Genomic DNA, 57,194 nt, shown 5'->3' with positions numbered 1-57,194 from the left:
CACCCAGTGCGCCGAGCACCTCTCACGGAACCTCGCCGACGCCACCGTGCGCGCCGAGGTCCACCTCGCGCTGAGGACCACCCGGAACGGTCCCGACGACCCGGCGGCCCTCCCCCGGCGCGGCGGCCGCACCTACCGCCGCCTGTGACCGGAATCGAGCGGCCGGCCGGCCTCAGGACGGCGCCTGGCCCGTCTCGAAGCGGCTGACGCGGTCGCCCTCGACCGTGAAGATCCAGCGGGTCCGCATCGTGCCCCAGGTGTCGTTGGTGTAGTCGACGACGAGGGTGCGGCCGTCGTCGGAGGCGTCCACGACCTTCATGCGGCCGTTGACCTTCGGGGAGAAGACCTCCTTCTCCGTCCAGGCCGCCAGGTCCCGTTCGCTGCCGTCGTCGGACATGGTGGCGTCCTCGGTGAGGACGTCGGTGAAGAAGGCGTCCCGGTCGCCCGCGTTCACCGCGGCGATGAACCTCTCCACCACCGGGTCGCTGATCGATGAGGTCATCGTGTTCCTCCTCGGCGCGTCCGGGAACGGGCGTCCCGGAGATCCTCACCGAGTCTCTGTCGGCACGCCCGCCACCGCATGTCGGGCGTGCCGGAACGCGCTCGGCGGGCGGCGCCGCACCCGGGCGAACGGTCCACCCCCGCAGGTCAGCACAGGCGCAACGGCGTCCCCCGCGTGTCCGGAAAGGCCATTGACGTACGCGCGGAGGTCACGAAGGATCACCGCGTGACGCACACCGAACAGCTCCCGCCCGCCGCCCGAACGACCCGCCCCGTCGCCCTGATCACCGGCGTCGGACGCAGCATCGGCATCGGCGCGGGCATCGCACGCCGCCTGGCGGCCTCCGGCTGGGACGTCGCCTTCACCTACTGGACGCCGTACGACCGCCGCATGGACTGGGGCGTCGAGCCCGGGGCCGCCACGTCCATCGCGAAGGAGCTGGCGGAGGAAGGGGCCCGTACGGCGGCGATCGAGGCGGACCTGTCCGACCCCGACGCGCCGACACGCATCTTCGACGAGGCGGAACAGCGCCTCGGCGCCCCGGTCACCGCGCTCGTCCTCTCGCACGCGGAGTCGGTGGACTCGGGGCTGCTGGACACCACCGTGGAGGCGTTCGACCGGCACTTCGCGGTGAATTCCCGGGCCAGTTGGCTGCTGATCCGCGAGTACGGGCTGCGCTTCCGCAGCGCGCCCGGCACCGCGACGGGCCGGATCGTCGCGCTCACCAGCGACCACACCGTGGGCAACCTTCCCTACGGGGCGAGCAAGGGCGCCCTGGACCGCATCACGCTGGCCGCCGCGCACGAGCTGGCCCACCTCGGGGTGACGGCGAACGTCGTCAACCCCGGCCCGGTGGACACCGGCTGGATGAACGACGAACTGCGCGAGACCCTGGTGCGGGGCACCCCGCTCGGCCGTCTCGGCACCCCGCAGGACACCGCCCACCTGGTGGAGTTCCTGTGCTCCCCCGAAGGCCAGTGGGTCAACGGCCAGTTGCTGAAGAGCAACGGCGGCGCGGCTTCCTAGGGCTCGTTCCGCGCCGCTGACCGGCGAGGGCGCGAACCGGCGCGTCGCGCCCGTGCGTCCGAGCCGGACGAAGCGTCTAATCTGGCGTGGTCCATGTAGTGCACAGGGGGTCGTATGCACAACGAAGACAGGGCAGACAGAGCGGACGGCGGGGCCGAGGATCCCGAGGACCGCCGGTCGGTCGACGACCCCCGGCAGCCGGACGCCGCGGCGCCGCGGGTATGGGCGGGCACGCAACCGCCGCACGGCGCTCCGCCCTCTCCCCGGACCGTGATCGACGGCCGCTACGAGCTGCTGGAGCCGATCGGCAGCGGCGGGATGGGCGAGGTCTGGAAGGCCCACGACCGGCGGCTGCGCCGCTTCGTCGCCGTGAAAGGGCTGCTCGACAAGAACGCCATGACCCCGGCCACGCAGACGGCGGCGCTGCAGCGGGCCCGGCGCGAGGCGGAGGCCATCGCCAAGATCGAGCACCAGAACGTGGTGACGGTCCACGACCAGGTCGAGAACGACAACCAGGTCTGGATCGTGATGAAGCTGCTCGAAGCGCGGTCCCTGGGGGACCTGCTGAGCGACGACGGCGTCCTCGCCGTGCCGAGGGCCGCGAACATCGGCCTCCAGATCCTCCAGGGCCTGCGAGCGGTCCACGCGGCATCGGTCGTCCACCGCGACGTGAAGCCGGGCAACGTCCTCGTCCGCGACGACGGCCTCGCGATCCTGGTGGACTTCGGCATCGCCACCTTCGAGGGCGCGGACCGGGTGACCCGGTCCGGAAGCGTCATCGGCACCCCCTCCTACCTCGCGCCCGAACTCTTCGCGCCCGCCTCCCCCGGCCCCACCCCCGCCTCCGACCTGTGGGCGCTGGGCATCACCCTGTACGAGATGGTCGAGGGCCGCGCGCCCTTCGCCGGGCACGAGGTCTGGGAGGTCCAGGAGAACATCCGGCAGTCCCCCGACCCGGCCCTCCGCTACGCGGGGCCCCTCGCCCCGGTCATCCAGGGGCTGTTGATCACCAATCCGCGGGAGCGCCTGGACGCCGCCGCGGCGGAGGCGATGCTCCGCGAGGTGCTCGGCGACCCCGCCGTGCCGAACGCGGCCCGGGCCGCCGCGGCGACGCACCCGCCGACGGCCGTCTCCCCACCGGACCCGTCGACGCCCGCACCGGTGCCCGCGCCCGGCCCCGCCGTCCCTCCGCCCGTACCGGCGCAGGCGATGCGCACCCCCTCGACCGCCTCTGCGGCGGCGGGCGGCCCGCCCGGCCGGTACCGGGGCTGGAAGGTGGCCGCGGCGGTGGTGTGCGTGGCGCTGCTGGCCGGCGCGGGCTGGGTGGTCTCCCAGGGCAACGGCGACAAGGACGGGGGCGGCGACCGGACGGGCTCGGTGCGGGGCCAGGGCGACTCCGGGGGTTCCGCCGGCAGCGGCTCCCAGGCACGGTGGAAGGACACCCATCCCACCCTGGAGATCGGCGTCAAGGACGACCAGCCCGGGCTGAGCAAGTTCGACAAGAAGACGCGTACGTACAAGGGTTACGACATCGACCTGGCGTACGCGATCGCCGAGAGCATGGGCTACGGCAAGGGCGAGGTCGCCTTCACCACAGTCGCCACCGACTACCGGAGCACCGCGCTGAAGACCAAGCAGGTGGACCTGGTCATCGCGTCGTACAGCATCACCGACGACCGCAAGACCGCCTCGCCCGACGGCTACAGCGTCGACTTCGCGGGCCCCTACTACCAGGCGAGCCGGGGCTTCCTGGTCCGTGAGAAGTCGAGCAAGTACACGATCGAGGACTCCAGCGATCTGCGGGCGCTCGACGTCGAGGTCTGCACGGCACGGGATTCGACGTACGAGAAGGCGCTGCCGAAGGAGGGCTTCACCATGGCGAAGTCGCAGCCCAACACCTATCAGGACTGCCTGGACAAGCTGCTGGACCCCAAGTCCGACGTGTACGCGGTCGCCTCCGACGACATCATTCTCGCCGGGTACGTCAAGGCCAACCCGGGCAAGGTGCGGCGGCTGGAGAACATCCGGGGCGCGGAGGGCTACGGCGTGGCGATGCGACCGAACACCCGGCCCCTGAAGCACGAGGTGTGCTCGGCGCTCCGGACGATCCTGGACGGCAGGATCTGGGAGGACCTGTACAAGGAGAACCTGTCCGGCCTGATGGGCGACAAGAACACACCGGGCCGACCGGACCTGACGGAGTGCAAGAACTTCTGAGACCTACGAGGCGCGTGGACGGGCCGTGACGGGCTCGGCGCTCGGGCTCAGCGCTCGGGGAACCGCTCCCCGCACCGGCTGCAGAAGACCGGCGCGGGGTCCTGAGACAGCCGCCCGCACTCCGGGCAGACCCGGTCCAGCATGCAGGGCCCCTCGCCGCCCTCGTACGCCCCGCCGGGCGGCTTGATCGCGAGGCCGGGGCGGCGGCGGTGGACGGTGAGATACACCAGCCCGCCGGGCCCCGCGGCGAGCGCGCGGCGGGACGTGCGGGGCAGCCAGAGGGCAGTCGCGGCCCTCAGCTCCAGGTCGGATCCGTCCGCCGCCGTCCTGACACTCCCCCCGCCCTCCAGCACGACCAGGAGGACATCGAGCACGTCCTCCTGATGCTCACCGACCTCGGCGCCCGGCGGCAGGCGCACCAGATTGGCGTCCAACTCCCGCCCCGTCTCGGCCAGATGCCACAGCGCTCCCCGTGCGTCCGGTTCGGCGGAGGCGAGCAGTTCGTCGAGGGCGGCGAGGATCCGGGGTGCGGCGTTCACGGTGTCCAGGCTACGCGGCGGCCGGGGTGGGCGCGCCGGCCGCCGCCACGCAGAACTCGTTCCCCTCCGGGTCGGCCATCACCACATGGTGTTCATCGACCTCCGCCAGCACGGACCCGCCGGCCGCCACCAGCCGCGCGGCCTCCTCCTGGATGCGGGCCCACCGCTCGGCGGGGGTGCCGTGCCCGGCGATCCGCACGTCGATGTGCAGCCGGTTCTTCGCGGTCTTCGGCTCGGGGACCTTGAGGATGGAGAGCCCGGGACCGACGCCGTCCGGATCGCAGAGCCACGCCCCGTCGTCCACCGTCTCGCCCTCCGGCAGCTCGAACTGGGCGAGCCACTCCTCCCGGGTCGCGAACGGCGGAGGCGGGGGCAGGTCCACGTAGCCCAGGGCCGACTTCCAGAAGGCGGCGAGGAGTTGGGCGTCGTCGGCGTCGAGGGTCAGATCGATACGAGCTGGGTTCATGGGCAGGACCGTACGGGAGGCGCCGGGCGGTCGCATCCAAGTAAAGTGGCCCACCGCCCATCCGCCGCAGCGAGGGGAACAACGCCGTGCACCGCGAACCGGACGACCCGTACCCGCCGATCGAACCGTACGGAAGCGGCATGCTGGACGTCGGCGACGGCAACCACGTGTACTGGGAGGTGTGCGGCAACCCGGACGGCAAGCCGGCCCTCGTGGTGCACGGCGGCCCCGGCTCCGGCTGCATGCCCCGCTCACGCCAGTACTTCGACCCGGACCGCTACCGGGTGGTCCTCTTCGACCAGCGGGGCTGCGGCCGCTCCACACCGCACGCGAGCGACCCGGTGACGGACATGTCGCACAACACGACCGCGCACCTGATCGCCGACATGGAACGCCTGCGGGAACACCTGGGTATCGACAAGTGGCTGCTGTACGGCGGCTCCTGGGGCTCGACCCTGATCCTGGCGTACGCCGAGGAGCACCCGGAGCGGGTCACGGAGGCGGTGATCCCCGCGGTGACGACGACCCGCCGGAGCGAGATCGACTGGCTCTACCGGGGCGTCGGCCAACTCTTCCCCGAGGCCTGGGACACCTTCCGCGCGGGCGTCCCCGAGACGAACGACCCGAGCGGCCTGGTCGCGGCGTACGCCCGCCGCATGGAGAGCGAGGACGCCGCCGTACGGGACAGGGCCACGGCCGACTGGTGCGCCTGGGAGGACGCGGTCGTCTCGATGGAGGCGAACCAGGGCCCGCCCCCGTACAGCAGTCGCCCGGACCGCGCCCAGCAGGCACTCGTCCGGATCTGCTCCCACTACTTCGCCCACGGAGCCTGGCTGGAGGAGGGCCGACTCCTCGCCCGCGCCCACCGCCTCATCGGCATCCCCGCCGTCCTGGTCCACGGCCGCTTCGACCTGGCGAGCCCCCTGATCACCGCCTGGGAACTCGCCCGCGCCTGGCCGGACGCGGAGCTGACGATCATCGACAACGCGGGCCACATGGGCGGCGCGGAGACCCGGCGGGCGGTGCTGGGGGCGCTGGACGGGTTCGCGGGAAGGGGCTGAAGCCTCGCTCGCCGCCGAGACGGCACGCCCGCGACGGCAGCTACGCCATGCGGCCGAGGTGTCATCGATCGGCCCCATGGGGACTCAGGACAGAGTGTTCACCACCCTGAGCGAAGAGGAGACCCCTCCCAGCAGAGAGCATCTCACCGTGTGCCCCCTGAAGAGGCGCACTCCGAACGCGACAAGGAAAAGCACGAGGAAGCCGGCAAGCAAAAACGCTGCCACCTTCCAGCCCACCACAAAATACGCTATCGACGCGACGGCAAGCCACACGACCAAAGAATACCGGCAACCCTTCAGGACCACCATTATCCCAACGACTTCCGGGCGATCCGGAACAGCCTTGTAGTTGTCGAAGCGGATGTGGTTCCTTGTCGCGCAGAATTCTCTCTTCATCGCCTCTTCAACCTCCGACCGCTGCGGCCGAATATTCGAGCATCCGGCCGCAGCAACCAAGCCTCGATCACCTCAGGTCACGCTACGGGAGAAAGCCTTTGTTATTCCAGAGCAGAGGAAGACCTCCCGACCTCGGACCCGACACAATACTGTTGATTCTCGCATGGCCACCCCTGACGGCCCACCGCGCATATTTCGTCGTCCCGCCATTGCGCGCTGCACCCACCATGCCTCGCCCGAAGACGGTCCCCAACGCCATCCCCTTCACTTCCGCCTTCGCCGTACGCGCCATGAACTGAGTGGCCCCCGCTCGCCTTTCCTCCTCCGTAGCGACAGCCATATGCCCGCCCATTCCGGCGACGAACAACGCTCCGGCACCCACGACGAACAGGCCCATTCCGCATGCGACCGAGGCTATACACGCCGCGGTACCGATCATCGCCGCGATCCCGATGAGCTTGTCGACGCCTTTATGCTTCCACCAGTCCACGTCCTTCCAGTTCTCCAGGTTTTCCGTCCATACCTCGTTCACCCCGTTGTCCCAGGCCGCCCTGAAGTTGCCCTTCATGATGTTGCCGAAAATGCCGTCCTTCTTGCGCTGCTCCGCCGCCGCGGCCCTGGCCCGGGCCTCGGCCGCCTTCTTCGCCTGCGCGTTGACGTCCGCCGTGTACTTGCGAGCGTGCTTGTCGTCGATCATGTAGTGGGCGGGGTTGGCGCGGTAGTTGTTGTACTTCTGCTGAGAGGCGGCATCCTTCTTGGGCGTCTGCTTCCACACCCATTTGCCGCTCTTCTTCGTGTACCCCGCCGTCATACCCCGGTCGTTGGCCCACCGCTCGTCGTTGTACGAGTTGCCGCCCACCGGACCGTCCGGGCGCAGGCCCGTCGGGTCGGATTTGGTGAGTGGGCTGTTGTGGGCGTAGCTGTAGGCGTTCATCTGCGCCGGGTCGTCGAAATCGATGACCGGGTCGACGGAGAGGAAGCGTCCAAGGACCGGGTCGTACTCCCGGGCGCCCAGGTGTGTGAGGCCCGTCGGGTCGTTCGTCCCGCCGACGAAGCCGCGGGAGCCGAAGACCGCCGACTGCTCGGACCGCAGCCCACCGAACGGCAGTTGCTTCCGGCGGGTCAGGGCGAGGGTGCCGACCGCCATGGCCGTCATCGCCGTGCCCTGGTGGTCGTTGATCAGGTAGGCGATGGCGTTGCCGTTGCGCACCGCGACGGTCTCGCCGTTGTGCGTGTAGTACCGCGTCCCGGTCTTGGCGCCGTTCGCCGCGAGGTTCACCTGGTCACCGTTCGGGAGGGTGAGGGTGCTGGACCCGTCGCCGTTCTTCGCGATGATGCGGTTGCCGTCGGCGTCGTAGGTGTAGCCGGTCTGCTTGCCGCCCTCGGTGAACGTCGCCAGGTGGCCCTCGGCGTCCCAGGTGAGGGACTGGACCGTGGAGCCGATGGTGCGCTTCGTCGTGTTCCCGGTCCTGTCGTATGCGAAGAGGCTCGTACGCCCGTTGTCCGGTCCGCCGGTGACGGAGGCCTGCTGCACCGCGTGCGGCCGGTCGCCGCCGGGGGCCGGCTGGGTGTAGTCGGTGACGGCGTCCGTCGTCCCGGCCGAGGTGGCGTGCTCGGTCTGCTTTACCCGGTTGCCGAGCTTGTCGTAGGCGTAGCTGTGCCAGTACGCGTCCGGTCCACCGACCGTTGAGGCGGAGGGAGCGGCCGCGCAGTCGGCCTTGGCCGTCCACGCCTCGGTCAGCCGGCCCAGCGGGTCGTTGGTGAAGCACTGGGTGTCGGTGGATACCTGGGTGTCCCCACCGGTCTTCGTCGTCACGCCGGTGACGTTGCCCGCGGGGTCGTACGCGTACGTGGTGTCGTCGACGACCTTGGGGGCGATGTCCTGGTCGGTGCCCTGCTGGACGACGCGACCGGTGAACTCGTCGTAGAGCCGCGTCGTCCGCGCCTTCTGGCCGGGCGTGGCGCCGAACTCCAGGCGTGTGGCCCGGGAGAAGACGTCGTACGTCGTGTTCGAGACCAGGGCGCCGCGCTGACCGCTGGTGCGGAACGGCTGATCGTCGCTGTTGTAGTTGGTGGTCACCCGCTCGGCCGGGATGTCGCCCACGGCCGGGTTGAGCGTCCACAGCAGAGCGCCGGTCTCGGGGTTGTATCCGTACGTCCAGGTGAAGGTGCCCGCGAGACCGCCGGCCGCGGCGGGAATCGTGGTGGTCGTGGACGTCGGCTGGTAGCGGTCGTCGAAGGAGTCGGTCGCCGTGGTGTACTCCGCGCCCCCGGCATAGCGTGTGCTGCTGGTCAGCTGCCCCTTGGCGAGCGTGTCGTAGGTCCACTTGGAGAGGGTCGTGCCGCCCTGCTTCACGGCGGTCCTGCGGCCCAGCACGTCGTACTCCGTGGTGAGCGCGATGCCGCGCTCGTCGGTCGTGGTGACCGGCTGCCCGAGGTTGTTGTAGGTCGTATCCGTGACGCCCTTGTCCGGGTCGTCGCTCCTGGTCTTCTGGCCCCGGTAGTCGAAGGTGTGGCTCCAGACGTTGCCGTCGGGGTCCTTGACCGTGCTCGGCTCGCCGTACTTGCCGTACGTGTAGGTCGTCTTCTGGGACGCCGTGCGCTCGGTGTTCGTGTACTGCAGAAGGTCGGTCGTACGCCCGCGGGCATCGGTCACCGTGGTGGTGGCCGTGCCGCCCTTCGGCGGGATGACGGTCGTGCGGTCGCCTTCGTGGACCGTCCTGGTCCGCCACTGCTCGTCGCCGAACTTCAGCGACACGGTGTCCGTGGCACGGCCGAGCCCGTCGAACCGGGTCTGCACCGACGCCGGCACGGTGTTCACCGCGGCCGAGGACAGCGTCGCCGACGGCGCTCCCTTCGCGTAGTAGGGGGCGTACGTCTGCCAGGCCCAGCCACGGGTGTCGTAGTGGGTCTCGGTCATGATCCGGTCCTGCGTGCCGGTGGCCGGAGCCTGCGTCTGCCGCTCGCGCAGCAGACCGTCGTACAGCGCGTAGGTGGTGTTGTAGTCGCCGTTCTGCTTCAGCGACCTGGTGACGACGGCGTTGGCTTCGGTCCTGGAGATGACGTAGCTGTACTCCGCCGAGGGCTTGTCCTCGTGGTCGGCCTTGGGCCGGCCCGGCTCCCACACCTTCAGCACCCGGCCGAGACCGTCGTGGACGGCGTCGGTGCGCTTTCCGTTGGCGTCCACCGCCGCGGTGACCACGCCGCGGACCGGGTCGTGCGTGGTCGTGGCCACGTGGTCCTTGGCGTTGGTCACGACGACCGTCGTCGGCGCCTTGAGGGTGGACGGGGTGTAATCGGTCCGCGTGGTGGCCTGCAGCGCGTCCGTCGAGGTCTTCTCGCGGCCGTGCTGGTCGTAGGTGTGGGTGGCCGTGGTGAGGTAGCCGGTGCCCTTGGCGTCCTGCTCGTCCAGCCGGGTCACGTCACCCCTGACCGGGGCGGTGCCCAGGCTGGTGGCGCCGTCGTAGTAGTGCCGCGCGGCCGAGATCAGGTCCGTGGGGAGGGACGGGGCGGTGCCGCAGGGCTTGGCGACGGTCTTCGTCTCGGAGACCGTGGTGAGGATGTTGAGCGATGCGTTGGGTGCGTACGTGGTGGTGGTGCACTCCTCGTCGCCCGTCTTCGCCGTGTCCCCGAGCGAGGACTCGGTCAGGGTCTGGCCCAGCGCGTCGAAGGTGCGCTCGGTGCGGGTGCTGCGCCAGCCGGCGCCCACGGCGGTGCGGGTCTGCTCGCTCTTGCCGGCCGTGGCGTACGCGTGGCGGGTGGGCAGGCCCTCGGTGCGGGTCTCGGTGGCGGTGGCGGCCGAGCGCCACGGTTCGTGGCTGGTGGTGGTTTCGAGCTTGCCGCCGTCCCCGTTGTACGTGGCCTCTTCGCGGGTCATCCCGGCGAAGGCCTCCCTGTCGGTGACGGAGATGCCTTCGTGGTCCTTGACCGCGGCCCCGTCGATGCCCCGGAAGTAGCGGTACTCCTTCAGGGTCCGTTTGTCGGGTGCGACGCCGCTGCGCACCTGGACGCGGCCGTACCCCTTGCGGTCGCCGTAGGTGAGGTGCTTGGCGTCGTTGAACTCGTCGTCCTTGGACTTGGCCCAGCCCATGCCGTCCAGGTAGGTGTAGTCGGTCTGCTTGGCGGGGGCCCCACCGGTCCTGTCGGTCTCCAGGACCTGGGTGACGACGTAGGTGTGGAACCAGTCGAGGTACGGCTCGTAGTTCGCCGCCGGAGCGTCCGGCGGCGACCACTTCACCGGGTAGCAGCGTCGCGTGTTCGAGGCCGGGGCGGGAACGCTGCCGGGCTTGCAGTCGGCCTCGGAGTAGGTGATGCCGATCGTTCCGCCGGTCTCGGTGTTGATGCCGTACACGCGGTAGCGCCACAGCGGCGGCAACGGGTCCGGTTCGCCGCCCGTGGTGGCTCCCTCCACCCGGTTCGGCATGGTCCTGCCCATGAACGTCACGGCGGGGAGGGTGACCGAGCCGGTGCCGCCGTGCCCGGTGCGCGTGATCGACGCCAGCCACAGTGCGGGAGAGCTGCCGTCACCCGTGGCGGGGAACTGATGGGTGAAGGCCCAGGTGTCCACCGGCTTGAAGGCGGTTCCGACGAGTACCGAAGTGTCGATCTTCGTCAGGCGCGTCCGGTTCCAGAAGGAAGGCGAATAACGGTCCTTGCACTCCGTGCCCGAGGCGCAGTAGCGGTCGAAGGGGACGTCGGGCCAGTTCTTCGCGTGCGCCTTGTCGAAGGTGCCGCAGTCGCTCAGGCAGCGCTCGCTGTTGGTGAAGTCGATCCTGGCGGCGGGCTGGGCGTAGAAGTTGCCGCCCCGCAGGCCGTACTCGATCCGCTTCAGGGCGCCGCCGCGGATGTACGGGGTCGCGGTGGACGCACCCGTATCGGGGTTGACGTTGCGGCCGTAGTGGTTGGTCTCCTTGTCCCAGTAGTACGTCATGGCGTCGCCGTGCGGGTCGATGACCGCGTCCAGGTTCCAGCGCCAGGCCTGCTGGCACCAGGCGTCCTTGAACGCCGCCGCGTAGCAGGGCTCGCCCGGCTGATTGCCGTAGACCGGCACCGTCCAGGTGGAGTGGGTCTCGTCCTTGCCGGCGGCCCAGCCCGACGGGCGGTTGTAGCCGAAGTAGTAGCGCGTGCCGTCCGGGGTCGTCACCCGCCAGTGTTCACCGTCGTCGTCGCCGTTGGCCCGTGCGGTGCCGGCCAGCTTCTCGACCTTCGTGCCGTCGTCGTTCTCCAGGTGCCACTTGCCCGTGGTGGAGTCCTTGATCAGGGTGTTGGACTGGCCGCCCAGGTTGATGACGGCGTTGTCCTTCTTCCAGCAGAGGTCGCCGACCTTGGCCGTGGTGGTGCTGTCCTTGGTGTCCTCGGAGCAGGAGATGTACTGGCGCTCGATGTAGCCCGGCTCCATGGACCAGCCGTCACCGACGGCGTTGGCCTGGTTGTTCGTCGAGGCGGTACGGCCGTCGATCGACTGCGAGGAGTAGCCCAGCTTCAGGTCCGGAACAGCGCTGCCCGCGACGGCGGGTGCGGAGATCGGGTACGTCCAGGAGAACGCGCCGTTGGAGCCGCCCGCGGACCATGACGCGGAGGGGGAGAGGGAAGTGGCCTTGAAGCTTCCCGACGGGCCCCCGGCCGCGGCGGTCGCGGCCAGCAGCACGGTGCCACCGGAGACGGCACGCGCACCCGACTTCGGCGCGACCGGGTCGGCGCCCGCGGCCCGGGAGGCAAAGGCCGTGGCAGCGGGCAGGTCGACGGCGGCCTCGACCGAGCCGGCCTTCACATCGTTGCTGGTGGGCAGGGACTTGCCGGTGGCGCAGCCCTTCTTGCCCGGAGTGTTCAGCGCACAGGCCGGAAGGGTCTTCAGCGTGAGCCGGGAGGCCCAGTCACCGCCGTAGGCGTTCCGGAAGTCCGTGTAGTCGACCTTGACGTCCACGGTGCCCTCGGCGCCTTCCGTGGGACGGAGGGCCAGCACGACGCCTTCGACGCCCAACGACTCGGTGGTGGCGCGGTCGAGGACCTGGACCTGGACCTTCCGCGGACCTGACTCCCGGGTCGCCCCGGGGGCGGACCTCCGCGACGGAGCCTTCGACGACTTCTCGGCCGCGGATACGGATGGGCTCACGCTGACGGGCAGTGAGCCGACCTCCACTCGCGCGCCGTTCTCGCGCAGGGTGGACGTCGCGGTACCGGCCTCGGGCCACATGACCTCGGGCTTCTTCCATGGACGCCGCGCGGTCTGGTCGGGCTTCGCCGCCCCCTTCCGCTCGACCTCGCCGGTCTCGACCGGGTCAGGCTTCCGCAGCCCCAGCAGGTCGAGTTCGGCGGCTGCCGCGATCGGCGCACCCAACAGTCCGGCGAACAGGATCGCGGCCAGCGTGGCCGCTACCGGTTGCGCCCGTCTTCTCCAACGTCCCGTGCTGACGCCCCCACCCGAAAACATGCGCAGAACTCCCCACCCATTGCCCAAAGGTCATAACTGAGCACGGAAGTTAGCAGGATTTTCACAGCATCAGCACAGGGGACGGGTAACGATTCGACGCTTTCGGACTCACTCCGAAAGGAAACATGCGTGCTTCATTGGCATAAGCAACAAAAGAAGTGAAATAAAGCCCGCGAACTGCGGCGACCTGGGCAACCTCACAGGCCCGCCACTTTCGTCACGCTTCCCTCACGTTCTAGGGTGCGACTCGAACTGATCCGGGAGGGGACTTCTTTAATGGAACTTTTGCGACGCAAAGCCAGATGGAGAACAAAGGGAGGGATCACGGGCGTTGCGGCCCTCGCCGCGCTCATGACGCTCGGTGTGCCCCAGCAGCTGCCGGACGCCTCCGCCACGGAGTCCGGGAACGAGTCCGGGACCTCCGCGATCCCGGCGGGGCAGCAGCCGGATCCCGAGGCCGCGGCTCAGGCGGAGGCCGCGGAGTCCGGCCGACCGGCGGAAGTGCTCAGTCAACGCACCGAGACGACCCAGGTGTTCGCCAACCCCGACGGAACCTTCACCCAAGATACTTACGCCCTCGCGCAGTTCGTGCGCCAGGGCAACAAGCTCGTGACGATCGACACCACGCTGCGTCCCCGCGCCGACGGCTCCCTGTCGCCGAAGGCCGCCGAAGTGGACGTGCGCCTGTCCGGCGGCGGCGAAGGACCCGTGGCGACGGTGATACGCGACGGTCGCAGCATGTCCTGGACATGGCCCGACGCGCTGCCCGAGCCCGAGGTCGACGGCGACACCGTGACCTACGGCGACGTCCTGAGCGACGTCGACCTCAAGATCAAGGCGAACCCCGCGGGATTCGCCAGCCTTCTCGTCGTCAAGACTCCCGAGGCCGCGGCGGACCCCGCCCTGAGGAAAGTCCACTTCGGCCTGGAGACGGACGGCCTGGAGGCGAGCGCCGACCCCCACGGCAACTTCACGGCGGTCAACCCGGCGGGCGAGACGGTCTTCACCGCCCCCGCCCCCATGATGTGGGACAGCAGCACCGCCGCCGCGCCCGCCGCCGCCCGCTCGGCCCGCGGCACGCCCACGGGGCCGCCGCCGCCCGCCGACGAGTTCGAGCCCGGATACGGTGCGCGGCAGGCGAACATGGGACTCGCCGTCACCGACGGGAAGCTGAGCCTCACACCGGACCCGGATCTCCTGACGGGCAAGGACACGCAGTACCCGGTCCTGCTGGACCCGGCCGTCTCCGGCACCCGCCACTCCTGGACCATCGCCTACAAGAGGAACCCGAACGGCTCCTACTTCAACGGGGCCAACTGGGACGGCGCCAAGGGCACCACGACCGCCCGCGTCGGGTACGAGAACGAGACCAACGGCCTGGCCCGCTCCTACTTCCGCATGAACTCCTCCAACCTCTGGTCCACCAAGAAGGTCGTCTCCTCCTCCACCTTCCGGATCAAGAACACCTGGTCCTGGTCGTGCACGAACAAGCCCGTCGAACTCTGGGCGACCGGCGCGATCTCCCCGTCCACCACCTGGAACAACCGGCCCGAGCGGCGCAAGAAGCTGGACTCGGTCAACGAATCGCTCGGCTGGGGCCCGAACTGCCCCGCGGGCGATCTCGCCTTCGACGTGACGGCGGCGGCGAAGGACGGCATCGCCAACAAATGGAACACGCTGACCTTCGGGATGCAGGCGCCCGACAGCGATGAGGACGACGTCTTCGCCTGGAAGAAGTTCGACGCCACGTCGGCCAGGCTCTCCACGGTGTACAACACGGTGCCCAACCCGCCGAACAGCCTCGACACCATCCCCAGTTCAGGTGGATGCGACACGGTGGCCCCGTACACCACGATCGGGAACACCGACGTCACCCTGACGGCGAAGGTCTCCGACGCCGACGGCGGAACGGTCCGGGCCCAGTTCCGCCTCTGGCGGGCCAACCGGCTGTCCGGCGGCACCGAGATCTTCAACCAGATCGTGTCCGCCACGTCCGGCACCGTCGCGAAGGTGAAGGTGCCCAAGGCGACGCTGCAGACGCATCTGGCCGCGGCCGGCGGCAGCTTCGGCTGGAAGGTCCAGACACTCGACTCGACCGCGAACTCGGCCTGGGTACCGACAGGTACCTGCGGCTTCACCTTCGACCCGACACGGCCCAGCACACCGCCCGGCATCAGCTCCGCGGAGTTCCCCGACGGTGCCGACGGCTGGCCGGCGACGACCGGACAGGCCCGTACCGCCGGAACGTTCATCCTCGGCAACGGCGGGGTCAGTGATGTGAAGGCCTACGAGTACTGGACCGACTGGGACCCCACCGTCCGCACGGTCGCGCCCACCGCCGACCTCGACGGCGACGGCAAGATCGACGCCAAGCTCGTCCTGACACCGCCCTCGGCCGGGTCCCAGCGGCTCTACGCCCGCAGCCTCGACGCGGCCCAGAACCGCTCCGACCGGACCGCGTACCTCTTCTACGCCAACGGGCTCGCCATCCCCGACGAGGCCGGCGACCTCAACGGGGACGCCAACGCCGACCTCTACGGCGTGCGCGGCAGCGGCGAGCTGTGGCTCTACCCCGGTCAGGGCAACGGCTACGTCGGGACCGGAATCATCGCGAGCAACAGTGACTTCGCCGGGGCGAGCATCAGCCACCGCGGGGACTGGACCGGTGACGGTTACGAGGACCTCGTCGCGGCCATTCCCGGTGAGGACGGCAAGACCCTCCAGCTCTATCCGAACAACGGGGTCGGCTGGGCCTGCTCGGCACGCGACGAACAGGCCGACGGGCACTCCCGCGCCTGCCAGTACGACCGCCAGGAACTCGCCGTCTTCGACGACGCCAACAACCACTGGGCGAACGCCGACCAGATCCTCGCCATCGGTGACGTGGACGGTCCTCTGGACACCGACGGCGACGGCACCGCGGATGTCCCCGGATACCCCGACCTCCTGGTGAAGGAGGGCAACTTCCTCTGGCTGTACTTCGGTTCGGCGTCGTTCTACCTCGACGACACGCAGGCGCCCGTCCTGATCGGCAACGGCTCCTGGTCGTACTACGACCTGGCGGCACCGGGCGACCGCACCGGCAACGGGCGGGTCGACGTCCTCGCACGGCACAGGACCAGCGGGGAGCTGCGGCTCTACGAAGGCACCGGTCCGGCGGGGCAGGGCCTCGGCGACGGTACCGCCTCCAGCGTCATCGGAAGCGGCTGGACCCGCGCCCATCGACCGCTGGTCACCGCCTTCCCCGACGCGGGGTCGGACGGCAAGGTGGACGTCTTCGCCACCGGCGACGACAAGCTCTACCTCTACCCCAACATCTCCGGTAGCGGCGTCGTCGTCGGAACCAGCGGCTGGCTGGACTTCCAGGCCCTCAGCTGACGCGGTCCGACCGGCAACGGAGAAGAGAGGCCTCCCGTCACAGGGCGGTCTCACGAGGTCGTCGCGACACGCGGTTGGTTTGATCGGGCCGCGAGTAGTTCACGCGAAACGCTCGGCCGGGGTTTCCCGGCCGAGCGTTTCGCGTCGGCGGCCGCTGAGTCCGGCGGCGACGGCCCCGGTGTCGTCGGCCGGTGACGCCGTCAGTCGGTCAAGGTGTCCTTGATCTTCTCCTTGGCCTGGCGGGCATCGCCCTTGGCCTGCTCCGCCCTGCCTTCGGCCGTGAGGCGCTCGTTGCCGACGGTGCGCCCGGCGACTTCCTTCATCTTGCCCTTGGCCTGCTCGGTCTTGGCCCGGCTCTTCTCGTCGGCGGCCATGTCACTCACCTCTCGCTGAGCTCGGCGTTGCGGTCCCCCTCCGCCTGACCGTTATGGCCCCCTTCAAACCTGCCGTCCGGCACCCGGCCCCCGGCCACCACCGGGGCCCAGGCCTGACCTGCGCACGGCAGGGCATACGGCGTAGCGCCGGGAGAACAGGCTCCCGCACAACCGCCGCACGGCGGAGCAGACGTGGGGGACCAGATGGAGACCACTGTTCCGGAGAGAGGGGCCGGGGGGCGAGGGGCCCCCGCCCCCCGGCGCCCCGGCCGCTCCCCCGCCCTCTCCAGCGGCACCGGGAAGGCGGCGGCCCGGGTCGCCGCCTTCGCGGTCTGCCAGGCCGCCCTCGTGGCGGGGGCAGGCCTGCTGATCACCGGGCCGGCCCGTGAGCTGTGGCCGATGACCGCGGAGGACGCTGTCGTCGAGGCCCTCGTGGACGCGCGCACCGCCACGCTCACCACGGCCTCCACGGTCGTCTCCGCCCTGGGGGACACCGGCACGGTGGTGGGCCTGACCCTTCTGGTCTGCCTCGCCCTGGTCCTGGTGCCCCGGCTGCCCCTGTGGCGCGAGACCGTCTTCCTCGCCGCCGCGGTGTCCCTCCAGTCGGCGGTCTTCCTGCTGGTCACCGCCTCCGTGGACCGGACGCGCCCGGACGTGGAACGCCTGGACGACTCACCGCCGACCTCCAGCTACACCTCGGGCCACACCGGGGCCGCCACCGCCCTCTACGCCGGCCTCGCCGTCCTGGTCCTGTCCCGGGTCCGCGCCCCGTGGCGGGCGCCCCTGGCCGCACTCCTGCTGCTCCTTCCGCTCCTCGTGGGGCTGGCACGGCTCTACCGCGGCATGCACCACCCGACCGACGTGGCCGGAGGTCTGATGAACGGCTCGCTGTCCCTGCTCGTCGTGGGCCGGGCCGCGCTCGCCGGGCACTCCTGGGCGGCGCGGCCCCCGGCCGACGCGACGGACATCGCCGTGGCCGCCGCCGAACAGCGGCCCGCCCCCGTACGGAAGCAGGCCGCCGTCATCGTCAATCCGACGGTGACCGACGCCGCGACCCGTGACCGGCTGCGGCTGGTACTCGCCCAGCACGGCCACCACGACACCCCGTTCATCGACACCACCGCGCAGGATCCCGGCGGCGGCCAGACGGCCGGGGCCCTGCGCGCGGGGGCCGAGTTGATCGTCGTCTGCGGTGGCGACGGCACGGTCCGCACGGTCGCGGACGCGCTGGCCGGCACCGGCGTCCCGCTGGTCCTCGTACCGTGCGGCACCGGCAATCTGCTGGCCCGCAACCTCGGACTGCCGCTCGGCCCCGCCGACGCACTGGCGGCCGGACTGGCCGGCGAGCCCCGCACCCTGGATCTCGGCCGGATCGAGGGGGACGGGTTCCCCACCGTCCACTTCACCGCGATGGCCGGGGCGGGACTGGACGCGGCCATGCTGGAGGAGACCTCCGACCGCGCCAAGTCGGCCCTGGGCTGGCCCGCGTACGTACTGGCAGGCGCCAAGGGGCTGCGCGCTCCCCGGATGCGGCTGACCGTCAGCCTGGACGGCGGACCGGAGCTGCACCGCACCGCCCGGATGGTCCTCATCGCCAACATCGGGACGGTCCAGGCGGGCGCGGCGCCGGTGCCCGCCGCACGGCCCGACGACGGGCTGCTGGACCTCGCGGTCTTCGACCCCCGGGGCGCGGGCGGCTGGCTGCGCGCGGCCGGGGTGCTGCTCCGCGGCGGCGGACGGGGCGGGGACGCGGAGGAACCCGGCGCGAACGGTCCGGCCCCGGGCACGGGCGGCCGGGACACGGCAGGGACCTCCCGCGCCGCGGACTCCGCGCGGGGCCCCGTCGAGTTCCACACCTTCCGCCGCGCCGAACTGTCCTTCACCCGGCCGCAGCCGCGCGAGGTCGACGGGGATCCGGTGGGACCCGGCCTGCGGCTCGCCGCCGAGGTCAGGCCCGGCGCCCTGACCGTCCTGCTCCCCGCCCGGGAGCGGTGATGGGGACGGCGACCCGGGTCCCGGTGACCCGCGACATGAGCGGGGACGAGCTGTCCGGCGACGAGGCGCTCGCGGCCCTGCGCCGGTACGGCCGCTGGCCGCTGGCGCGCGACGCCTTCGTACGCTTCCGCTACGCCGACGGCTTCAGCCACGCCCGCGCGCTGGCCCTCCAGACGATCCTGGCGATCATCCCGCTGGTGATCGCCTTCGTCGGCCTGTCGGCCGAACTGCACACCGAGAGCGTGGGAAGGCTCGCCGAACTGACCATCCACGGCATCAGCGAGGGCCCCAGCGCCGGGGTGGTGGACGACGCCCTGAACCGCAACCAGCAGAGCGACGGCGACGGACCCGAGGTCGCCCTCTGGCTGGGGCTGGCGTTCTCCGTGGCCAACGTCACCACCGCGATGTGCCAGATAGAGCGCGGCGCCAACCGGATCTACGGAGTGGAGCGGGACCGCGTCTTCCACCGCAAGTACCTGCGCGGGCTGGTGATGGCCGTGAGCGCCGGCATCCCGCTCGGCATCGGGTCGGTCATGATGGTGGCGGGCGGAGACCTCGTCGCCGCCGCGGCCTCCGTGTACGGTCTGGGCGACACCGCCCGGGAGACGTTGACCCTGTTGCGATGGCCGGTGGGTTTCCTGCTCGCGCTGATCTCGGCGAGTGCGATCTTCCGCCGCTCCCCGCGCCGCCGTCAGCCCGGCTACACCTGGCTGGCGTTCGGGGCCGCCGTCTACCTCGTCCTCTGGACGGTGCTGACCTGGCTCCTGAGCCTCTACCTCGGCATCAGCGGCTCCTTCGACACCGTCTACGGGCCTCTCAGCGCGTTCATGTCGCTGCTCCTGTGGGCCTATCTCACTTCCCTAGCCCTCTTCGTCGGGCTGTCCTTCGCCGCCCAACTGGAGGCCGTCCGGGCCCGCAGGCCCGGACCGGTCGCCGCCGACCCCGGAGCATGACGTGCCACGATCCCTCCCCGAACCGCCCACCCCACAACCGCACGGCGCGGAGCCGGGGACCACACGGGCCCGGACCCGCCGCGCCGACCGCCGCCTCGGTGTACGACTGCTGGCGGCGGTCGGGGCGGGCGCGGTCGCTGCGGTGCCGTTCGCGCTGCTCGTGATCCTCGTCGAGGGAACGTGGCCCCCGCTCCAGCGCCTGGACGCCGGTGCGGCCCGCCGGCTGCACGAAGTGGCCCTGGAGCACCCGGGGTGGACGGCCACGCTGCGCATCCTGTCGGACTGGGTCTGGGACCCCGCCACGCTGCGCACGGCCGTCGCCCTGCTCACGGTGTGGCTGCTGTACCGGCGGGCGTGGCGGCTGGCCGCGTGGGCCGCGACCACCGCGATCGGCGGCGCGCTGACCGGGGTGCTCGCCAAGGTCGTGGTGGAGCGGGCCAGGCCCTCGCTCCAGGATCCGGTGGCCCGCGCGCCCGGCTACTCGTTCCCCTCGGGCCACGCGATGACGGCCGCCACGTCGTGCGCCGTCCTCCTGCTGGTGCTGCTGCCGCTGGTGCCGCGCAGGTGGCGGTGGCTGTGCTGGGGAGCGGCGGGGATCTCCGTCCTGGGCGTCGGGTTCACCCGGATCGCGCTCGGCGTGCACTGGTTCAGCGACGTCATCGGCGGATGGCTGCTGGGGGGCGCGGTCGTCGTCCTCACCGGCTGGGCCTTCGAGGCCTGGCGCAAGGACGCCGGCCGCCGCCGCACGGACGCGGCGGAAGGCCTCGAACCCGAGCTGGTGGACGAGCACCCGGAACCGGAGGCGTACGGCGCCCGGCGCGGCGCGCGGGATCAGTAACCCTGGCCGACCAGGAAGGAGTCGAATTCCAGCGTCAGCGACCGGGCCTCGGAGAGGTGCGCCTCGCTGTCCCCGTCGACCAGCACGAACGCGCAGACGCCCTGTTCCGTCCGGACGACCCACATGGCGCGGTCGCCCTCGCGCAGCAGCGCGAGTTCCAGGTCACGCCCGGTGACGGCGTCGGAGACCAGCTCCCGGCTCTCGCGCTGCCAGGGGATGCCCGCGATCCACAGGCCTCGGGGATGGACGGACTCCTCGCACACCGTGCACAGCGCCTCGACGTCGTCCGGTCCCCCGCGCTCCTGCTCCGTGTCACCGGCCCCCGCCCCGGCGGCACGCGCCATCGACCGGAAGTACGGCCACCCGTCCTCGTCGCCACGCCCCGCGACGGCGAAGAACCCCGCCTCGGCGGAGAACGCCGCGGCGGCCAGCACGGGCGATCTCTCCTCGCCGAGAGCCAGATGCGTGCGGAGAACTTCGTCCCACTGATCGGTCACCGTGGACATCGGTGCGTCCTTTCGTCGGCTTCCGCCGGACCGTCGCTACGGCCTCGGCGCTGGTCGGCCCCGGGCAGAAGCTCGGCTTCCCCCGGCGACCCAGCTTCTCCTGCCCGGGTATCGCCCTGTCAGACCGTTTCCACGGTCGCACGGAAGCACACGGCCGGATCCGGCCGAAGGCACCCCGCGACGGGACGCCGGGTTCGAAAGCCGTCAGCGGGGCACACGCCGCAGACACCACCCGCGAACAACAGCACCGTGAAAAGGAGTTGCCATGATGGTCGTAGGAATTGTCGCAGTCTGTGTGGTTCTCGCCGTACTCGCCTTCTTCGTGCCGCGGCTCTCGCGCGGTCCGGAGCGCGGTACGCAGCGCACGCTCGGCCTGGGCTCCCGCGCGGGCGGCAAGGCGCCCGGCGTCCTGGGCCGCATCTTCAGCAAGCCGTTCCGCAGCAGCTCGAAGGCCGTGGGCAAGAGCGGTTCGGCCGGCCGCCGCACCCGCGGCCACATGCCGTTCTGACGTGCCGCGCAGGGAGGGGAGACGCCGACGAACGAGTCCGCCCGGCAGCGGAAGAGAGGGGGCCTCCCGTCATCGCGACGGGAGGCCCCCTCTCCACGTTCACGCCCCTACCAGGCGAACGCCTCCGGAGACGGCCCCGGCCCCGGGAAGATCTCGTCCAGGCCCGTGAGCACGGCCTCGGGGAGGTCCATTTCCAGGGCGCGCAGGGCGCTGTCCAGCTGGCCGGCGGTGCGCGGGCCGACGATCGGGCCCGTGATGCCGGGGCGGGTCAGCAGCCAGGCCAGGGCCGCTTCGCCGGGTTCCAGGCCGTGCTTGTCGAGCAGGTCCTCGTACGCCTGGATCCGGGACCGGGTGGCGGGGTCGGCCAGGGCGTCGGCGGCGCGGCCCGAGGCGCGGCGGCCGCCCTCGGTCGTCTTCCGGATGACGCCGCCCAGCAGGCCGCCGTGCAGCGGCGACCACGGGATGACGCCGAGGCCGTAGTCCCGCGCGGCCGGGATGACCTCCATCTCGGCGCGGCGCTCGGCGAGGTTGTAGATGCACTGCTCGCTGACCAGGCCGAGCGCGCCTCGCCGGGCGGCCTGCTCGTTGGCCTGGGCGATCTTGTAGCCCGGGAAGTTCGAGGAACCGGCGTACAGGATCTTGCCCTGCTGGACCAGGACGTCGATCGCCTGCCAGATCTCGTCGAAGGGCGTGTTCCGGTCGACGTGGTGGAACTGGTACAGGTCGATGTGGTCGGTCTGGAGGCGCTTGAGCGAGGCGTCGACCGCGCGCCGGATGTTCACGGCGGAGAGCTTGTCGTGGTTCGGCCAGGCCTCGCCGTCGGCGGCCATGTTCCCGTACATCTTGGTGGCCAGGACCACCTTGTCGCGTCGGCCACCGCCCTGTGCGAACCAGGTGCCGATGATCTCCTCGGTGCGGCCCTTGTTCTCGCCCCAGCCGTAGACGTTGGCCGTGTCGAAGAAGTTCAGGCCCGCGCCGATGGCGGAGTCCATGATCGCGTGGCTGTCCGACTCGTTGGTCTGCGGGCCGAAGTTCATCGTCCCGAGGACGAGCCGGCTGACCTTGAGTCCCGTGCGTCCGAGCTGTGTGTACTTCATGACGCCCCAGCCAACTCCTTCGAGTCCACTCCAGGCAAGCACGTGCCCCGGACTTGCCCCGGACGCGCCGGACAGGCAGGGCTTTCCGGCGGTCAGCCGGTATCAGCCGCCCAGGGCGGCCCCCACGGCGACGACGACGAACATCAGCACGAGCACGGCCGCCATGATGCGGTTTCTGGTCTTCGGGTCCACCCTTCGAGCGTAACGGCACCGCTCACCGTCCCAGCGCCCAGGCCCGCACCGTCTCGTAGCGCGGCCGCTCCCCCGGCACCCCGGACACCGGCAGAACGCTCCGTACGAGACTCAGCTCACCGGCCTCCCAGCGCTCCCCCTCGAACCCCGCCAGCGCCGCGGCGAAGGGCCTCAGGTCCGCCTCGCCCCGGCTCCGGGCCAGCGTGAGGTGCGGGGCGTAGCGGCGGTGCTCCTCCATCGGCAGCCCGGCCCGCCGGGCGGCGGCGCCGGCCCGCTCGGCGAGCAGCCGCAGCGTGTCGAGCCCGGAGATCGTCGAGGGGACCGTCCACATGTCGCCGCAGCGTGACGCGCACGGGGAAATCACCTTCGACATCCTGGAGCAGTTGCGCACCAACTACGGACGCCGGCAGCTGAAGACCGACGTACGCATCGACTTGCCCGGCCTCCTCAACGGCTTCGCCCGCGATGTCGCGGCTGTCACGCAGGACGCGTCCACGGCCGCGGACGGCCGCTGGCGCTACCAGGACATCGAGTTCGTCGCCGAGGTGATCTCCAGGAGCACCGCTGCCGACGACTACGGCTCCGAGAAGGCCACCTACGCCCTCGCCGGTGTCCCCGTGTACCTCATCGTCGATCCGTACACCGGGACCTGGCACCTGGCACCTGGCACCTGGCACCTGCACACCCTGCCGAAGGAGGACCAGTACCGCAGCGTCCTGAGCCTGGACTTCGGCACCCCGGTCGACCTCACCTCGACCGTCGTCGGCCTCGTCCTCGCCACCGGTGCCCTCCCCCGCGACTGACCCCGCGCCCCCGCACGCGAAAGGCGCCCTCCCCACTCCCGGGGAGGGCGCCTTTCGCGTCGCTCACGCAGCCGTCGCCAGCTGCTCGCGCGGGACGAAGCGGACGTGCGGGCGGCCCGGGCGGAGGTCGACCTTCAGGCGGAGGCCGCCGACGCGGGCGAGGGCGAAGCCGACGCCCAGGGCGGCGATCACCGAGATCGCGCCGCCGGCCGCGAAGCCGGTGCGGGGACCGTACGTGTCGCTGATCCAGCCGACGATCGGGGCGCCCACCGGCGTGCCCCCGGCGAAGACCATCATGTAGAGGCTCATCACCCGGCCCCGCATCTCCGGGTCGGCGGCCATCTGGACGCTCGTGTTCGCGGTGATGTTCGTGGTCAGGCCGAGCATGCCGATCGGGACCAGCAGGATCGAGAACAGCCAGACCGACGGGGACAGCGAGGCGGCGATCTCCAGCAGCCCGAACGCCGTGCCCGCGATCACCAGCATCCGCAGCCGTGTGGAGCGGCGGCGGGCCGAGAGCAGTGCGCCGGCCAGCGAACCGGCCGCCATCAGGATGTTGAAGAACGAGTACATGCCCGCGCCGCCGTCGAAGATCTCGTCGGCGTAGGCGGTCAGCCAGATCGGGAAGTTGAAGCCGAACGTGCCGACGAAGCCGACCAGGACGATCGGCCAGATCAGCTCGGGGCGGCCCTTCACGTAGCGCAGGCCCTCGCGGAGCTGCCCCTTGGCGCGGGGGACGGTCACCGAGGCGTGCATCTCGTTGGTGCGCATCATCAGCAGGCCGACGAGCGGGGCCAGGAAGGAGAGGCCGTTGAGCAGGAAGGCCCAGCCGCTGCCGACCGTGGTGATCAGGACGCCCGCGACGGCGGGGCCGATGAGCCGGGCGGACTGGAAGTTCGCCGAGTTGAGGCTGACCGCGTTGCGCAGTTGCGCGGGGCCGACCATCTCGGAGACGAACGACTGGCGGGCCGGGTTGTCGACGACGGTCACCATGCCGAGGAGGAAGGCGACCAGATAGACGTGCCAGACCTCCACGACCCCGGTCAGGGTCAGGACGGCCAGCGCGATGCCGCACAGGCCGAGCAAGGCCTGGCTGACGAGCAGGATCTGCCGCTTCGGCAGCCGGTCGGCTATGACGCCGCCGTACAGGCCGAAGAGGAGCATGGGAAGGAACTGGAGGGCCGTGGTGATGCCCACGGCCGTCGCGGAACCCGTCAGGCTCAGCACGAGCCAGTCCTGCGTGATGCGGGACATCCAGGTACCGGTGTTGGAGATCACGGCGCCCGTGGCGAACAGGCGGTAGTTGCGGATCTTCAGCGACGAGAAGGTCCCGCCGGTCTTGCTCTCGTGGGTGGAAGTCGGTGCGGGGGCGGAGTCTGCTCCGGATCCCGTACTCAAAAGGGTTCGCCTCCTCGGGCGTCTGCGGCGTTCGGTCCGACGGGGACGTGACGACGGGCGCTCCGGCGGTGATCCGGGGCCGGACCGGCTGGTACGTCCGGTCCGGCGGCGGATCATCGTCGGCGCGCCCGCGGGGTCACAGGTGGGCGAGCTTCTCCAACACGGGCGCGGCGGCCCGAAGCGTCTCCCACTCGTCCTCGTCCAGGCCCTCGGCGAGGTGGGACAGCCAGGCGTTCCGCTTGGTGCGGCTCTCCGCGAGCATGGCCTCGGCCTGCTCGGTCTGGCTGACCCTCTTCTGCCGACGGTCATCGGGGTGCGGTTCCAGCCTGACCAGCCCCTTCGCCTCCAGCAGCGCGACGATGCGGGTCATCGACGGGGGCTGCACGTGCTCCTTGCGGGCCAGCTCACCGGGGGTGGCCGAACCGCAACGGGCAAGGGTGCCGAGCACCGACATCTCGGTGGGGCTCAGCGACTCGTCGACACGCTGGTGCTTCAGACGACGGCCCAGCAGCATCACGGCGGAGCGGAGGGAGCTCACGGCGGCGGCACTGTCGCCGTCGTGGATCAGGTCAGGCATGTTTGTTAGCGTAACTCATTACCCAACCTAAATACCACCTGGTGGTACACGCGCGAGAAACTGATCACCCGAACGAGTGAGTTAGAAGCGGAAAGTGACGCACAGAGCGCTCCGGGGCGGCGACCCTGCTGGGCATGGGATCGACAGTGCTCAGCCTACGGATAGACGGTGAGCTGCTCGACCGGCTCCGGCAGCACGCCGCGAAACGCGGAATGAGCGTCCAGGACTATGTGGTCCGGACGCTCATTCGCGACGACTTCGACGAACGCTTCACCGCGGCCGTCGAGGAGACGGAGAAGTTCTACGGCGACGCCCGAGGGAACGTGACGCCACCGATCACGTGAGGCCGAGCGGCGGCGTCACGGAGAAACCGATCACGTGAGGCCGAGCGCCGGCATCGCGTAGTAGAAGACGAACACCGCCGAGACCACGTACATGGCCACCGGCACCTCACGGCCGCGCCCGGCCGCCAGGCGCAGCACGGAGAAGGCGACGAAGCCGATGCCGATGCCATTGGTGATCGAGTACGTGAACGGCATCATCACCATCGCGAGGAACGCCGGGACCGCGAGCGTGTAGTCGCTCCAGTCGATGTCCCGCACCGAGCCCGCGATGATCAGGAAGCCGACCGCCAGCAGGGCGGGCGTGGCCGCCTGCGACGGGACCATGGTCGCCAGCGGTGTGAGGAACAGCGCCACCGAGAAGAGCAGACCGGTCACCACGCTCGCCAGTCCGGTGCGGGCGCCCTCGCCGACGCCGGCGGTGGACTCCACGAAGCACGTGGTGGCGGAGGAGGAACTGCCGCCGCCCGCGGCGACCGCGATGCCGTCCACGAACAGCACCTTGTTGATGCCCGGGAAGTTGCCGTCCTGGTCCATCAGCTTCGCCTCGTCGCCGACGCCCAGGATGGTGCCCATCGCGTCGAAGAAGCAGGACAGCAGCACGGTGAAGACGAACAGGACGCCGGTCAGGACGCCGACCTTCTCGAAGCCGCCGAACAGGCTGACCTCGCCGAGCAGCCCGAAGTCCGGCGCGGAGACCGGGTTGCCCGGCCACGCGGGCGTCGTCAGGCCCCACGCCCCGTCGGGCAGGTCGGCCACCGCGTCGATGACCAGGGCGACGGCCGTCATGGCGACGATGGAGATCAGGATCGCGCCGGGCACCTTGCGCACGATCAGCGCGAGCGTGAGCAGCGCGCCGAGGACGAAGACGAGCACCGGCCAGCCGTCGAGGTGGCCGCTGCCGCCGAGCTGGAGCGGCACGGTGGTGTGCGCGGCGTCCGGGATGCGCGAGACGAAGCCGGAGTCGACGAGGCCGATCAGCAGGATGAAGAGGCCGATACCGATCGCGATGCCCTTGCGGAGCGACTTCGGCACCGCGTTCATCACGCGTTCCCGCAGCCCGGTGGCGACCAGCAGCATCACCACGACGCCCGCGAGGACGACCATGCCCATCGCGTCCGGCCAGCTCATCCGGGGAGCGAGCTGGAGCGCGACGACCGTGTTGACGCCGAGACCGGCGGCGAGCGCGATCGGCACGTTGCCGATGACGCCCATCAGCAGGGTGGAGAACGCGGCGGACAGCACGGTGGCGGTGACCAGCTGACCGTTGTCGAGCTGGTTGCCGTACATGTCCTTCGCGCTGCCCAGGATGATCGGGTTGAGCACGATGATGTACGCCATCGCGAAGAACGTGGCGAACCCGCCGCGGAACTCGCGTGCGACGCTCGACCCCCGCTCGGAGATCTTGAAGAACCGGTCCAGGCTGCCCTGGGGCTGCGGGGCCGCGGGGGGCGGGGAGTCGACCGGAGCGGTGGCCGAGGGGGGCATGGGTGACCTCAGTCGTACGTAGAGGGGTGGGTGCGATGGGACGAAAGGTGATCGAAATTGGATGTTCAGACGAACGAATCGAGCCAACCCAAAGCAGATTCAGTATGAATACATCAAGCGAAGATCGCTATCTCCGCGCGTAGACCCGCGTGGCCGCTCGGCCCGACCGGGCCGTTCGGGGCCGTTCCGGGCCGTTCCGGGCCGTACGCCCCTCGATCAGGTGGCCCCATACACTGAACTCATGGAGAAGTGGACACCGAAGCACGAGGCGCCCGAGCCCCTGGAGGGCCCCGTCGTCGCCACCGTCGTGGGCGGCACGATCCTCTGGTTCGTCCTCTTCCTCGCCCAGCTCCCCTTCTACGGCTGGTTCGCCGACCGCGGCCACACCTGGTGGGTGTGGACCCCGCTGGCCGGCGCCGGACTCGGTCTGATCGGGATCTGGTACGTCCGGGGGCGTGACGCCGCCCTCAAGCGGCACGCGGCCAAGGTCGAGGCCAAGGACGCCGCAGGGGCCGCGGCGACGGACAGCGCGCTGGGCGGCGGCCCGGCGGGCCGCGCCGACCGGACGGCCTGACCACCCGGGGCACCTGACCTCCCGGCCTCGTCGGCCCGCCCCCGTACGACCTCGGGACCCTCTTCGTCCTCCCCTGGTCGGATCTTCGACCCTCCGGCGGGTGATTCGACGCGCACGCCCGTACCGTCGAACCCATGACGCAGCGGGCACTCGATTCCTCCGGGGAGCAGACCCCCGGAACCTCCCGGCCGGCCATGATCGACGCGGGGGCGGAACTCGACCCCGTGCACCCCATGGAGCCACCTCCGGCCCGCCGACCGGACGGCCTGAGCACCGCCGAGGTCGCCGAACGGGTCGCGCGGGGCGAGGTCAACGACGTACCCGTACGTTCTTCGCGCTCGGTCGCCGAGATCGTCCGGGCCAACGTCTTCACCCGGTTCAACCTGATCATCGGCGTCCTCTGGGTGATCATGCTGTTCGTCGCGCCGATCCAGGACAGCCTCTTCGGCTTCGTGATCGTCGCCAACACCGGCATCGGCATCATCCAGGAGTGGCGGGCCAAGAAGACCCTGGACAGCCTCGCGGTGATCGGCGAGGCCAAGCCGACCGTGCGGCGCGACGGGGTCGCCGCCGAGATCTCCACCTCCGGGATCGTCCTCGGCGACCTGGTCGAGCTCGGCCCCGGGGACAAGGTGGTCGTGGACGGCACGGTCGCCGAGGCCGACAGCCTGGAGATCGACGAGTCGCTGCTCACCGGGGAGGCCGACCCGGTGATCAAGCGGGCCGGCGACCCGGTGATGTCCGGCAGTTTCGTCGTCGCGGGCGGCGGCGCGTTCACCGCGACCAAGGTGGGCCGCGAGGCGTACGCCGCACAGCTCGCCGAGGAGGCGTCGCGCTTCACGCTCGTCCACTCGGAGCTGCGCAGCGGCATCAGCACGATCCTGAAGTACGTCACCTGGATGATGGTGCCGACGGCGATCGGGCTGATCATCAGCCAGCTGGTCGTGAAGGACAACAACTTCAAGGACTCGGTCGCCCGGACCGTCGGCGGCATCGTCCCGATGATCCCCGAGGGCCTGGTCCTCCTCACCTCCGTCGCCTTCGCCATCGGCGTCGTACGACTGGGCCGCAAACAGTGCCTGGTGCAGGAACTGCCCGCCATCGAGGGTCTCGCCCGGGTCGACGTGGTCTGCCTGGACAAGACCGGGACCCTCACCGAGGGCGGCATGGACGTCACGGAGGTCCGGCCGCTCAACGGGAGCGACGGGGCGTACGTGACGCGGGTGCTGCGGGCGTTCGGCTCCTCGGACCCCCGGCCCAACGCCAGCCTCCAGGCCATCATCGACGCGTACCCGATGGGCGGCGGCGACGCGCGTCCGGCAACCGGCGGCGACGCTCCCGCGGCGGGCGACGGCGAGAGCTGGACGGTCACCGACGCCATGCCGTTCTCCTCGGCCCGCAAGTACAGCGGCGCGGCGTTCGCGGAGGCCGACGGAACGGCCTCCGCCTGGCTGCTCGGCGCCCCCGACGTCCTGCTGTCCGAGGGCGACGCGCCCCTCACCGAGATCGAGCACCTCAACGAACAGGGCCTGCGCGTGCTGCTGCTGGCCCGCGCCGAGGGCGGGCTGAACGCGCCCGGCGCGGCGGCCGGAGCCGCCCCCACCGCCCTGGTCGTCCTGGAGCAGCGGCTGCGGCCGGACGCGGGCGACACGCTCGCCTACTTCGCCGACCAGAACGTGGCCACCAAGGTCATCTCCGGGGACAACGCGGTCTCGGTCGGCGCGGTCGCCGGGAAGCTGGGCCTCGCGGGCGCGGAGAACACGCTGGACGCCCGCCGGCTGCCCACGGACCCGGACGCGATGGCCACGGCCATGGAGGAGAACGCGGTCTTCGGCCGGGTCACCCCGCAGCAGAAGCGGGACATGGTGGCCGCCCTCCAGTCGCGCGGCCACACGGTCGCCATGACGGGTGACGGGGTGAACGACGTCCTCGCCCTCAAGGACGCCGACATCGGCGTCTCGATGGGCTCGGGCTCGGAGGCGACGCGGGCGGTGGCCCAGATCGTGCTGCTGAACAACAGCTTCGCGACGCTGCCCTCGGTGGTCGCCGAGGGCCGCCGGGTGATCGGCAACATCACCCGGGTCGCGACGCTCTTCCTCACCAAGACGGTCTACTCGGTGCTGCTGGCGGTCCTGGTGGTCTGCACCCAGGTGGAGTACCCGTTCCTGCCGAGGCACCTGACCCTGCTCTCCACGCTGACCATCGGCGTCCCGGCGTTCTTCCTGGCGCTCGCGCCGAACAAGGAGCGGGCCCAGCCCCACTTCGTACGCCGGGTCATGCGGTACGCGATCCCCTCGGGCGCCATCGCGGCGGCGGCCACCTTCGCCACGTACCTGGTGGCGCGGCACCACTACAGCGGCGAGGGCGCGCTGGAGGCCGAGACGAGCGCGGCGACGCTGACGCTGTTCCTGGTCTCCATGTGGGTCCTGGCGATCATCGCCCGCCCCTACACGTGGTGGCGCGTCGGCCTGGTGGCGGCGATGGGGCTCGGCTTCCTGATCGTGCTCGTGGTGCCGTGGCTCCAGGACTTCTTCGCGCTGAAGCTGGTGGGCGCGCCGATGCCGTGGACGGCGGTCGGCATCGCGGTGGCGGCGGCCGCCCTGCTGGAGTTCGTCTGGCGCTGGGTGGGGCGGCGCTTCGGGATGTAGGGACGGGTCCGCGCGTCCCCCGGGAGGCGCGGGCACGGGAAAGCCCCCGGGAGGGCCGTGGTCCTCCCGGGGGCTTTCGCCTGTCGGTCCTACTTCACGTCGAGGAAGTCGCCCTTGGCCGAGACGGCCGGGGTGCTCGGCGTGCCGGCGAAGCTGTAGCGCCAGCTGCCGTCGGCCGAGGCCTTGACGGTGGTCTTCAGGGTGCCGGTCGAGCTGGTCTTGACCGTCTTGACGGTCGTGTAGCTCTTGGCGCCCTTCTTCTTGAACTGGAGCTTCACGGCCTGCTTGCTGTAGCCCTTGTACGTGCCGGTGTCCCAGTTGGCACGGGTCAGCTTGCCGGTGACCGTGATGGTCTTGCCCTTCTTCACGGGCTCCGGGGAGGCGTTGACGGTCAGCTTGGAGAAGCGCTGGACGCGGACCTTGGAGACCGCGTCACGCTCCAGCTCCTGACCGTCGTTGGCGCCGGCCGCGGCCCCGACGCGCCACCAGGTGGCGTCCGAATTGAGCATCAGGCCCGGGTTGAGGGTGATGGTGCCCTTGCAGGTGGTGGTGGTCGCGTTGACCACCTTGCAGGAGATCGACTTCTCGTCCGGGCCGAAGCCGAAGCTGTCCTCGGCGTCGATGGACGAGCCGATCCAGATGAACGCGGCGGCGCCGGCGATGCCGGAGTCGTCGGTGGCCGTCACGGTGTAGGGCACCGTCTGCTTCGACTTGGTGCCGAGGACGATCGGCTTGCCGCCGTTGACGACCGCCGAGGTGAACTTGGCGTCGCCGACCTGCTTGGCGGCGAACGAGCGCTTCGACTTCTCCCCGGCCGAGGGCTGGGGTGCTGTGACGCCGTGGTCCACGGTCCACGAACGACCGTCATCGGCCTGCGCGGCCGGTACTGCGAGAGCGGAAAGGGCCAGGGCGCCGGAAACGGCGGCCACGGTGGCACGAATACGCATGTGTCCCCAAGTGGAGAAGGGGCCCCGGGGCGCGGTTGTGTCGCCAGCCCGGCGGGACCCATCTGATCCATGAGCCTCTTGGCTCACAGGAACAGACGGACGACCCACGCCAATGGTTGTACGATCTATGACTTTTTCGTGAAGACCGTTCGACGCGACCGTGCGCCCGCCGCAAGCCCCCAGGAGCCGACGGCGGACGCACGACAGCCACTACTTGACGTCGACGAAATCACCGGCGGCCGAGACGGCCGGGGTGGTGGACGTACCGGCGAAGCTGTAGCGCCAGTAGCCGTCGGCCGAGGCCTTGACGGTGGTCTTCAGGGTGCCGGTGGAGCTGGTCCTGACCGTCTTGACGGTCGTGTAGCTCTTGGCGCCCTTCTTCTTGAACTGGAGCTTCACGGGCTGGTTGGTGTAGCCCTTGTACGTGTTGGTGTCCCAGTTGGCACGCGTGAGCTTGCCGGTCACGGTGAGGGTCTTGCCCTTCTTCACCGGCTCCGGGGAGGCGTTCACGGTCAGCTTGGAGAACCGCTGGACGCGGGTCTTCGCCTGGGTGTCGTTCCAGATGAAGTCCTCCTTGCCGAGGCTGCCCGCGAGCGCTCCGGCGGCGACGTTCCAGGTGCCGGCGAGGCTGCTCGTGTAGAGGTCGTCGGATCGCGGGTCGACCGTGATCGAGACGGTGCACGTGGAGGTGGTCGGGTCGGCCGAGACCTTGCAGTCGCCGAGCTCCTGGGTGGGAGCGAGGAAACCGTCGACCTCGTCGATGTGACCGTGCCACAGGTAGGCGAACGCGTCGTCGATGCCGGACGGCGACGAGGCCGTGATCGCGATGGTGAACTTCTGCTTGGACTTCGTACCCACCACGATGTCCTTGCCGCCGTTGACGACGACCTTCTTGATGACGGGCACTTCGGCGGCCCGGGCGGCGCGGGCCTTGCCGGCGGATGCGCCGGACTCGGCGGCGAAGACCTCGGCGCCGGACGGCAGGCTCAGGCCCGCGTCGGGCTTCTCCTCGGCCTGGACGGCCGGTACGGCAAGGGCGGAAAGGGCCAGGGCGCCGGTGACGGCGGCCACGGTGGCACGAATACGCATGTGTCCCCAAGTGGAGAAGGGGCCCCGGGGCGCGGTTGCGTCGTCAGCCCGGCGGGACCCGTCTGTTGCTGTGAACCTGTTGGCTCACCGGAACAGACAGGCCGCGCACGTGAACGGTTGTGCGAGTCTGTGACTTTTCTGTGAAACTCACGTCCTCGCCGGGACCGCCGCCCGAAAGGGCTCAGTCGAACCAGCGGTCCCGGGCCAGCTCCTCCGTCCGGGACGGGTCCTCCAGCAGGGCCGCGACCTCGAAGCGGCGGGGCCACTGGCCGGCCGCCCAGGCCAGGCCCGCCGCCACGCCCTCCAGGGTCGCGGCGTGGACGACCCCGTCCGGGGTGCGGCGCCAGTCCATTTCGACGCCGCCCGCGCGGAGTTCGGGGTGCTCGACGTACGTGTCCGGGGTGCCGGGTCCGAGCAGGACGCGGACCGACTCCGGTACGCGGTGCTCCTCGCCCTCGCTCGTCACACCCGCCTCGATCGTCTCGCCGAGCCTCCGCACCTGGAGCAGCTCGGCCAACTCGGCGGCCCGGGACGGCGCTACGGGAAGCAGGGGCAGGCCCTCCGCCAGCGGCAGCACGTCGGGGGCGTCCGCGATCACGGCGTCCGCCGCGTCGACCACCGCCACGTCCCCGTCCACGACCGCGCGCAGCTCGTCCGGCAACGTCACCTGGTCCGGGTCCAGTTCGGCCAGCGCCGTGTAGAGCGCGTGCAGCTGTACGGGGGTGACGGGGCGGTCCTCGTCGGCGAGCCGGCCCAGCAGTTCCGCCGCACCGCCCGGCTCGTCCAGGAGGGCCGCGACCGAGGTGCGCACGCCGAGGGCCCGCAGCACCTGGGCGTCGTCGAAGCCGGTCGCGTCCACCGCGTCGTACAGCCCGGTCAGCCGGGGGTCGCCGCCCGCCGCGCGCAGTCCGGCCGGGCGGCGGCCGTCCAGCACGGGGTGGTCGCGCAGCCACCACGCGGTGTACGGGCGCACGGACCGCGTCGTGCCGTCCGGGAGCAGCACCCGCACCGGCTGGGTCAGCGCGTCGCGCAACGGCGGCCGCGCGAGCATCGCGAGCGCCTGCGGCCAGGCGTCGTCGTCGACCAGGTCCAGATCCCGCACGGCGACGATCTCGGTGGCGACGGGCGGCACCGGGGTCTCGGGCAGCTGGTCGAGGAGGTCCTCGCACCAGACGTCGACGGCGTCCAGCAGCCCGGCGTCGTCGGGTTCGGCGAAGTCGCTGTCGCGGGGCTCCAGTTCGTCCGGGTCCAGGACGACGTCGGTGGCCCGCACGAGGGCGAAGGTGGCGAGCACCCCGCAGGCGGTGAGCGGGCCTTCGCCCCAGCGGTCGGCCAGTTCCTGGTCGCAGAGGGCCAGTTCGCCCTCGCGCATCACCTGGGCGAACGCGCTTGCGGGGTACACCAGTTCACCTGCCGGGGCCGGTTCGCCGTCCTCGTCGGGGAGGGCGAGCGCGCCGAGCCAGGGCTCGTCGCCGGGGGCCAGCTCGGCGTCCCGGACGAGGGTGAGCACGGTCTCGGCCAGCTCGTCGCCGTCGAGCGCGTCCTCGTCCCAGATCTCCCCCGCGTCCAGCGAACCGGCGACGGCCGCGCGCACCTGGGGAGTCGTCAGCACGGCGCGCGGCGTGGCGGGCAGGGCCCCGAGCTTCTCCAGCAGCGGATGAGCGGCGTCCGGGTGGGCGACCTTGAGGCCGAGGCGGGAGAGCCGGGCGAGGACGGGGCCGGTGAGCGCGTCCGGAAGCGGCAGCAGGATCTGCCGCGGTCCGATCGTGGTGCGCGGCGGACGGCCCGCCCGCTCGTCGTCCGGATCGCCCGCGAGCGGGACGGGGAGGCCGCTGAGCCGGTCGGGGTCGGTGCCCGCGAGGCTGTCGTAGAGCCGGTGCCACCAGGCGGGGTCGCGCTCCAGACCGGCGAGGCGGTCGATGGCCTCGGTCAGGGGGACGCGGGCGACGCCGAGGGTGCGCAGCTCGGTGCGGCGCTCCAGGCCCGCGGGCAGCAGACAGGGCAGCACCTCGGCGAGCACCCGTACGGTCTCGGCCCCGACGCCCTCGACGACCTCCGCCTCCACGGGCCGCAGGGCGGCGGTGTCGGGGGCGGCGGTGCCCTCCGTACAGTCCTGGTCCTTGTCCCAGTCGTCCGCCCAGCCCGGCTCGGCCTCGGGGTCCCGGGGCGCGGCGGGCTCCAGGAACGCGACCCGGGGCAGCCGCGCCAGGATCGCACCGCGCAGGGCCCCGTCCAGGCCGCCCTTGCCCAGCGGCCCCGGCACCAGGTCGATGGTCCCGGTCGACACCGGCCGCCAGGAGCCCAGCAGCTCCGCGTAGGCGTCGGCCGCCCGCTCCACCAGGAAGTCGGTCAGCGGCCCCGGCGCGGGGTGCCTGCGGGCGGTGTCCAGCGGGAGGGAGGCGATGAGCAGGGCGGGGATGCCGAGCGGTTCGTCGGTGGGCGTCGGGGCGTGCACGACGGGTGCGGTACGGGGGTGGAGCGGGGCGCCCGCCTCGTCGACCGGCACGGCCCAGGTCACCGACCAGTGCGGGCGCAGCCGCTCCTCGACCGGACGGTCGGCGAGCAGGGCGGGCTCGACGGGTCCGTGGTGGAGCACGGTGCGCCAGCGGCCCAGGCCGTGCGCGGAGTCGTCGATGTGCGTGTACGGGCCGTGGGCCGACCGGCTGAGGGTCCGCGTCCCGTCCGGGGTCTCGATGACGACCTCGTCCAGGCCGGGCAGCGTGAGGAGCAGCGCGTCGTCCACGGCGGCCAGCAGCCGGGCCACCAGGTCCTCCGCTGTGCCGTCGCGCAGCGGCAGCACGACGACGGTGTCGTACCCCTCGGGTGCGGTGCCCTCGGCGGGCAGCGGCAGGCGCAGCAGCGGTACGTGTCCGTCGCGGCGGCGGAGCTCGTCCCCGAGGCCGGGGCTCCCGACGGCGGCCTCCCGGGCCAGCTCGCGCGCCTCGGCCAGCGACCAGCGGACGCCGCCGTGCCGGCCGAGCACGGCGGGCTCGTCGCTGACCGCGAGGACGGCGGCGAACCCGACGCCGAAGCGGCCGACGGAGGACTCGTGGCCCTCGCGCTTGGCGGAGGCCCGCAGGGTGCTCAGGGACTCCACGCCGGTGGCGTCGAGCGGCGCGCCGGTGTTCGCGGCGGCCAGCACGCAGCGGTCGTCCGGGTCGCCGGGGGCGGCGGGGTGCAGGGTGAGGCGGAGCCTGCCGGGGACGCGGGCGCGGGCGGCGGCGTCGGCGGCGTTCTGGGCCAGCTCGACGACGAGGCGGTCGCGGTAGCCGCCGAGCGCGAGGTCCTCCTCGGCGTTGGCGTCCTCCCGGAACCTGGCGGGCCCGGCCCCCCAGGCGTCGAGCACGCCGCGCCGCAGCCGTGCCGTCCCGAACGGATCGGCCCCCTCGGTCGCCTTCATGCTCACGCTCTCGACTCCGTCCGCCGGGTGGGGGCCGCGTATGCCTGTGCGGCCCGGTGTGCGCCCGAAGGTACCGTGCTTTCCCGGCACGCCCGGCGTTTGAGGACGGGCCTTCGCTCAGGTGAGCGGCCACATCAGGCAGGGGCCTTGGTCACAGGGCCCCGCAACGTCACCCCGGACCCACGTCAAGGGTTCCGTCCTCAAGCGCCGGACCGGCTGAAATGGCTCACCGCACCCAGCCGGTCCGGCCACCACCCAGCCCGTCCGGCGTTTGAGGACGGAACCCTTGCCCGGGCGTGCACCGTAGACAGGGCCCTCGGGCCCAGGCCCCCTCGCGGCACTCCGCGGCCGCCTTGCGATTGCGGGCACCGCGAGCCCGGACCCCTCAGCGGGCAGGAGCGTCAGGAGTGGCCCAGGTCCTCCGACGCCCCGTCCGTCTCGGCCGGCACGGAGCCTTCGCCCCGCTCCGGCCGCAGCGAGTACGCGTCCACCCGCATCGTGTCCAGCGCGTGCGGCGCCGGCTTCGGCGGCGGCGGCATCACCGCGGCCTCCGAGTGCCCGCCGCAGCCGTACGCCAGCGACACCACATGCCCGTCCGCCGGGCCGAACTCGTTCGCGCACACCCCGAAGGCCTGCTTCAGGGAGCCCGCCATCGGGATCAGGAACGCGCAGCTGACGCACGCCGCCGGGGCCGCCTGGGCCATCGGCGTCTTCGGGCCGAACTCCTCGTCCCAGCGGTCGGCCGCCGCGTACAGCCCGTACCGGGACAGCACCCGCGCCCGGCGCGTACCGAGCTCGTCCGCGACCGCGGCGATGGACCCGCGGCTGGTGGCGGCCACCGGCCGGTCCGTCAGCTCGGCGTCCTCCGAGTCGGCCAGCTCGGCCAGCTCCCGGGAGACCACGGAGTTCGGCGGCGGCTCGTCCTCGCCGGTCCAGCCGGGCTCCAGGCGCAGGTCCTCCGCCTCGGTGGGCAGCAGGTCGCCGGGGCCCATGTCGCCAGGACGCAGCCGCTCGCTCCACGGCACCCACTCCGGCGCCAGGAGGGCGTCGTCCCCCGGCAGCAGCACCGTTTCGTCCAGGGTGATGTTCTTCGCGCGGGAGGCCCGCGCGACCGTCACCGCCCAGCGCCAGCCCCGGTACCCGGGCTCCTTGGCCTCGAAGTAGTGCGTGACGACCCGGTCTCCCTCGGAGATCACGCCGATGTGCTCACCGACCACACCGGGCGCGGCGGCCTCCTCCGCCGCAGCGCGCGCGAGGTCCACCGCCTCGGCGCACAGGCGGTCGGGAACGGGGGTCCGGGCCGTACGGCTTCGCGTCGTCGTCGCAGCACTCACAGGTCTTCGCTTCTCTCCATACGCCAGTCTCACGAGCGCGCCAGCTGCTGCACGATTGCCGTTTCGGCCAGACAAGTGCGGGCGGAGCGGACCTGGGGGCCGCGTCGACGTCCACACCCGTTGTGCCTGCCTCGGGCGCGCCTTCTGCCACCCATTCTGCGGGATCGCCGAGAGGCGCGCGGCCAAGAACAACCGCCGGTGGCGCGTTACGCACGCTACCCTCTCCGCCGCTCCGCGCCCACCTGCCCGTCCCAAACGTGCCGTATCCGATCCCGCCGGTTTCCCTCCGATGCCGATCGGACGCGGGCGGCGGCGGGGCCACGGACGGTTCCGGCGTGCTCGTCCGACAGGGCGTCACACGCGCGTCCGTGGCCGATCGCCGTTCATACCGGCCAGGGTTGGGGCACTATGACGGGGTGACTGCCGCCAGGTCGCACGACGGTCCCGGCCCGCTCCGCAGGGCGGGGCGGGCGACGGGCCGTGCCCTGCGCGCCCCGTTCACCGGCACGGCGCGCGGTATCCGCAAGGCGACGCACGCCCACGGCGCGGGCGAATCCGGTCTCGGAAAACTGATCGAGCTGCACGCGGTGAACGGCGCGGGCGACGTCATGATCACGGTCGCGCTCGCCTCCACCGTCTTCTTCTCGGTGCCCACGGACGAGGCGCGGGGCCGGGTGGCCCTCTACCTCGCCATCACCATGGCCCCCTTCACCCTGCTCGCCCCGGTGATCGGCCCGCTCCTGGACCGGCTGCCGCACGGCCGCCGCGCCGCGATGGCGGGCGCGATGCTGGCGCGGGCGCTGCTGGCGATCACCATGTCGGGCGCGGTCGCCACGGGGGGTCTGGAGCTGTATCCGGCCGCGCTGGGCGTCCTGGTCTGCTCGAAGGCGTACGGCGTGGTGCGCAGTGCGGTCGTGCCCCGCCTGCTGCCACCCAGGTTTTCCCTGGTGAAGGCCAATTCCCGGGTCACCCTGGCCGGGCTGCTGGCGACCGGGGTCGCGGCCCCGATCGGGGCCGGTCTCCAGACCATCGGCTCGCCCTGGCCGCTCTACGGCGCCTGCGCGATCTTCGTCGCGGGCACGTTCCTCGCCTTCACGCTGCCGCCCAAGGTCGACTCCGCGAAGGGCGAGCGCCGGGCGCGGCTGATCGTCCCGCACCACGAGGACACCGCGCCGCGGTCCGCGCCGCGACGGAACGGCGGCAGCACCCGGGCGGGTCTCCGCAGGGGCGGCGACGGGCAGAAGCCCGCCCGGGAGCGGCCACCGGGGCTGCGGTCCGTCGGCGGGTCCGTCCTGCACGGGCTCCAGGCCAACGCGGCGCACCGGGCCCTCTCCGGCTTCCTCATCTTCTTCCTGGCGTTCCTGCTGCGCGAGCACCCGCTGGCCGGGCAGAGCGCGGCGGTCTCGCTCGGCATCGTCGGCGTGGCGGCGGGCGTCGGCAACGCCTGCGGTACGGCGGTGGGATCCTGGCTGCGGGCCCGCGGCCCCGAGGTGATCATCGCGACGGTGCTGGGGCTCGCGCTGAGCGTGGCGGTGCTGGCCGCGGTGTTCTTCTCCACGGTGCTGGTCGCCGCGCTCGGCGCGGTCGCCGGTTTCACCCAGGCCCTGTCCAAGCTGTCGCTCGACGCGATGATCCAGCGGGACGTGCCCGAGGAGGTCCGCACCTCCGCGTTCGCCCGGTCCGAGACGTTGCTCCAGATGGCGTGGGTGGTCGGCGGCGGCATCGGCATCGCCCTGCCGCTCAACGCGGTGCTCGGCATGTCGGTCGCCGCGGGCATTCTGGCGCTCGGCGCGGCCACGTCCGTACGGGGTCTCCTGGGCGCCGCGCGGCGCGGCACGCCGCACCCCCGCGTGGCATGAGCGGAGGCGACCGATAGCCTTCGGCCCATGACCGTTGCGTTCTTCTCCGGTAAGGGCCGTCGAATCGGCGTCGCTCTTGGTGCCGTGTCCGCGGGACTCCTTGTCCTGTCCGCCTGCGACAAGCCGACGCCGCTCGCCACCGTGACGGTCGGCAGCGACTCGGTGAACACCGAGGCCGCCTGCTACAACGACGGCGAGGCGATCAAGGAGTCCCTGATCCAGGGCTGCCTGAACAAGAAGGCCGAGAAGTCCCTCACGGTCGCCATGGACGACAAGGTCCGCTTCGGCGTCGACCCCGAGATCGCCGAGAACGGCTGGACGCTCTTCATCAACGGCCAGCAGGCCGAGCAGGAGCCGTACGACAAGACCTACCGGACGATTCCCGGCAGCGCCTTCTTCGCCAGCCAGACGGGCCAGCCGTCCGAGAAGACGAACATCTCCATCGTGGAGACCAAGGGCAAGAAGCTCACGGGCATCTGGCAGTTCGAGCTCAAGAAGGACTGACCCGCTCGCCGAAGAACGCCCTTCCTCCCGTCCTCGACCCTGAGGCTGTATCCGTGCGTGTGCTGGTCGTGACCGCTGTCCCGGTGGAACGGGACGCGGTCACGCGTGCGTTCGGGGGCACCGGGGAGGCCGTGGCACTGCCGGGGGGCGAGCTGCACCGCGCCGGCGCGTTCGATGTCCTGGCGGGCGGTGCGGGCCCCGCCGCCGCGGCTGCGGCCACCGCCTTCGCCCTGGCGTCGGCCGACGCGCCGTACGGTCTCGTCGTCTCGGCCGGGATCGGCGGGGCGTTCACCCCGCTGACGCCGCTCGGCTCGCTGGTCGTGGCGAGCGACATCGTCGCCGCCGACCTGGGCGCCGACACCCCCGAGGGCTTCCTGCCGGTCACCGCGCTCGGCTTCGGCCGGGACCGCTTCACCACCCCGCCCGCGCTCGTACGGGAGGTGGCGGCCGCCGCGGGCGCCGCCTCGGGCCCCGTCCTCACCGTCTCCACCGTGACCGGCACCGCCGAGCGCGCCGCGGACCTGCTCGCCGCGCACCCGGGGGCGCTGGCCGAGGCGATGGAGGGCTTCGGGGTCGCGGAGGCCGCCGCCCGGGCCGAGGTGCCCGTACTGGAGCTGCGGGCCGTGTCGAACGCCGTGGGCCCCCGCGACCGGGACGCCTGGCGCATCGGCGACGCGCTGGCCGCGCTCACGGACGCGTTCGGGAAGACCGCCCCCGTACTGGAAGGTTGGAACCGGCATGACGACCGACACCGCAGCTAGCCGGGGCCCGGCCGGGGACGCGATCGAGATCGCCTTCTCGCCCTGCCCCAACGACACCTTCGTCTTCGACGCCTGGGCGCACGGCAGGGTCCCCGGCGCGCCCGCGCTGGACGTGACCTTCGCCGACATCGACATCACCAACGGCATGGCCGAGCGCGGTGAGCTGGACGTCCTGAAGGTGTCCTACGCCGTGCTGCCGTGGGTGCTCGACGACTACGCGCTGCTGCCGTGCGGCGGGGCGCTGGGCCGGGGCTGCGGTCCGCTGGTCCTCACCAAGGAGTTGGGCCTCGACCTGACCGGCCGGACCGTCGCCGTGCCGAGCGAGCGCTCGACGGCGTACCTGCTGTTCCGGCTCTGGGCGGCGGAGATGGTCCCGGGCGGCGTCGGCGAGGTCGTCGTGATGCCGTTCGACGAGATCATGCCCGCCGTACGGGACGGCAAGGTCGACGCGGGTCTGGTCATCCACGAGGCCCGTTTCACGTACCGGAACTTCGGTCTGCACAACCTCGCCGACATGGGCCGGCACTGGGAGGACACCACGGGCCTCCCGATCCCCCTCGGCGCGATCATCGCGAAGCGCTCGCTCGGCGAGGAGACCCTGCGCCGTCTGGCCGACTCGGTCCGCAGCTCGGTCCGGCTGGCCTGGGACCACCCGGAGGTCTCGCGCCCGTACGTCCTGGAGCACGCCCAGGAGATGGACCCGGCCGTAGCGGACCAGCACATCGGGCTGTACGTGAACGAGTTCACCGCCGACCTCGGCGAGGACGGCTACGCGGCGGTCCGCGGCCTGCTGACCCGCGCGGCGGCCGAGGGACTGGTGCCGCCGCTGGGCCCGGACGCCCTCGCGTTTCCTTGAGCGGACCGGAAGGACACCCCGCGGTGCACACCACGTCGACCGCGTCGACCGCCCCGTTCACCCTGGCGTTCTGGAAGGAAGGCCGCACCCACGAGCAGCGGGCGGGCTACCGGGGGACGGCGGCGGAGTTCGGCGAGATCGTCCTCACCGCCCCGCTGCCCCGGAAGCACACCCCGGGCAGCGTGGTCTCCGAGGTGCGCGGCCCATCGGTCCCCACGGCGGTGTTCGAGACCCGCGGCATCCACACCGAGGCCGCCGACCTGCCGACGCTCAACCGCTCGGTGCTCCGGGTCGGCGACGCCCTGGTCCATCTGCGGCGCAACCGCTTCGGTCTGACCCGCCGGGCCCGTGCCCTGCACTTCCGGTACGGCGGCGACCACTACCGGCTGCGGGCGGTGAACCGGAAGCGGTTCGTGCTGACCCGCCGGGCCGATGACGAGGACCCCGGTGCTTCCCTCACGGCGAAGCTGTCCGGGATCGGCGGCGGCAAGCGGCTGGCGGTGCGGGCGACGGGACGGGCCGTGGCCGCGGACATCGTGCTCGTCACGCTCTTCGCCGGTGTCGACCGCGCGCCGCTGACCCGCTCGGGCGCGGTGCGCGCGGCCCTGGGAAGGTCCACCCGGCTCTTCGCCGAGAGCCAGGCCTGACCACCCGCAGGGCCCGCACCCCTGCGGCGCCTTCGCGGGGCGCCGTCCGCTACACGTCGAGCTGGTCGGCGACCGCCCTCAGCAGGCCCGCGATCTTCGCGCCGGCGGCCTTGTCGGGGTAGCGGCCCCGCTCCAGCTGCGGCGTGATGTTCTCCAGGACCGTCGTGAGGTCCTGCACGATCGACGCCAGCTCGTCCGGTTTGCGACGCTGCGCGGCCGCGACGGACGGGGTGGGGTCGAGGACCACCACCGAAAGGGCCTGGTCGCCGCGCTGGCCCGCGACCACGCCGAATTCCACGCGCTGGCCGGGCTTGAGGGCGTCGACTCCGGCAGGGAGAACCGACGAGTGGACGAAGACGTCGCCGCCGTCGTCGCGGGAGAGAAAGCCGAAGCCCTTCTCGCTGTTGAACCACTTGACCTTGCCGGTGGGCACGTCTGTCCTCGTCCTCGTACTCGTCGGTGTGCGGATGAGAGCCGGTCTCCCGGGGAAAACGGCTCCGGATAGCAGTACAGCGGGTCACCGTGACCCGCCCGGTCCCAGGCTAATGGGCCCCCGGCCGGTGACAAGACGTCGCCGGAGAGTTCCTCCGGGCTGGGAACTACCCTGGTCGCGTGAGCACTACTCCTTCAGGCGCAGGTGACCGGCTTGTTCAGGTCGGCGCGATCGTCTTTTTCATCGGCGCACTGGCCACTCTGGTCACAGTCGCCCCACTTTTCCTGGGCACGGACCCGTTCCCCGCGGTCGCGTACGCGGTCTGCATGCTGATGGGTGTCGGGTTCCTCATCGCCGGGGCGGGCGTCGTGCGCTCGGCCTGGATCAACTCCCCGAAACGGGCCGCGAACCGCGCCTGACTCCCCTCCGCGTCACGCCGCCCGGGCCGCCTCGAAGGCCGCCAGCCAGGCCGGGAAGCCCGTCAGGTCCTCCAGCACCACGTCCGCGCCCGCCGCCCGCAGCTCCGCCGCGTCGCACGGGCCCGTCGTCACCGCGACCGACAGCGCTCCGGCGGCCCGGGCCCCGCGCACGTCGCCGGTGTGGTCGCCGACGTACACCTGCGCGCCGTGCTCGCGCAGCGCCTCGCCCTTGGCCTCCGCCCACAGCCAGCCGGCCACCGTGTCCGGCTCGATGCCGAGGTGGGCCAGGTGCAGCTTCGCGTGCGTCGCGAACTTCGCCGTGACGACGATCGCCCGGCCGCCGAGCGCCCGCACCGCGGCCACCGACTCCCGCGCCCCGGCGAGGGCCGTGCTCGGGGCTATCGCGTGGTCGGGGTAGAGCTCCCGGTAGCGGTCGGCCGCGGCGGGCACCCGGTCGGCCGGGAACCAGTGCGCCAACTCCGTCTCCAGCGGCGGGCCGAGCCGGTTCACCACCAGGTCGACGTCGATCGGCACCCCCGTCTCCGCGGACAGGACCCGGAAGGCCGCGGCGATGCCGGGCCGGGAGTCGACGAGCGTCATGTCGAGGTCGAAGCCGACCGTCAGGGGGCGCCGGGGGGAGCGCCGGGCGGGGTGCTGGGCGGGGTGCTGATCCGTGGAAGCCATGCCTGCCATTGTGCCGACCGGCCGGGGGCTCCCGTCATCCCCCCACGGCCCCCGAAGCCCCCGTCGGCCCCGGAATCCCGCCGCTTAGACTGAGACGCGCACTTAGCCAAGCCTTACCGTCCTGGCCCCGCGCCCCAGCGTTCCCTCCCGTTCCCCCATGTCCGCGTCCGTCTCGATTGGGTGAAATGTCAGCTTCAGCGCCCGTGCGGACCGCCGCGCCACCCCGCACTCCCCGCCTCTCCCGACGCGCCGCCTCGACGGCCGCGGCGGTGCTCGCCCTGCTGCTGGCGGTCCTGCTGAGCCTCGCCGTGGGGGCGCGCTCCATCCCTCCGGGCGAGGTGTTCGACGTCCTGCTGCACGGCGGGCACTCCGACGCCGCCGAGGTGATCCGCACGATGCGGGTGCCGCGCACCCTCATCGGGCTGATGGTCGGCGCGGCGCTGGCCCTCGCGGGCACGGTGCTCCAGGGCATCACCCGCAACCCCATCGCCGATCCCGGCATCCTCGGCATCAGCCAGGGCGCCTCGGTGGCGGTGGTGATGGCCATCGCGTTCGCGGGGGTCCACACGCTCACCGGGTATGTGTGGTTCGCCTTCGCGGGCGCGGCCATCGCCTCGGTCGCGGTGTACGCCATCGCCTCCAGCGGGCGCGGCGGCGCGACCCCGGTGAAGCTCGCGCTCGGCGGTGCGGCGATCAACGCGCTGCTGGTGTCGGTGACGGTGGGGATCCTCACGACGAACGCCGCGGCGCTGGACGAGTTCCGCTTCTGGCAGGTCGGCTCGATCGCCGGGCGGGAGTTGGACGTCGTCCAGCAGGTGTGGCCGTTCCTCCTCATCGGGGCGGTCCTCGTGCTCTGTGTCGCCCGCGGCCTGGACGCGCTCGCGCTCGGCGAGGACGTGGCGAAGGGGCTCGGCCAGAACGTCGCCGCGGTCCGGATCATCGGCGGCATCGGGGCGACCGTGCTGACCGGGGTCGGGGTCGCCGCAGCCGGGCCGATCGCGTTCATCGGTCTGGCCGTCCCGCACATCGCCCGCGCGGTCGTCGGCAACGACCACCGCTGGGTGCTGCCCATGGCGGCGCTGATCGGGCCCGTGATGCTGCTCGTCCCGGACGTCGTCGGCCGGATCGTGTTCCCGCCGAGCGAGGTCCCTGCGGGCGTGATGACGGCGCTGATCGGGGTGCCGTTCCTGGTCGCCCTCGTACGCCGGAAGGCGGTGCCCGCATGAGCGAGACCTCAACGGCCCTGCGGGTCCGGCCCGCCGGCTACTCCGTCGTGAAGGCCGGCCCGCGCGGCCGGTTCCTGCTGCACCGGCGGGCCTCCGCCGTCGCGGCCTCCCTCGTCGTGCTGCTGGCCGCCGTCTGCGTCGCCTACCTCTGCGTCGGGGAGAGCTTCGTCGCGCCCGGCGAGGTCGTGAAGGTGATCCTCGGGCAGCCCTCCTCGGCCGAACTGGTCGTGGGCACGCTGCGGCTGCCCCGCATGGTCGTCGGGCTGCTGGTGGGCGCCGCGTTCGGGATCGCCGGGGCGCTGATCCAGACCGTGGCCCGCAACCCGCTGGCCAGCCCCGACATCATCGGCATCAGCCAGGGCGCCAGCGCGCTCACGGTCGGGGCGATGACCTTCGGCATCACCTCGTACACCGTCCTGCCCTACCTCTCCGTCATCGGCGGCATCGCGGCGGCGGCCCTCGTCTACGTCTTCGCGTGGCGCGGCGGCCTGCACGCCACGCGCTTCGTCCTCATCGGCATCGGCTTCGCCATCGCGCTGCGGTCGGTGACCACGCTGTTCCTGACCAAGGGCGACTACCTGGTCGCCCAGCAGGCGCAGATCTGGATGACCGGTTCGCTGAACGGGCGCGGCTGGCCGGAGGCCGCCCCGATCGGCTGGACGCTGCTGGTCCTGCTGCCCGCCATCGCCTGGGCGGCCCGCGCGCAGCGCACCGTCGCGATGGACGACGACACCGCCACGGCGCTGGGCGTACGCCTGGGGCGCGTACGGCTGGGACTCGTCGCGCTCGGCGTGGTCCTGGCGTCCGTGGCGACGGGTACGGCGGGCCCGGTGGACTTCGTGGCGCTGCTCGCCCCGCAGATCGCCCGCCGGATGACCAGGACCGCGCAGATCCCGCTGCTGTCCTCGGCGCTGCTGGGCGCGGTGATCGTCGTCCTCGGCGACCTGCTCGCCCGCAAGCTGTTCTCGCCCACCGAACTGCCGGTGGGCGTCCTCACGGCGGCGGTCGGCGCCCCGTACCTGATCTGGCTGATCATCCGCGGTCACCGCGGCCGCAGTGGAGGCACCGCATGAGCCCGAGCCCGACGACCGACACGGCGCAGCGGACCGGCAGGCTCGCCGCCCGCTCGCTGACCCTCGCGTACGAGGACCGCACCGTGGTCCACGAGCTGGACCTCACCGTGCCCGACGGCCAGGTCACCGTCATCGTCGGCCCGAACGCCTGCGGCAAGTCCACCACCCTGCGGGCGCTCGGCCGGCTGCTGAAGCCGCGCGGCGGGGCGGTCCTGCTGGACGGCGAGGAGTTGGCGCGGATACCCACGAAGCAGATCGCCCGGTCCATCGGGCTGCTCCCGCAGACCCCGGTCGCGCCCGAGGCGATCACCGTCTCCGACCTGGTCGCACGGGGCCGCCAGCCGCACCAGAGCTGGTGGCAGCAGTGGTCGGACGAGGACGAGCGGGCGGTGACCGACGCGATGGCCCGTACCGACGTCACGGCGCTCGCCGACCGGCCGGTGGACGAGCTGTCGGGCGGGCAGCGCCAGCGGGTGTGGATCGCGATGGCGCTGGCCCAGGAGACGGACCTGCTGCTGCTCGACGAGCCGACGACGTATCTCGACATCGCGCATCAGGTGGAAGTCCTCGACCTCGTACGCCAGTTGGCCTCTCCTGCCGCCGACGGCACCCGGGGCCGTACCGTCGTCACGGTGCTCCACGACCTCAACCAGGCCGCCCGGTACGCGGACCGCCTGGTCGCCATGAAGGAAGGCCGGATCGTCGCCGAGGGCCGGCCCGGGGACGTCGTCACCGCCGAGCTCGTCGCCGAGGTCTTCGGCCTGGAGGCGGTGATCGTCCCGGACCCGGTGACGGGTTCGCCGCTCGTCGTCCCGAGTGCCCCCTGGACCCCGTCCCCGGCGGGTTCCCCCTCCCAGAAAGGTCTGTGACATGACTACCCTCCTCCGCGACCGCCGCGCCCTCGTGGCCGGCTCCCTCGCCGTGACCGCCGCGCTCACCCTCGCCGGGTGCGGCTCCTCGGACCCGGCGGCGGACTCCTCCGACTCCCCGGCGAAGACGCGCACCGTCTCCACCGCGAACGGGGACGTCGAGGTGCCCGCGTCGCCGAAGCGGGTCGTCGTCCTGGACTCCGGCGAGCTGGACTCCGCGATCACCCTCGGCGTCCGGCCGGTCGGCGCGACGCACTCGGCCTCCGAGGACGCCTTCCCCACCTACCTCCCCGCGAGCGAGACGAAGGACATCACCCCGGTCGGCGAGATCGCCAACGCGAACCTGGAGTCCGTCGCCGCGCTCGAGCCCGACCTGATCCTCACCAGCAAGGTCCGTGACGGGGAACGCTACGACGAGCTCAGCAAGATCGCCCCGACCGTGATGACGGAGGCGACCGGCAGCGCCTGGAAGGAGAACTTCCAGGTGCACGCGGAGGCGCTCGGCAAGCAGGCCGAGGCGAAGAAGGTCCTCGCCACGTACGACACCCAGGTGGCGAAGGTGACGGAGGCGCTCGGCGGCAAGGAGAAGGCCGCCGCCACGGACGTCAACTTCGTCCGCTTCGTCGAGGGCGCCGAGATCCGCATCTACGGCAAGCAGAACTACATCGGTTCGCTGCTCGCCGACATCGGCACCGGCCGCCCCCCGATCACGGACAAGGCGAAGGACGGGTTCTCGTACGACGTGTCGCCCGAGAAGATCGACCTCGCGGACGCGGACGTCATCTTCACGTCGACGTACGGCGACCCGGGCAAGGCCGGGACGACGAAGACGATGAACAGCGGCCTGTGGAAGGGGCTGAAGGCGGCCGAGAACGACAAGGTCTTCAAGGTCGACGACCGGCTGTGGATCGCGGGCATCGGCTACACCGCCGCCGGCAAGATCCTGGAGGAGTTCGAGACCAGCATGACGAAGTGACGGAGCGGGGCCTCCCGTTCGGATCATGTCGGGCTCCCGGGGTCCCGGTCCCCGATCCGACCTGATCCCGACAGAAGGCCCCGGCCCTCGTCCAGTGCTGCGCCCGGGCGGGCCGTGCCCGGCTCAGCCGGCCCTCCTCCGCGCCCGCCACACCAGGTAGAGCGCGGAGGCGACGGCGGCGACGCGGACGACCACCGGCCAGGTGTCGACCAGGACGTCCCGCATCGCGCCCTCGCGGATCGGTTCGCCCCAGCGCCCCTCCATCCGCCCCCACACCCACACGAGGGCCCCGGCCGCCACCACGCCCGGCAGACCGAGCGCCGCCCACTTCGCCTCCGTACGGGAGAGGGTGCGCGAGCTGTACGCGATCAGCCAGCCGCCCACCAGCGGCAGCCAGGAACCGGTGACCACACCGGCGACGAGCAGGACGGCGGCCAGGAGCAGCAGCGGGTGGGCGAAGCCGCCCCGGGCACCGGAGGCGGCGGCCGCCCCGGGCTCGACGACCACCGCGGCCGTCTTGCGGCGGCGGAGCTTCAGGAGGCGCAGGGCACGGCGGCGCGCGACGGTCCCGGCGCCGGTCCCGGCCCTCCCCTCCGCCCCGGCCTTCCCCTCCGCCTCGTCGGCCGCTCCCGCCGCGCCCTTCTCGTCCTGCCCGTCCTTCTCGTCCTGCCCGTCCTTCTCGATGGGCCGCGGCCGCCTCCCGAGCAGTTCCGGGGCCTCGATACCGCCGAAGAACCCGGGGATGGCGGTTCCCTCGTCGAAGGGGCCCGGCTCCAGGCGCCACCAGTCGGTCGCGTCCGCGTCCCCCTGCTGGTCCTGGCCGAGCATGTGCGGGGCGGAGGGATCGGGCCAGTCGCGGACGGGGACGCCTTCGTCGTCAGCCACCCGGTCGTCGGGGGCGGGAGCCGGGCGGGGCACGGCGGCGGACCGCGCGCCGGGAGCTCCTTCGGAGGCACCACCGGGCGCACCACCGGGCGCACGGTCGAAGACGCCGCCCGGAGCGCCGGCGGCGCCGTCCTCGCGACCGCGGCGCGACGCGCCCCACCCGAAACCGGCTTTCGGTTTCCCGGACGCCTTCGCCTCCCGGCCGCCCCCCGCCCCCGGAGCGGGCTCCTTCGGCCTCCTCGGCTCGCTCGGCCCCTTGCGGAGGAGTCCGCCCCGGGGCCGGGGAAGGGAGGTCCGCCGCTGCTGCTCGCCGCCCCCCGTCCCGGACCCGGCGGTCGGCAGCGTGACCGTGCCGTCGGCCGACTCCGCCGCCGCGGCGACCAGTTCGTCCGGGCTGCCCAGCCTGCCGATGATGCGCCGCACGGTCGCCGGAGAGTCCGCGCCCTCCGCGCCACGCTGCCGGTCGATCTCACCCCGAAGTGTCGAAACCAGGCGCATCCGGGCGCCCGACGACAGCTGTTGCCGCTGCGCCAGGTCGCCGACCCGGCTCAGGTAGTCGTAGACGAGCTGGTCACTCTCGATCCCCACGCGGTGCATCCCCTCTACCGGCCCTGCCCCGACGGTAGCGTTCCAGCGGCTACCGTGGGACGGATGGGGACGACCACACCACCGCGCACGCTCGCCGAAGCCCTGCGCGCCCGGGGCGACGAATCGCTGGCCGGGCTGCTGCGCGCCCGCCCCGACCTCCTCAACCCGGTGCCGAACGACATCACCCAGCTCGCCACGCGGGCCGGCACGCGGGCGTCCGTCGTCCGCGCGCTGGAACACCTGGACCGGTTCGCACTCCAGACCGCCGAGGCGCTGGCGGTGGCCCCGGACCCGGCCCCGTACGACACGCTGCTCTCCCTGCTCACGGGCGACGGCATGGACGACGGCGACCAGCGTGACGACGCGGGGGCGGCGATCACCGCCGCACTGCCGGGCGCGCTCTCGACGCTGCGCGAACAGGCCCTGGTCTGGGGCGAGGACGACCGGCTGCGGCTGGTGCGCACCGCCCGCGAACTGCTCGCCCCTTCCCCGCAGCACCCCTCGCCCACGGGCCTGGGCCCCACGGTCGCCGAGGCGACGGCGGGCATGTCGCCGGGCCGCCTCCAGGAGATCCTGGCGGCGACGGGCCTGCCCGCGACACACGACCCGGTCTCGGCGGTGGCCGCGCTGTCCTCGCTCTTCACGGACCGGACGCGGATGGCGCACCTGCTGGACACCGCCCCGGTGGAGGCGCTGTCGGTGCTGGACCGGCTGGTGTGGGGCCCGCCGTACGGGGAGGTCACGCCCAACCCCACTCCCCCCGTGAAGTGGCTGCGCGACCGGGGTCTGCTGCTGCCGGTCTCCACCCGCACGGTGGTCCTGCCGCGCGAGGCGGCCCTGCATCTGCGCGCCGGACGCGCCCACCGCGTGCCGGAGCCCGTCCCCCCGGTCGTCGCCGTTGCGGCGACACGCGATCCACAGGCTGTGGACAGGGCCGCGGCCGGACAGGCGTTCACGGCGCTGTCCACGGTCGAGGAGCTGCTGAAGCTCTGGAACGGCGGCGGCCCCGCGATCCTGCGCGCGGGCGGGCTGAGCGTACGGGAGCTGAAGCGCGCCGCGAACTCCCTCGACGTGACCGAGCCGATCGCAGCGTTCTGGATCGAACTGGCCTACGGTGCAGGCCTGTTGGCCTCCGACGGGGAGCCCGAGGAGCGGTACGCGCCGACGCCCGCTTCCGACGAGTGGCTCGACCTGACCGCCGAGGACCGCTGGACGCACCTCGCCACCGCCTGGCTCGCCGCCACCCGGACCCCCGGCCTGGTCGGCGGCCAGGACGCCAAGGGCCGGGCGCTGTCCGCGCTCGGCCCGGAGCTGGACCGTTCGGCCGCCCCCGACGTACGCCGCCGGATCCTGGCCCTGTTCGCCGAACTCCCGCCGGGCACCGCGCCGGACGCCGAGACCCTGCTGCGACGGCTGCGCTGGGAGCGCCCGTTGCGCGGCGGAGCGACCCCTCCGGCCGCCACGGGCCCGGGCGAGGGGGCGGACCTCCGCTCCCGCCTCGCCCTGTGGACGCTCAACGAGGCGGAGCTGCTGGGAATCACGGGCCGGGGCGCGCTCTCCGCACAGGCCCGCGCGCTGCTGGAGGAGGGCCCGGACGCGGCGGCGGCCCGCCTCGCTCCGCTCATCCCCGAGCCCCTGGACCACGTCCTCCTCCAGGCCGACCTGACGGCGGTGGCGCCGGGCCCGCTGGAACGCCCCCTGGCGGAGACGCTCTCGGTCCTGGCCGACGTCGAGTCCAAGGGCGGGGCGACGGTGTACCGCTTCACGCCCGGCTCGGTGCGCCGCGCCCTGGACGCCGGGCAGGCGGCGACGGACCTGCACGCGTTCCTGGCCGCGCACAGCCGTACGCCGGTGCCGCAGCCGCTGAGCTACCTGATCGACGACGTGGCCCGCCGCCACGGCCACCTGCGGATCGGGTCGGCGTCAGCGTACGTACGCTGCGACGACGAGGCGGTCCTCAACGAGATCCTGGCCGACCGCCGCTCCACCGGACTCCGCCTCCGCCGGCTGGCCCCCACGGTCCTGGCCTCCCAGGCCGACCCCGGCTCCCTCCTGGAAGCCCTGCGCGACATCGGCTACGCACCGGCCGCCGAATCCGCCGAGGGCGACGTCCTGATCACCCGCGCCGGCGCCCGCCGCACCCCGCCCCGCACGCCCCCGGCCCCGGTCCCCGAAGGCCCCCCGGTCCCGGACGACACCCTGCTCGGAGCGGCGGTACGGGCCATCCGCGCGGGCGACACGGCCGCCACGGTGATCCGCAAGGACACGTCCGAGGACCCCTCGTCCACCACGCCTTCCGGCTCCCTCCCCCGCACCACCTCCGCCGAGACCCTGGCCACGGTCCAGGCGGCCGCGATGACGGGCTCCGCGGTCTGGATCGGCTACGTCAACGCGGACGGCGCGGCCAGCCAGCGCGTGATCGCCCCGGTCCGCGTGGAGGGCGGCTTCGTCACGGCGTACGACCACACGGCCGACGAGGTCCGCACGTACCCGCTGCACCGGATCACGGGGGTGGCGGAGCTGGCGGAGGACGGGAAGGGGTAGGGACCGGCCCGCCCCGTGCCGGCCCGCGTGATCACTGGTGACCTCCGGGTGCCTGCGCAGGTAGACGTTGCGGTCGGACACAGTGGTCATGTCGCCCACGGCACGGGCGCGGCCGCGTACGGCGGACAGTTGGGAAGCTCTGAAGATCACGTCGAGCCTTGTCGCGGGTCACCCCGCATGACATGTTCATCGTGCACGCCCAGTTGATCTGCCGAGGAGACGAAGATGATCGCAACCCTGAGCGCCGGCGAGCAGATCGTGATGGCGATCGTGGGAGTGGCCGCCGTCCTCGCTCTCGCCGTACTCGGCATCAAACGGGCCAAGCGCACCGGGCAGCCGGGCGAGACCGAGTAGCGTCCGCCACCGGGCAGGTCCGTCGGTTTCACGCGCGTGCCCTCTCTGCCGGCGCGGTCTGCGATGCTGCGGGCATGGCCACAGCCCGCCCCGCCCCTGAGCCGGTGACGCCCCGACCGGTGGCACCCGAGCCGGTGTCGCCCCACCCGCCCCGCGCGCCGATGCCGCCGCTGCTCACCCAGTCCTGGCTGGACCTGGCCTTCCTGCACTGGGCGGTCGACCCCGCGGACGTGGCACCGCTGCTGCCCCCGGGCACGGTGCCGGACACGTTCGACGGGACGACGACGTACGTGGGTCTCGTGGCGTTCCGGATGTACCGGGTGGGCGGGCTCGGCCTGCCGGGGATTCCTTACCTCGGGACCTTCCCCGAGACCAACGTCCGGCTGTACTCGGTGGACGAGCACGGGCGGCGCGGGGTCGTCTTCCGGTCGCTCGACGCCTCGCGGCTCGTCCCGGTCGTCGTGGCGCGGGTCGCGTTCCGCCTGCCGTACGTGTGGTCCCGGATGGGCATCGAGCGGTCCGGAGACACCCTCACGTACACGAGCGCCCGGCGGTGGCCGGGCCCGCGTGGTGCGCGGAGCAGGATCGTGCTGCGCACCGGGCGGCCGATCGAGGAGCCGACGTCCCTGGAGCACTTCCTCACCGCCCGGTGGGCCCTGCACGGCGGGTTCTTCGGGCGGACCCTGTACCTGCCCAACGCCCATCCCCGGTGGCCCCTGCACCGGGCGGAGCTGCTGGAGTGCGACGAGGACCTGGTGGCGGCGGGCGGGCTGCCCGCACCGGTCGGGGAGCCGGTGAGCGTGCTGTACTCCCCGGGCGTCCCGGTGCGCTTCGGGCCGCAGCGCAGGTCCCGCGCCGCAGACTGACCGCGCGCCCGCCCCACCCCGCCCCGCCCCGCGATGCGGCACACTGGACGTTTGGCCGCATCCGTGGCCGCACCCCGCAGAAAGGGCCGAAGCGCGTGACCGGACCCCTCATCGTCCAGAGCGACAAGACGCTGCTCCTCGAAGTCGACCACGACCGGGCGGACGCCTGCCGTCGTGCCATCGCGCCGTTCGCGGAGCTGGAGCGTGCGCCCGAGCACATCCACACGTACCGGGTCACCCCGCTAGGGCTGTGGAACGCCCGTGCCGCCGGGCACGACGCCGAGCAGGTCGTCGACGCCCTGGTCGAGTACTCCCGCTACCCCGTGCCGCACGCGCTCCTGGTCGACATCGCCGAGACGATGGCGCGGTACGGGCGGCTCACCCTGTCCAAGCACCCGGTGCACGGGCTCGTGCTCACCAGCACCGACCGGCCCGTGCTGGAGGAGATCCTCCGGTCGAAGAAGGTGCAGCCGCTGGTCGGGGCGCGGATCGACCCGGACACCGTGGCCGTGCACCCCTCCGAGCGGGGGCAGGTCAAGCAGACCCTGCTCAAGCTGGGGTGGCCGGCCGAGGACCTCGCGGGGTACGTCGACGGCGAGGCCCATCCGATCGAGCTGGCCGAGGACGGCTGGTCGCTGCGGCCGTACCAGAAGCAGGCCGTCGAGGGGTTCTGGCACGGCGGGTCGGGCGTCGTGGTGCTGCCCTGCGGTGCCGGGAAGACCCTCGTGGGCGCCGGCGCCATGGCCGAGGCCAAGGCCACCACCCTGATCCTCGTCACCAACACCGTCTCCGCCCGGCAGTGGAAGCACGAGCTGGTCAAGCGGACCTCGCTGACCGAGGACGAGATCGGCGAGTACAGCGGGACGCGCAAGGAGATCCGGCCGGTCACCATCGCCACCTACCAGGTGCTGACCACCCGGCGGAAGGGCGTCTACCCGCACCTGGAGCTGTTCGACTCCCGCGACTGGGGCCTGGTCGTCTACGACGAGGTGCACCTGCTGCCCGCGCCCGTCTTCAAGTTCACCGCCGACCTCCAGGCCCGGCGGCGGCTGGGGCTCACGGCGACGCTGGTGCGGGAGGACGGGCGGGAGTCCGACGTGTTCTCGCTCATCGGGCCGAAGCGGTTCGACGCCCCGTGGAAGGAGATCGAGGCGCAGGGCTACATCGCGCCCGCCGACTGCGTCGAGGTCCGGGTCAATCTCACCGACTCCGAGCGGCTCGCCTACGCGACCGCCGAGACGGAGGAGAAGTACCGGTTCTGCGCCACCACCGCGACCAAGCGGAAGGTGACCGAGGCGCTGGTGCGCAAGCACCAGGGCGAGCAGACCCTCGTCATCGGGCAGTACATCGACCAGCTCGACGAGCTGGGCGAGCATCTGGACGCCCCCGTGATCAAGGGCGAGACCAGCAACGCCCAGCGCGAGAAGCTCTTCGAGGCGTTCCGCCAGGGCGAGATCAGCGTCCTCGTGGTGTCCAAGGTCGCCAACTTCTCCATCGACCTGCCCGAGGCGACCGTCGCCATCCAGGTCTCCGGGACCTTCGGGTCGCGGCAGGAGGAGGCACAGCGGCTGGGCCGGGTCCTGCGGCCGAAGGCCGACGGGCACGAGGCCCGGTTCTACTCGGTCGTCGCCCGCGACACCATCGACCAGGACTTCGCGGCGCACCGCCAGCGGTTCCTGGCCGAGCAGGGGTATGCGTACCGCATCGTCGACGCGGACGAGCTGCTCGCCGACGGCTGAGGCGGGCGGGAGGGGCGGGCGGTCAGCGGCCCCGGCCGGCGACGCCCGCCTCCTCCGCGTACTCCCCGAGGACGACGACGCCGAACGCCGCCGTCACGAACACCTTCACGGCACGCACCGCGTCGCCGACGCGGTGGGGTCGGTGGTGACCGGTGGCCGCGGTCGCGCCGTGCGCGGGGCCGGTCCTGCGTGGGTTCAGAGTGGCTGTGCTCATGTATCCATGGTGCTCCCGTCACCCGTTCGGGCGCGTCGGTCCGCAGACGGAACCCCGGGACCCGGCGGGTAGCCCTGTGGTGCCATGCCGGGGCTCGGCGTCCCCTACGGGTATCCCCGGCACCCGCGCCCTCCGGCGGAGCCGGTATTCCGTTTCGCCCGCGCCCCGCCCTGTGGCTACAATCGCCGGTCTGCCCGCCTCCCGCACCGTGGTACCGGCCTCTCGCTGCCGGCAGCCGGGGGAGCGCCGCCGACCGGACGGAAACCGGTCGACACCCAAGCGAACCAACCTTCCGAGCGGACCGCCCTGCTCCCGGCTCCAGCCGGCACCGGCGCGCGGTCCGCCGTCCTGCGTTGAAGAGCCGGAGGCAACACCGTGCCCGCGCACGCGAGCGAAAGCGATTCCATCCCCGATCCCACCGGCCCCACCGACCCCTTGGCGCACGAACGCGCCCATCTCGCCGCGTCCCGTGCCGCCCTGCGCGGGATGCGCGAGGACGTCCAGGCCCTCGACATCCGCGACGTCACCGCCAACTGGGTCAACGCCGCCGTGCTCCAGTCCCAGATCGACGACCGCATCAAGGCGCTCGCCGACCTCTCCCACACCCCGCTGTTCTTCGGCCGACTCGACTACCTCCACGCCGTCGGCGGCGAGCTGGCCGAGGGTGCGGAGGGCGAGCGGTTCTACATCGGGCGCCGGCACGTCCACGACGCCGTCGGGGACCCCATGGTCATCGACTGGCGTGCGCCGGTCTCCCAGCCGTACTACCAGGCGTCCCGCAAGAACCCCCAGGACGTGGGGCTCCGCCGCCGCTTCGGCTACACCGCCGGCGAGCTGACCGCGTACGAGGACGAGCACCTCACCGACCCCGCCGAGGCCGAGCACACCAGTCGGCTCCTCCAGGCGGAGATCGAGCGGCCCCGCGTCGGCCCGATGCGCGACATCGTCGCCACCATCCAGCCCGAGCAGGACGAGATCGTCCGCAGCGGCCTCGGCGGGACCGTCTGCGTGCAGGGCGGGCCCGGCACCGGGAAGACCGCCGTCGGCCTGCACCGGGTGGCGTATCTGCTGTACGCGCACCGCGAGCGGCTCGCCCGCACCGGCACCCTCGTCATCGGGCCGAACCGTTCCTTCCTGCACTACATCGAGCAGGTCCTCCCCGCCCTCGGCGAGCTGGAGGTGAAGCAGGCCACCGTCGACGACCTGGTGCGCACCGGCGTCGAGGTCCGGGGCGAGGACGAGGCGGCCACCGCCGTCGTCAAGGGCGACGCCCGCATGGCGGAGGTGCTGCGGCGGGCCATCCGCTCGCACGTCGCACCGCCCGCCGAGCCGGTCGTCGTGGTGCGCGGGTCCCGGCGCTGGCGCGTGCCCGTGTACGAGGTCCAGGAGATGGTCGACGAGCTGCTGGCCCGCGACATGCGGTACGGGGCCGCGCACGAGGCGCTGCCGCAGCGGATCGCCCACGCCGTGCTCGTACGGATGGAGGAGGCCGGGGAGGCGCCCGACGACCGGGTGCAGAACGCGGTCGCCCGCAATCCCGCGGTGAAGGCGGCCGTCAAGGCGGTCTGGCCCGCCGTGGACCCGGCGAAGCTGGTGCTGCGGCTGCTCTCCGACGCGGAGTTCCTGGCCGCGCACGCGGAGGGTCTGCTGGACGAGGACGAGCAGAAGCGGCTCCTGTGGGCGAAGCCCGCCCGCAGTGCGAAGTCCGCGAAGTGGTCGGCGGCCGACGCCGTGCTGATCGACGAGGCGGGCGACCTGATCGCCCGTACGCATTCGCTCGGCCATGTCGTGCTCGACGAGGCGCAGGACCTCTCCCCCATGCAGTACCGGGCGGTGGGGCGGCGGTGCTCGACCGGTTCGGCGACCGTCCTCGGCGATCTCGCCCAGGGGACGACCCCGTGGTCCACGGAGAGCTGGGGCGAGGCGCTGTTCCACCTGGGCAAGGCGGACGCGGTGGTGGAGGAGCTGACGGCCGGTTTCCGCGTGCCGCGCGAGGTCATCGCGTACGCCTCCCGGCTGCTGCCCGTGATCTCGCCGGGGCTGGCGGCGGTGGAGTCGGTGCGTGAGTCGCCCGGTTCGCTGGTCGTACGGGAGGCGGCTTCGGCGGAGGGGTTGGACGCGGCCGTCGTCGCCGCCTGCGAGGAGTCCCTGCGCCACCTGGGGTCGATCGGGCTGATCGCCGCCGACGCCCGGATCCCGGCGCTGGGCGCGGCCCTGACGGCGGCGGGCCACGCGTATCTCGCCCCCGGTGAGGAGACGACCGCCGCGTCCCGGCTGACGCTGGTGCCCGCGTCGCTGGCGAAGGGCCTGGAGTACGACTACGTGGTGCTGGACGAACCGGCGGCCGTGGTCGACGGCGAGCCGGACGAGCGGACCGGGCTGCGGCGGCTGTACGTGGCGCTGACCCGTGCGGTCTCCGGGCTCACGGTGCTGCACGCGGCGCCGTTGCCGCAGGCGCTGGCCTGAGGAGCTGCGGTGGGGGGGGGGGGGGGGGGGGGCCCCCCCCCCCCCCCCCCCCCCCCCCCCCCCCCCGGCCCGGGGGGGGGGGGGGGGGGGGGGGGGGGGGGGCCCCACCCCCCGGCCCCCCCCCCCACCGCAGCTCCTCAGGCCAGCGCCTGCG

General features: G+C 72.3%; 47 protein-coding genes and 1 pseudogene (1 of these 48 running past the window's edge). 28 read left to right on the top strand and 20 right to left on the bottom strand.

The features are described 5' to 3' along the window. Positions 1-148: the end of a helix-turn-helix domain-containing protein gene (locus ACIRJT_RS00240; RefSeq protein ID WP_403902519.1), read on the top strand. It extends 1,397 nt beyond the left edge of the window; 148 of the gene's 1,545 nt are visible here — the last part of the coding sequence; the start codon falls outside the window, past its left edge; it ends in the stop codon at positions 146-148. Positions 149-172: 24 nt separating this feature from the next. On the opposite strand, the gene ACIRJT_RS00235 is transcribed toward ACIRJT_RS00240, so the two are convergent. Then, positions 173-502 carry a nuclear transport factor 2 family protein gene (locus ACIRJT_RS00235; RefSeq protein WP_403902517.1) on the bottom strand — a complete coding sequence of 110 codons (330 nt, stop codon included), beginning with the start codon at positions 500-502 and terminating at the stop codon, positions 173-175. A gap of 225 nt (positions 503-727) precedes the next feature. On the opposite strand from ACIRJT_RS00235, the gene ACIRJT_RS00230 reads away from it, so the two are divergent. Together ACIRJT_RS00230 and ACIRJT_RS00225 are read left to right on the top strand one after the other, a co-directional pair. Further along, the gene (locus ACIRJT_RS00230; protein WP_403902514.1) at positions 728-1,528 is read left to right on the top strand and encodes an SDR family oxidoreductase; all 801 of its coding nucleotides are present in this window, start codon (positions 728-730) and stop codon (positions 1,526-1,528) included. 114 nt (positions 1,529-1,642) lie between these two features. Beyond that, entirely contained in the window at positions 1,643-3,745 is a 2,103-nt protein-coding gene (locus ACIRJT_RS00225) for a serine/threonine-protein kinase (RefSeq protein ID WP_403902512.1), read from the top strand. Between the two features lie 47 nt (positions 3,746-3,792). On the opposite strand, the gene ACIRJT_RS00220 is transcribed toward ACIRJT_RS00225, so the two are convergent. Both ACIRJT_RS00220 and ACIRJT_RS00215 read right to left on the bottom strand, forming a co-directional pair. After that, positions 3,793-4,284, bottom strand: coding sequence for a hypothetical protein (locus ACIRJT_RS00220; RefSeq protein ID WP_403902510.1), 492 nt, complete (start codon positions 4,282-4,284; stop codon positions 3,793-3,795). A gap of 10 nt (positions 4,285-4,294) precedes the next feature. Next, entirely contained in the window at positions 4,295-4,750 is a 456-nt protein-coding gene (locus ACIRJT_RS00215) for a VOC family protein (RefSeq protein WP_403902508.1), read from the bottom strand. Between the two features lie 86 nt (positions 4,751-4,836). Between ACIRJT_RS00215 and pip the strand changes: the two genes are divergently transcribed. Continuing rightward, complete coding sequence (gene pip / locus ACIRJT_RS00210) at positions 4,837-5,811, top strand: prolyl aminopeptidase (RefSeq protein WP_403902505.1); 975 nt, start codon at positions 4,837-4,839, stop codon at positions 5,809-5,811. Between the two features lie 84 nt (positions 5,812-5,895). Here the strand turns inward: pip and ACIRJT_RS00205 are convergent, their stop codons facing one another. Together ACIRJT_RS00205 and ACIRJT_RS00200 are read right to left on the bottom strand one after the other, a co-directional pair. After that, a complete protein-coding gene (locus ACIRJT_RS00205) occupies positions 5,896-6,267 on the bottom strand; it encodes a hypothetical protein (RefSeq protein ID WP_403902503.1) in 372 nt (123 codons plus the stop codon). 22 nt (positions 6,268-6,289) lie between these two features. After that, positions 6,290-12,637 (bottom strand): RHS repeat domain-containing protein, encoded by a 6,348-nt coding sequence (locus ACIRJT_RS00200; protein WP_403902501.1) that lies wholly within the window; start codon positions 12,635-12,637, stop codon positions 6,290-6,292. Positions 12,638-13,000: 363 nt separating this feature from the next. Between ACIRJT_RS00200 and ACIRJT_RS00195 the strand changes: the two genes are divergently transcribed. Next, on the top strand, positions 13,001-16,015 hold the full coding sequence (locus ACIRJT_RS00195) for a VCBS repeat-containing protein (protein WP_403902499.1): 3,015 nt from the start codon (positions 13,001-13,003) through the stop codon (positions 16,013-16,015). A gap of 200 nt (positions 16,016-16,215) precedes the next feature. Here ACIRJT_RS00195 and ACIRJT_RS00190 read toward each other — a convergent pair whose 3' ends face one another. Further along, positions 16,216-16,389 (bottom strand): CsbD family protein, encoded by a 174-nt coding sequence (locus ACIRJT_RS00190; protein WP_398614227.1) that lies wholly within the window; start codon positions 16,387-16,389, stop codon positions 16,216-16,218. A gap of 204 nt (positions 16,390-16,593) precedes the next feature. Between ACIRJT_RS00190 and ACIRJT_RS00185 the strand changes: the two genes are divergently transcribed. From ACIRJT_RS00185 to ACIRJT_RS00175, 3 genes are read left to right on the top strand one after another with little or no spacing between them, the layout of a single operon-like run. Continuing rightward, entirely contained in the window at positions 16,594-18,384 is a 1,791-nt protein-coding gene (locus tag ACIRJT_RS00185) for a diacylglycerol kinase family protein (RefSeq protein ID WP_403902496.1), read from the top strand. After that, positions 18,384-19,337 (top strand): YihY/virulence factor BrkB family protein, encoded by a 954-nt coding sequence (locus ACIRJT_RS00180; RefSeq protein ID WP_403902494.1) that lies wholly within the window; start codon positions 18,384-18,386, stop codon positions 19,335-19,337. The genes ACIRJT_RS00185 and ACIRJT_RS00180 overlap by 1 nt, the downstream gene beginning before the upstream one ends. A 1-nt stretch (position 19,338) precedes the next feature. Beyond that, complete coding sequence (locus tag ACIRJT_RS00175) at positions 19,339-20,175, top strand: phosphatase PAP2 family protein (RefSeq protein WP_403902491.1); 837 nt, start codon at positions 19,339-19,341, stop codon at positions 20,173-20,175. On the opposite strand, the gene ACIRJT_RS00170 is transcribed toward ACIRJT_RS00175, so the two are convergent. After that, a complete protein-coding gene (locus tag ACIRJT_RS00170; protein WP_371625051.1) occupies positions 20,169-20,681 on the bottom strand; it encodes a hypothetical protein in 513 nt (170 codons plus the stop codon). The genes ACIRJT_RS00175 and ACIRJT_RS00170 overlap by 7 nt on opposite strands. Positions 20,682-20,946: 265 nt before the next feature. Here ACIRJT_RS00170 and ACIRJT_RS00165 point away from each other — a divergent pair, with 265 nt between their 5' ends. Continuing rightward, positions 20,947-21,189 (top strand): DUF6411 family protein, encoded by a 243-nt coding sequence (locus ACIRJT_RS00165; protein ID WP_371625050.1) that lies wholly within the window; start codon positions 20,947-20,949, stop codon positions 21,187-21,189. A gap of 107 nt (positions 21,190-21,296) precedes the next feature. Here the strand turns inward: ACIRJT_RS00165 and ACIRJT_RS00160 are convergent, their stop codons facing one another. Next, complete coding sequence (locus ACIRJT_RS00160; RefSeq protein WP_403902489.1) at positions 21,297-22,286, bottom strand: aldo/keto reductase; 990 nt, start codon at positions 22,284-22,286, stop codon at positions 21,297-21,299. Positions 22,287-22,500: 214 nt separating this feature from the next. Beyond that, positions 22,501-22,782: pseudogene (locus ACIRJT_RS00155) on the bottom strand (2'-5' RNA ligase family protein); the annotation flags it as partial. Between the two features lie 25 nt (positions 22,783-22,807). Here ACIRJT_RS00155 and ACIRJT_RS00150 point away from each other — a divergent pair. Beyond that, on the top strand, positions 22,808-23,281 hold the full coding sequence (locus ACIRJT_RS00150) for a Uma2 family endonuclease (RefSeq protein WP_403902486.1): 474 nt from the start codon (positions 22,808-22,810) through the stop codon (positions 23,279-23,281). 63 nt (positions 23,282-23,344) lie between these two features. Here ACIRJT_RS00150 and ACIRJT_RS00145 read toward each other — a convergent pair whose 3' ends face one another. Together ACIRJT_RS00145 and ACIRJT_RS00140 are read right to left on the bottom strand one after the other, a co-directional pair. Further along, entirely contained in the window at positions 23,345-24,679 is a 1,335-nt protein-coding gene (locus ACIRJT_RS00145) for an MFS transporter (protein WP_403902483.1), read from the bottom strand. Between the two features lie 136 nt (positions 24,680-24,815). Then, positions 24,816-25,256: a MarR family winged helix-turn-helix transcriptional regulator gene (locus ACIRJT_RS00140; protein WP_007452526.1), complete on the bottom strand. Its 441-nt coding sequence runs from the start codon at positions 25,254-25,256 to the stop codon at positions 24,816-24,818. A gap of 134 nt (positions 25,257-25,390) precedes the next feature. Here ACIRJT_RS00140 and ACIRJT_RS00135 point away from each other — a divergent pair, with 134 nt between their 5' ends. Then, entirely contained in the window at positions 25,391-25,600 is a 210-nt protein-coding gene (locus ACIRJT_RS00135; RefSeq protein WP_403902480.1) for a hypothetical protein, read from the top strand. Between the two features lie 30 nt (positions 25,601-25,630). On the opposite strand, the gene ACIRJT_RS00130 is transcribed toward ACIRJT_RS00135, so the two are convergent. After that, a complete protein-coding gene (locus tag ACIRJT_RS00130) occupies positions 25,631-27,085 on the bottom strand; it encodes an NCS2 family permease (protein ID WP_403902477.1) in 1,455 nt (484 codons plus the stop codon). Between the two features lie 241 nt (positions 27,086-27,326). Here ACIRJT_RS00130 and ACIRJT_RS00125 point away from each other — a divergent pair, with 241 nt between their 5' ends. Both ACIRJT_RS00125 and ACIRJT_RS00120 read left to right on the top strand, forming a co-directional pair. Continuing rightward, the gene (locus ACIRJT_RS00125; protein ID WP_402025460.1) at positions 27,327-27,659 is read left to right on the top strand and encodes a DUF2530 domain-containing protein; all 333 of its coding nucleotides are present in this window, start codon (positions 27,327-27,329) and stop codon (positions 27,657-27,659) included. Between the two features lie 134 nt (positions 27,660-27,793). Then, positions 27,794-30,307 carry an HAD-IC family P-type ATPase gene (locus ACIRJT_RS00120; RefSeq protein ID WP_403902474.1) on the top strand — a complete coding sequence of 838 codons (2,514 nt, stop codon included), beginning with the start codon at positions 27,794-27,796 and terminating at the stop codon, positions 30,305-30,307. A gap of 89 nt (positions 30,308-30,396) precedes the next feature. Here the strand turns inward: ACIRJT_RS00120 and ACIRJT_RS00115 are convergent, their stop codons facing one another. The 4 genes from ACIRJT_RS00115 to ACIRJT_RS00100 all read right to left on the bottom strand — a co-directional run bounded on the left by ACIRJT_RS00115 (position 30,397) and on the right by ACIRJT_RS00100 (position 37,020). Beyond that, on the bottom strand, positions 30,397-31,254 hold the full coding sequence (locus tag ACIRJT_RS00115) for a calcium-binding protein (RefSeq protein ID WP_403902471.1): 858 nt from the start codon (positions 31,252-31,254) through the stop codon (positions 30,397-30,399). 210 nt (positions 31,255-31,464) lie between these two features. Beyond that, positions 31,465-32,343 (bottom strand): calcium-binding protein, encoded by an 879-nt coding sequence (locus ACIRJT_RS00110; protein ID WP_403902468.1) that lies wholly within the window; start codon positions 32,341-32,343, stop codon positions 31,465-31,467. A 181-nt stretch (positions 32,344-32,524) separates the two neighbouring features. Then, the gene (locus ACIRJT_RS00105) at positions 32,525-35,743 is read right to left on the bottom strand and encodes a sacsin N-terminal ATP-binding-like domain-containing protein (RefSeq protein WP_403904366.1); all 3,219 of its coding nucleotides are present in this window, start codon (positions 35,741-35,743) and stop codon (positions 32,525-32,527) included. A gap of 401 nt (positions 35,744-36,144) precedes the next feature. Further along, positions 36,145-37,020: a DUF3027 domain-containing protein gene (locus tag ACIRJT_RS00100; protein WP_403904363.1), complete on the bottom strand. Its 876-nt coding sequence runs from the start codon at positions 37,018-37,020 to the stop codon at positions 36,145-36,147. 473 nt (positions 37,021-37,493) lie between these two features. Between ACIRJT_RS00100 and ACIRJT_RS00095 the strand changes: the two genes are divergently transcribed. From ACIRJT_RS00095 to ACIRJT_RS00075, 5 genes are read left to right on the top strand one after another with little or no spacing between them, the layout of a single operon-like run. After that, a complete protein-coding gene (locus tag ACIRJT_RS00095; protein WP_403902465.1) occupies positions 37,494-38,936 on the top strand; it encodes an MFS transporter in 1,443 nt (480 codons plus the stop codon). A gap of 27 nt (positions 38,937-38,963) precedes the next feature. After that, complete coding sequence (locus ACIRJT_RS00090) at positions 38,964-39,440, top strand: DUF2771 domain-containing protein (RefSeq protein ID WP_403902462.1); 477 nt, start codon at positions 38,964-38,966, stop codon at positions 39,438-39,440. Between the two features lie 53 nt (positions 39,441-39,493). After that, positions 39,494-40,201: a futalosine hydrolase gene (locus ACIRJT_RS00085; RefSeq protein WP_403902460.1), complete on the top strand. Its 708-nt coding sequence runs from the start codon at positions 39,494-39,496 to the stop codon at positions 40,199-40,201. Next, positions 40,179-41,057, top strand: a complete 879-nt coding sequence (locus tag ACIRJT_RS00080; protein WP_403902457.1) for a 1,4-dihydroxy-6-naphthoate synthase — start codon at positions 40,179-40,181, stop codon at positions 41,055-41,057. Before ACIRJT_RS00085 ends, ACIRJT_RS00080 begins: the two co-directional genes overlap by 23 nt. A gap of 23 nt (positions 41,058-41,080) precedes the next feature. Continuing rightward, on the top strand, positions 41,081-41,704 hold the full coding sequence (locus ACIRJT_RS00075; RefSeq protein ID WP_403902454.1) for a hypothetical protein: 624 nt from the start codon (positions 41,081-41,083) through the stop codon (positions 41,702-41,704). A 49-nt stretch (positions 41,705-41,753) separates the two neighbouring features. Here ACIRJT_RS00075 and ACIRJT_RS00070 read toward each other — a convergent pair whose 3' ends face one another. After that, positions 41,754-42,137, bottom strand: coding sequence for a cold-shock protein (locus ACIRJT_RS00070; RefSeq protein ID WP_006126557.1), 384 nt, complete (start codon positions 42,135-42,137; stop codon positions 41,754-41,756). 179 nt (positions 42,138-42,316) lie between these two features. On the opposite strand from ACIRJT_RS00070, the gene ACIRJT_RS00065 reads away from it, so the two are divergent. After that, entirely contained in the window at positions 42,317-42,556 is a 240-nt protein-coding gene (locus tag ACIRJT_RS00065; RefSeq protein ID WP_403902452.1) for a hypothetical protein, read from the top strand. Between the two features lie 12 nt (positions 42,557-42,568). Here the strand turns inward: ACIRJT_RS00065 and ACIRJT_RS00060 are convergent, their stop codons facing one another. After that, on the bottom strand, positions 42,569-43,240 hold the full coding sequence (locus ACIRJT_RS00060) for an HAD family hydrolase (RefSeq protein ID WP_403902449.1): 672 nt from the start codon (positions 43,238-43,240) through the stop codon (positions 42,569-42,571). 185 nt (positions 43,241-43,425) lie between these two features. On the opposite strand from ACIRJT_RS00060, the gene ACIRJT_RS00055 reads away from it, so the two are divergent. The 4 genes from ACIRJT_RS00055 to ACIRJT_RS00040 are packed head-to-tail and all read left to right on the top strand — an operon-like array spanning position 43,426 to position 47,384. After that, positions 43,426-44,466: a FecCD family ABC transporter permease gene (locus ACIRJT_RS00055; RefSeq protein WP_403902447.1), complete on the top strand. Its 1,041-nt coding sequence runs from the start codon at positions 43,426-43,428 to the stop codon at positions 44,464-44,466. Beyond that, on the top strand, positions 44,463-45,539 hold the full coding sequence (locus ACIRJT_RS00050) for a FecCD family ABC transporter permease (RefSeq protein ID WP_403902446.1): 1,077 nt from the start codon (positions 44,463-44,465) through the stop codon (positions 45,537-45,539). Before ACIRJT_RS00055 ends, ACIRJT_RS00050 begins: the two co-directional genes overlap by 4 nt. Beyond that, positions 45,536-46,408, top strand: a complete 873-nt coding sequence (locus tag ACIRJT_RS00045) for an ABC transporter ATP-binding protein (RefSeq protein ID WP_403902444.1) — start codon at positions 45,536-45,538, stop codon at positions 46,406-46,408. The genes ACIRJT_RS00050 and ACIRJT_RS00045 overlap by 4 nt, the downstream gene beginning before the upstream one ends. Position 46,409: 1 nt before the next feature. Beyond that, positions 46,410-47,384 carry an ABC transporter substrate-binding protein gene (locus ACIRJT_RS00040; protein ID WP_403902441.1) on the top strand — a complete coding sequence of 325 codons (975 nt, stop codon included), beginning with the start codon at positions 46,410-46,412 and terminating at the stop codon, positions 47,382-47,384. A gap of 123 nt (positions 47,385-47,507) precedes the next feature. Here the strand turns inward: ACIRJT_RS00040 and ACIRJT_RS00035 are convergent, their stop codons facing one another. Continuing rightward, positions 47,508-48,866 carry a hypothetical protein gene (locus ACIRJT_RS00035; RefSeq protein ID WP_403902438.1) on the bottom strand — a complete coding sequence of 453 codons (1,359 nt, stop codon included), beginning with the start codon at positions 48,864-48,866 and terminating at the stop codon, positions 47,508-47,510. 54 nt (positions 48,867-48,920) lie between these two features. On the opposite strand from ACIRJT_RS00035, the gene ACIRJT_RS00030 reads away from it, so the two are divergent. The 4 genes from ACIRJT_RS00030 (at position 48,921) to ACIRJT_RS00015 (ending at position 54,360) form a co-directional block, all read left to right on the top strand. After that, positions 48,921-51,401 carry a helicase C-terminal domain-containing protein gene (locus tag ACIRJT_RS00030; RefSeq protein ID WP_403902436.1) on the top strand — a complete coding sequence of 827 codons (2,481 nt, stop codon included), beginning with the start codon at positions 48,921-48,923 and terminating at the stop codon, positions 51,399-51,401. Between the two features lie 225 nt (positions 51,402-51,626). After that, positions 51,627-51,755 (top strand): hypothetical protein, encoded by a 129-nt coding sequence (locus tag ACIRJT_RS00025; protein WP_403902434.1) that lies wholly within the window; start codon positions 51,627-51,629, stop codon positions 51,753-51,755. A 74-nt stretch (positions 51,756-51,829) separates the two neighbouring features. Continuing rightward, entirely contained in the window at positions 51,830-52,621 is a 792-nt protein-coding gene (locus tag ACIRJT_RS00020) for a YqjF family protein (protein ID WP_403902431.1), read from the top strand. A gap of 95 nt (positions 52,622-52,716) precedes the next feature. Then, complete coding sequence (locus tag ACIRJT_RS00015; protein ID WP_403902429.1) at positions 52,717-54,360, top strand: DNA repair helicase XPB; 1,644 nt, start codon at positions 52,717-52,719, stop codon at positions 54,358-54,360. A gap of 22 nt (positions 54,361-54,382) precedes the next feature. On the opposite strand, the gene ACIRJT_RS00010 is transcribed toward ACIRJT_RS00015, so the two are convergent. Continuing rightward, complete coding sequence (locus ACIRJT_RS00010) at positions 54,383-54,574, bottom strand: hypothetical protein (protein WP_003967306.1); 192 nt, start codon at positions 54,572-54,574, stop codon at positions 54,383-54,385. 375 nt (positions 54,575-54,949) lie between these two features. On the opposite strand from ACIRJT_RS00010, the gene ACIRJT_RS00005 reads away from it, so the two are divergent. Then, the gene (locus tag ACIRJT_RS00005) at positions 54,950-57,040 is read left to right on the top strand and encodes a HelD family protein (protein ID WP_403902426.1); all 2,091 of its coding nucleotides are present in this window, start codon (positions 54,950-54,952) and stop codon (positions 57,038-57,040) included. The last annotated feature ends 154 nt before the right edge of the window (positions 57,041-57,194 follow it).

The organism is Streptomyces sp. NPDC102283 (assembly GCF_044766265.1).
Classification (GTDB): domain Bacteria; phylum Actinomycetota; class Actinomycetes; order Streptomycetales; family Streptomycetaceae; genus Streptomyces.
This window is presented reverse-complemented; position numbering and strand designations above follow the sequence as displayed.

Bases quoted from the DNA above. Each gene is read 5' to 3' on its own strand.
- ACIRJT_RS00235 (WP_403902517.1), bottom strand. From the start codon at position 502: ATGACCTCATCGATCAGCGACCCGGTGGTGGAGAGGTTCATCGCCGCG.
- ACIRJT_RS00225 (WP_403902512.1), top strand. From the start codon at position 1,643: ATGCACAACGAAGACAGGGCAGACAGAGCGGACGGCGGGGCCGAGGAT.
- ACIRJT_RS00215 (WP_403902508.1), bottom strand. From the start codon at position 4,750: ATGAACCCAGCTCGTATCGATCTGACCCTCGACGCCGACGACGCCCAA.
- ACIRJT_RS00200 (WP_403902501.1), bottom strand. From the start codon at position 12,637: ATGTTTTCGGGTGGGGGCGTCAGCACGGGACGTTGGAGAAGACGGGCG.
- ACIRJT_RS00190 (WP_398614227.1), bottom strand. From the start codon at position 16,389: ATGGCCGCCGACGAGAAGAGCCGGGCCAAGACCGAGCAGGCCAAGGGC.
- ACIRJT_RS00185 (WP_403902496.1), top strand. From the start codon at position 16,594: ATGGAGACCACTGTTCCGGAGAGAGGGGCCGGGGGGCGAGGGGCCCCC.
- ACIRJT_RS00180 (WP_403902494.1), top strand. From the start codon at position 18,384: ATGGGGACGGCGACCCGGGTCCCGGTGACCCGCGACATGAGCGGGGAC.
- ACIRJT_RS00170 (WP_371625051.1), bottom strand. From the start codon at position 20,681: ATGTCCACGGTGACCGATCAGTGGGACGAAGTTCTCCGCACGCATCTG.
- ACIRJT_RS00165 (WP_371625050.1), top strand. From the start codon at position 20,947: ATGATGGTCGTAGGAATTGTCGCAGTCTGTGTGGTTCTCGCCGTACTC.
- ACIRJT_RS00160 (WP_403902489.1), bottom strand. From the start codon at position 22,286: ATGAAGTACACACAGCTCGGACGCACGGGACTCAAGGTCAGCCGGCTC.
- ACIRJT_RS00150 (WP_403902486.1), top strand. From the start codon at position 22,808: ATGTCGCCGCAGCGTGACGCGCACGGGGAAATCACCTTCGACATCCTG.
- ACIRJT_RS00140 (WP_007452526.1), bottom strand. From the start codon at position 25,256: ATGCCTGACCTGATCCACGACGGCGACAGTGCCGCCGCCGTGAGCTCC.
- ACIRJT_RS00135 (WP_403902480.1), top strand. From the start codon at position 25,391: ATGGGATCGACAGTGCTCAGCCTACGGATAGACGGTGAGCTGCTCGAC.
- ACIRJT_RS00130 (WP_403902477.1), bottom strand. From the start codon at position 27,085: ATGCCCCCCTCGGCCACCGCTCCGGTCGACTCCCCGCCCCCCGCGGCC.
- ACIRJT_RS00125 (WP_402025460.1), top strand. From the start codon at position 27,327: ATGGAGAAGTGGACACCGAAGCACGAGGCGCCCGAGCCCCTGGAGGGC.
- ACIRJT_RS00120 (WP_403902474.1), top strand. From the start codon at position 27,794: ATGACGCAGCGGGCACTCGATTCCTCCGGGGAGCAGACCCCCGGAACC.
- ACIRJT_RS00115 (WP_403902471.1), bottom strand. From the start codon at position 31,254: ATGCGTATTCGTGCCACCGTGGCCGCCGTTTCCGGCGCCCTGGCCCTT.
- ACIRJT_RS00110 (WP_403902468.1), bottom strand. From the start codon at position 32,343: ATGCGTATTCGTGCCACCGTGGCCGCCGTCACCGGCGCCCTGGCCCTT.
- ACIRJT_RS00105 (WP_403904366.1), bottom strand. From the start codon at position 35,743: ATGAAGGCGACCGAGGGGGCCGATCCGTTCGGGACGGCACGGCTGCGG.
- ACIRJT_RS00090 (WP_403902462.1), top strand. From the start codon at position 38,964: ATGACCGTTGCGTTCTTCTCCGGTAAGGGCCGTCGAATCGGCGTCGCT.
- ACIRJT_RS00080 (WP_403902457.1), top strand. From the start codon at position 40,179: ATGACGACCGACACCGCAGCTAGCCGGGGCCCGGCCGGGGACGCGATC.
- ACIRJT_RS00060 (WP_403902449.1), bottom strand. From the start codon at position 43,240: ATGGCTTCCACGGATCAGCACCCCGCCCAGCACCCCGCCCGGCGCTCC.
- ACIRJT_RS00055 (WP_403902447.1), top strand. From the start codon at position 43,426: ATGTCAGCTTCAGCGCCCGTGCGGACCGCCGCGCCACCCCGCACTCCC.
- ACIRJT_RS00050 (WP_403902446.1), top strand. From the start codon at position 44,463: ATGAGCGAGACCTCAACGGCCCTGCGGGTCCGGCCCGCCGGCTACTCC.
- ACIRJT_RS00045 (WP_403902444.1), top strand. From the start codon at position 45,536: ATGAGCCCGAGCCCGACGACCGACACGGCGCAGCGGACCGGCAGGCTC.
- ACIRJT_RS00040 (WP_403902441.1), top strand. From the start codon at position 46,410: ATGACTACCCTCCTCCGCGACCGCCGCGCCCTCGTGGCCGGCTCCCTC.
- ACIRJT_RS00035 (WP_403902438.1), bottom strand. From the start codon at position 48,866: ATGCACCGCGTGGGGATCGAGAGTGACCAGCTCGTCTACGACTACCTG.
- ACIRJT_RS00030 (WP_403902436.1), top strand. From the start codon at position 48,921: ATGGGGACGACCACACCACCGCGCACGCTCGCCGAAGCCCTGCGCGCC.
- ACIRJT_RS00025 (WP_403902434.1), top strand. From the start codon at position 51,627: ATGATCGCAACCCTGAGCGCCGGCGAGCAGATCGTGATGGCGATCGTG.
- ACIRJT_RS00020 (WP_403902431.1), top strand. From the start codon at position 51,830: ATGGCCACAGCCCGCCCCGCCCCTGAGCCGGTGACGCCCCGACCGGTG.
- ACIRJT_RS00010 (WP_003967306.1), bottom strand. From the start codon at position 54,574: ATGAGCACAGCCACTCTGAACCCACGCAGGACCGGCCCCGCGCACGGC.